Origin of the sequence: Vibrio campbellii CAIM 519 = NBRC 15631 = ATCC 25920 (assembly GCF_002163755.1) — a bacterium.
GTDB lineage: Bacteria > Pseudomonadota > Gammaproteobacteria > Enterobacterales > Vibrionaceae > Vibrio > Vibrio campbellii.
Genome location: NZ_CP015863.1, coordinates 1,095,756 through 1,153,426, shown reverse-complemented (window position 1 = coordinate 1,153,426; position 57,671 = coordinate 1,095,756). Strand labels below are relative to the sequence as shown.

Here is a 57,671-nt window from a genome sequence, read left to right as displayed (position 1 = left end):
TCTCTTTCATATAAGACGAATTAACAGCTCAACGCTTTCAACTTATCGAAGTAATCCGGGAACGTCTTCGACGTACACTTGGGATCGTTAATCGTCACAGGCGTGTCGCTTAGCGCTACCAGCGAGAAACACATCGCCATTCGGTGATCGTCGTAGGTATCAATCGCAGCGTGCGTAAGCTGTGGTACAGGCTTCACAATGATGTAATCTTCGCCCTCTTCCACCTCTGCGCCAACTTTGCGTAGCTCAGTCGCCATAGCGGATAGACGGTCAGTCTCTTTTACACGCCAGTTGTACACGTTGCGAATCGCCGTTGTGCCTTCGGCAAACAGTGCTGTTGTCGCAATGGTCATCGCCGCATCTGGAATATGGTTGTAGTCCATATCGATGCCTTTCAGTTGGCCGACACGAGAGATAACGTAATCATCACCCCATTCGATCTCTGCACCCATTTTTTCAAGCGCATCAGCGAATTGGATATCGCCTTGGATACTGTTTTTACCAATACCAGTGACTTTCACTTCACCACCTTTGATGGCTGCTGCCGCCAAGAAGTAAGAAGCAGATGATGCATCACCTTCAACCAAGAAGTCACCCGGAGCGACATACTGTTGACCCGCAGGAATCACAAATTCTTGGTAATCGTTGTTGATCACATCCACACCAAACTGTTTCATGATGTGCAGCGTGATATCAATGTATGGTTTTGAAACCAGTTCACCTTCGATGTTGATGCGAATGTCACCTTCTGCCAACGGCGCTGACATCAAAAATGCCGTCAGGAATTGGCTAGAAATCGAACCATCAATCGATACAGAGCCCGACTTAAGTCCAGTACCTACGATTTTTAGTGGTGGGTAGTTTTCATTTTGCAGATACGTTACGTCCGCGCCAGCCGCTTTTAGGGCCGTGACTAAGTGACCAATTGGGCGTTCCTTCATTCTAGGTTCGCCAGTCAGAACGTATTCACCTTCGCCTAAGCATAGGGCTGCAGCAAGTGGACGCATTGCTGTACCTGCATTACCCAAAAAGAGCTCTACAGGTTCAGAGACAGAAAATGGGCGACCAAGACCTTCTACGACACATTCCGTTTTGTCCTCAGATAATTGGTACTGAACACCGAGTTTAGTCAGAGCGTTCAACATGTGGCGAATATCATCACTGTCGAGAAGGTTGGTCAAACGAGTCGTACCTTTTGCTAGTGCAGCAAGCAGTAACGCTCGATTGGAAACGCTTTTTGATCCAGGAAGGTTCACTTCCCCTTGAATTTTATTGATAGGTTGTAACGTTAGGCTTTCCATTAAAAGTTGATAATCCTTTGTGCCCTCACTTCAAGGTTTTTGAGAGCTAAACAATTCTTCGTGAAATCAGACTAACGAAAAAACCACCACAAAACCAGAGTAAATCCATGCTAATTTTTGAATAATTAGTCAGCTTAGGTTTTGCAGTGCAAACGTTGGCTTAATAAGCGATATCAACCCTTACACCATCATCAAAATACAGGATGCGCACCTCATCACCTCGATTAAACAACATTCTGTTATCAACATCTTGAATGACGTTGATCAGTTTGTTGCCATCAACCTTGATCAATAGTTCAACGAGTTTGTATTCAACCGTGTATTCATAATTGCTGCGATTTCTCACCACCGCCGCACCAGCTAATGCACCAACAGCCGTCGCCACTTCTTTACCCGTGCCACCACCAAATTGATTGCCGACTAAACCACCGATCGTTGCCCCTAGTAAGGTTTCCCACCCGTTGCTTTGAGATTGCTTCACCTCTTGCTGTGTAATGTATCGCACCGAATCGACTCTGCCATACACCACTTGGTTAACTGGCTTTGCTACATTTCTTTCATAGGCTGCATTGGCGAAAAATGGCAAAAACAGTATGATCCATGCCCATCGTTTTATGTTAAGTGTTACTCCGCTCATAATAAGCTCCTATAGGCTCTGATGTTGGTAAAGTTTTCTTTATGGCTATCTATTTAACTGAACTTGGTGATTCACATTCTTTTCCGTCGCCATACGACGCATTGAATGACCCAAATGGCTTACTGGCTTTTGGCGGCGATCTTAACCCTGATCGCATTCTAAACGGCTATCGTCAGGGCATTTTTCCTTGGTATGGGCCGGGAGAGCCGATTCTTTGGTGGAGCCCATCTCCACGAGCCGTTTTTGACCCTTTGGCATTTAAGCCTTCCAAAAGCTTGAAAAAGTTTCAACGTAAACAACAGTATAAAGTAACGCTAAACAATGCAACCGAACGCGTAATTCAATTATGCTCTTCAACTCGCTCAGCAGAAGAAACTTGGCTCAATGAAGAGATGCAGACATCATACATAGAGCTTGCAAGACGCGGACACTGCCACTCAGTAGAAGTATGGCACGATGAGCAGTTAATTGGCGGCTTGTACGGCATTAACGTCGGCCAACTTTTTTGTGGTGAGTCGATGTTTAGCCTAAAAGACAACGCGTCGAAAATCGCATTGTGGTATCTATGCGAGCACTTGGCGTCAAACCAAGGTCAATTAATTGATTGCCAAGTAATGAATCCGCATCTAGCCTCACTTGGCGCGTTTGAGCTGGAGCGTGACGACTTTGTACAAAAACTACTATCTTTAAGAGATAGGAACATTAATTTGGGTACGTTTGAACCACAGGTTTTGCAAGGCGCAGTATCATGAGCACAGATCTCCAGCACATTCGTATCGGATTAACTAATAACCATCCATGCAGTTACCTACCTGAACGTGAAGAGCGAGTGGCTGTCGCGCTAGACGAAAACTTACATACAGAAGACAACTATCAAGTTTTGATGGCCAACGGTTTTCGACGCAGCGGCGATACTATTTATAAGCCTCATTGCCAGCACTGCAACGCATGTCAACCTATACGGATTGCGGTACCTGACTTCATCCCTTCAAAAAGCCAGAAGCGCTTGCAGAGCAAAGGAAAGGCGTTACATTGGGAGATGAAACCTGAGCTCGATCCAGATTGGTTTGACCTTTACAGCCGCTATATCTGTGAACGACACAAAGACGGCACTATGTTTCCACCAAGAGAGGATGAGTTTGCTCGGTTCGCTCAAACAACTTGGTTGACCACTGGATTTCTCCATATTTATGACGAGAGTGATCGACTTCTCGCGGTCGCCGTTACCGATATAATGGATAAATGTGCAAGTGCGTTTTATACCTTCTTCGATCCGGACTATCCTTTATCTCTCGGGACGTTAGGGGTACTTTTCCAGCTCGAATATTGCCAACGAGAGAATAAACATTGGCTATATTTAGGTTATCAGATCGATGAATGTCCAGCGATGAACTACAAAACTCGTTTTCAACGACACCAAAGGCTAGTAAATCAGCGTTGGCAAGGGTAGAATACGCCCCAAGTTTACATAATTACTGTTTAGCGGCAGAATAAGCGCGCTAATACCGCCTAATTTCTAAAGAGGATTAAATGGCTAAAGAAGACGTAATTGAGATGCAAGGCACTGTGCTTGACACTCTACCAAACACTATGTTCCGCGTTGAACTTGAAAACGGTCACGTTGTGACTGCACACATCTCTGGCAAGATGCGTAAGAACTACATCCGTATCCTTACTGGTGATAAAGTAACTGTAGAGATGACTCCATACGACCTTTCTAAAGGCCGCATCGTCTTCCGTGCTCGTTAATCTCTGATTTTCGAATACAATAAAAAACGGAGCTCAAGGCTCCGTTTTTTATTGTCTGTTTTTGCTCTCAATACTAAGCTTACTTTTGGGAGTTTCAATACACTCCACAGGCTCAGGCTAGCTCCATTCTTGCAGACACAAAAAAGCGCACGCCTAAGCGCACGCTTTTAACATAGATTTCAACAAAGAATTAATGAAGTGCTGCTTCTTTCTCGCTTAGGTATTCAAACTTAAGCTCGTCTTTCACTAGCGTTACCTTCACTGTACCACCGTCAACCAAGGAGCCGAACAGAAGTTCATTCGCCAAAGGTTTCTTAAGCTGCTCTTGGATAACACGTCCCATTGGACGCGCGCCCATCGCTTTGTCATAACCTTTGTGTGCCAACCAATGACGAGCATCCTGCGACACTTCCATTGATACGCCTCGAGCATCCAATTGAACTTGAAGCTCCACGATGAACTTATCAACCACTTGGTGGATCACCACTTCATCTAGGCTATTGAACCAAATGATATTATCTAGACGGTTACGGAATTCTGGTGTGAACACCTTCTTGATTTCCGCCATCGCATCATGACTATTATCTTGTTGGATAAGACCGATAGATTTCTTCTCTGTCTCTGCCACACCCGCGTTGGTTGTCATAACAAGAATGACATTTCGGAAGTCAGCTTTACGACCATTGTTATCTGTTAGCGTACCGTTATCCATCACTTGCAGTAGCAAGTTAAAGATATCTGGGTGTGCTTTCTCGATTTCATCAAGCAGAACCACTGAGTGTGGATGCTTAAGCACAGCGTCAGTCAACAGACCGCCTTGGTCATAGCCCACGTAACCAGGAGGCGCACCGATCAGACGGCTGACTGAATGACGTTCGCCGTACTCAGACATATCGAAGCGCAGAAGTTCGATACCAAGCAACTTAGAAAGCTGAACAGTAACTTCTGTTTTACCAACCCCTGTAGGGCCCGCAAACAAGAATGAACCAACAGGTTTGTTATCCACGCCAAGACCAGCACGAGATAACTTGATGGCTTCAGACAGCGCATCAATCGCCGTATCTTGACCGAATACAAGCATCTTCATCTTGTCATCCAGATTCTTCAGAATGTCTTTGTCTGAAGACGACACTGATTTCTCTGGAATACGAGCCATTTTCGCAACCATCGCTTCGATGTCTGCTACGCCGACCGTTTTCTTGCGACGACTTGCTGGTGCTAGACGGCTGCGTGCACCCGCCTCATCAATCACATCAATAGCTTTGTCTGGTAGATGACGTTCGTTAATGTACTTCGCTGATAGCTCTACAGCAGCACGCAATGCTTTGTTGGTGTAACGCACTTCGTGGTGAGCTTCGTATTTAGGCTTAAGGCCAATCAAAATCTTCGTCGTATCATCCAAAGAAGGCTCAACTACATCGATCTTTTGGAAACGACGAGATAGCGCGCGTTCTTTCTCAAAAATGTTGCTGTACTCTTGGTACGTCGTTGAACCGATACAACGCAACTTACCGCTACTCAGTAGAGGTTTGATCAGGTTAGCTGCGTCAACTTGACCGCCAGAAGCTGCACCTGCACCTATGATGGTATGAATTTCATCAATGAACAGAATCGCATCTTCTTCTTTCTCAAGCTGCTTCAAAACTGACTTAAAGCGTTTCTCAAAATCACCACGGTATTTAGTGCCAGCCAGTAGAGAACCGATATCTAAGGAATAAATCACACTATTTTGAATCACTTCAGGCACTTGGCCTTCTACAATTCTCCACGCAAGACCTTCCGCGATAGCCGTTTTACCTACGCCAGCTTCACCCACAAGTAATGGGTTGTTCTTACGACGACGGCACAGCACTTGAATCGTGCGCTCAAGCTCCTTGTCACGGCCAATCAATGGGTCGATATTACCCGCTTTCGCAACTTGGTTTAGGTTCGTTGCAAAGCTTTCCAGACGCTCTTCTGGGTTGGTTTCTTCAGGTGCTTCTGAACCAAACGAATCAGATGAAGAGGAATCTTCACTTGAACCCGATGCTTTAGTGATGCCGTGAGAAATAAAGTTAACAATGTCCAAACGAGAGATATCGTTCTTTTTAAGTAGGTAAGCAGCGTGAGACTCTTGCTCACTGAAAATAGCAACGAGGACGTTTGCCCCAGTCACTTCACTGCGGCCAGACGACTGAACATGGAAGACGGCGCGTTGAAGTACACGCTGGAAACTCAATGTAGGCTGGGTTTCGCGCGTCTCATCACTTTCTGGGATGAGCGGCGTTGTTTGGTCGATAAAAATATCGAGTTCATTTCGCAAAGCATCAAGGTCCGCTTTGCAGGCTAAAAGGGCTTCCTTAGCTGCATCATTTTCTAATAATGCAAGTAGGAGGTGTTCGACAGTCATGAACTCGTGGCGTTTATCACGTGCACGAGCGAATGCACCGTTAAGGCTTGACTCTAGTTCTTTATTTAGCATAAGTACCTCCCGAAAGAACAACTTGGGTTGCTCGAGCAAGTCTTCTTATTACGCTTGCTCCATAGTACATAGTAGCGGATGCTCATTTTCCCTTGAGTACATCGTCACTTGCGCTACTTTTGTTTCGGCAATTTCTGCACTGTATGTGCCACAAATTGCCTTTCCTTCATAGTGAATCTTGAGCATGATTTGCGTTGCTTTATCAATATCGTGTGAAAAGAATCGCTCAAGTACCTCTATGACGAAATCCATAGGTGTGTAGTCATCATTGTTGAGTACAACGTTATATAGCTTTGGTGGCTGAACTTTTGTACTTTCTCTCTCCAGAAGATCAGAGTCTGGAGTCACCCATTCAAAATTTTTACTCATGGCAATTCAAAGATATCGTATCAAAGGGTTGATGTTTTCGACCTATAAAAACAATCTACCATAAGCATACCATGCGGTGTAGTGAGATATGGCACCTAATTCGAATTTGATAGATAAAATTTACGTCCTCATATAGAGACTAATGCACCTCCGGCAGGCGCGCAAATAAAAGATTTTTATCACTGAGGCGCGATATTTTTGCCGTTAGATTCACAAATATTCTACACACTTCATCTTCTGTAATTACCCTCTCATATTCTGCGAAGATCACAGTTACAGGGAAAAAACACTAAATATCACGAAAACCGTACTTTTTATTCATTCAGTAGAATCTTCTAATGTACTCTTCTCATCTAGTATTCATATTCCTTATATTAAAACCTTACAGAGATTTTCACTAAACATCGGCAAACAACCATAAATTACTTTGCAAAGTTGTTAATCTCAAAAGTGATTTGTTTTCAAATATGTTTCTGATTGTTGTCTTTCACTATTGACTGTCGAGATTCATTGACTACAGTGGAATGTGTTGATGCATAAATCCTCATTCTGGGTTTATTGGTTTTCTAACACCCTGATGAATATGGATATGCTAGCTCGACGTGTGTTAGCAATTACGAACAAAGCAACGGCTAACAATGAGGCCAAGCTAAAGGGATAGCTTGGAGAAGTAACAACATCAGTAAAAAATGCATGAGGGATGTAAAAGCATGGCTACAGGTACAGTAAAGTGGTTTAACAATGCCAAGGGATTTGGGTTTATTTGTTCAGACGAAGAGGAAGGAGACATTTTCGCCCACTACTCAACTATCCAAATGGACGGTTATCGTACACTGAAAGCAGGCCAACAAGTCTCATACGAGATTGAAAAAGGTCCAAAAGGTTCACACGCAAGTAGCGTAGTGCCAATAGAAGGCCAAGCCAAATAAATTGAGCGCTGTCGGAAAGACAAACCATTTGCTCGTGAAAGCACAAATTATCTGTTTTTCATGAAGAGAAAAATAAACCCGCGTAAAGCGGGTTTATTGTTTTTATAAGTCTTAACTACGCGCTACCGAAATAGCGCGTACAAGGTTATTTATTGATGATTGCGTTCAGCGTTGCGCTCGGGCGCATCAATGTAGAAGCTAGCGCATCATCCAGTGAATAGTAACCGCCTAGCTCACCTTTCACACCCTGTGCATTGTTTAGCTCGGAAACAATCGCTTCTTCTTGCTGTGCAAGCGCGGCTGCTACTGGCACAAACTCAGCCGCTAGATCAGCATCTGCCGTTTGCTCAGCGAGTGCTTTCGCCCAGTAAGAAGCGAGGTAGTAATGGCTACCACGGTTATCCAACTCACCAACTTTACGTGATGGTGACTTGTTGTTGTCTAGGAACTCACCCGTTGCTTTATCAAGTGCATCGGCAAGCACCTGTGCTTTTGCATTGCCAGCAACCGTGCTTAGGTGCTCAAGAGATGCCGCAAGTGCAAGGAACTCACCCAAAGAATCCCAACGTAAGTGGTTTTCTTTTTCTACCTGTTGAACGTGTTTAGGAGCTGAACCGCCTGCACCCGTTTCAAATAAACCACCACCATTCATTAGTGGCACAATGGATAGCATCTTCGCAGAAGTACCAAGCTCAAGAATTGGGAACAAATCAGTTAGGTAGTCACGAAGTACATTACCTGTTACCGAAATGGTGTCTAGACCTTCTTTGATACGCTCTAGAGAGAATTTACATGCGTCGATTGGTGCCAGGATCTTGATCTCTAAACCTGAAGTGTCGTGCTCAGGAAGGTACGCATTTACTTTCTTGATAAGTTCTGCATCGTGAGCACGAGCTTCGTCCAGCCAGAATACCGCTGGAGCACCTGAAGCACGAGCACGAGTAACAGCAAGTTTCACCCAGTCTTGAATTGGCGCGTCTTTCACCTGACACATACGGAAGATGTCACCTTCTTCTACCGCTTGTTCAAGAAGAACCGCACCAGAAGCATCTACAACACGCAAACTGCCTGCTGCATCTAAGATGAAGGTCTTGTCGTGAGAACCGTACTCTTCAGCTTTTTGGGCCATTAGACCGACGTTTGGAACGCTGCCCATTGTTGTTGGGTCAAACGCACCATGTTCTTTACAGAAGTCGATCACCGCTTGGTAAATACCTGCGTAGCTACGATCTGGAATCATTGCTTTCGTATCTTTCTGCTTGCCGTCTGGTCCCCACATTTGGCCAGAAGCACGTAGCATTGCAGGCATAGAAGCATCAACAATGATATCGCTTGGTACGTGTAGGTTAGTAATACCGCGATCTGAATCCACCATAGCTAGTGCTGGTTGCGTTTCGTATACCGCAAGAATAGCTGCTTCGATTTCTGCTTTTTGTTCTGCAGGTAGCGCTTCAATCTTCGCATATACGTCACCGATACCGTTGTTTACATCAACACCTAGCTCTTCAAACAGCTTCCCGTATTTTGCAAATACGTCTTTGTAGTAAACCTTAACTGCGTGACCGAAGATAACTGGATCCGATACCTTCATCATGGTTGCTTTCATATGTAGAGAAAGCAGTACATCTTGCTGTTTTGCTTCTGCAATTTCTTTCTCGAAGAACTCAACAAGCGCTTTCTTGTTCATTACTGAACAATCGATCACTTCTTTGTCTTGTAGAGGGAATGCTGATTTAAGTTCTTTTACCGAACCATCAGCAGCAACAAATTCGATTTTAACGTCGGTAGCACCTGAGATAGTCGTCGATTTTTCACTACCGAAGAAATCGTTGTCAGCCATGCTTGAAACGTGAGATTGAGAGTCTGCTGACCACGCGCCCATTGAATGCGGGTTTTTCTTTGCGTAGTTCTTCACTGAAAGTGGTGCACGACGGTCTGAGTTACCTTCACGCAAAACTGGGTTAACCGCACTACCTTTGATTTTGTCGTAAGTCGCTTTGATCGCTTCTTCTTCGTAAGTGCTTGGCTCTTCTGGGTAGTTTGGTAGCTCGTAGCCTTTCGCTTGCAGCTCTTTAATAGCGGCCTTTAGCTGTGGGATTGACGCTGAGATGTTTGGAAGCTTAATAATGTTCGCTTCAGGCGTTTTCGCCAATTCGCCTAATTCTGCTAGCGCGTCACCGATGCGCTGATCTTCTTTCAAATGTTCTGGGAAGTTAGCGATGATGCGACCCGCTAACGAAATATCACGTGTATCTACATTAATGCCAGACGATGCAGTAAACGATTGAATGATTGGTAGTAATGAATAGGTTGCTAACGCCGGGGCTTCATCAGTGATTGTGTAGATAATTGTAGGTTTTTCTGTAGGCATGAAATTTCCCTATTTTTTACTCAACTAAGCTGAACAACTCAGCAACTGAGTTCGTTGAATTTACGCAGTGCTTAACGTTAGTAGTGCATTCCTCCTCACCAACGCGACATGCGGTTTGCACTCTTTCTTATAGTTTGAAGCTCTATGGCTCTCTATCCATGAGTGCACTTTGTGCCAAGTTTGCTTTCATGAAGTTCTTTTGCAAAAACACCTCACTAAAAGCAACTTGGCTATATCATTAAACAAATAACACGAAATAGTCTATTATTCTGTGCGCTTTTGTTAGTTTTAGGCGCGCAAATGATAGCTGATAAGAAAAAAACATAAAACTTTCAAACACAGTTCATTTACATTTTTGCAAGGTAGTTAACATGTCATCTCGCACGGGTCATGAAAAAGGTCGCCGTAGTAACCATACCAAACCGAGCCATTTTAAACGCTCTGGTAAGCCAAATCATTCAAATGGACAGGCTAAAAATCGACCTAGTCGCCCTACCCGTTCTTCAAAAACCGCTAAACCGCGTATTGCACCCGAAGATCGTAAGGTGGTCATTTTCAATAAGCCTTATGACACATTAAGCCAATTTACTGATGACGATGGCCGTAAAACACTAGCTGATTATATTCCTGTAAAAGATGTTTATGCGGCAGGCCGATTAGACAGAGACAGCGAAGGTTTGATGGTGCTCACTAACGACGGCATTCTGCAGGCTAAGTTGACCCAACCTCAATCAAAATCACCAAAGACCTATTGGGTGCAAGTAGACGGTGCTCCGACTGAAGAGGATTTAGAGAAACTACGTAAAGGCGTTGAATTGAAAGATGGCATGACATTGCCAGCAAAAGTAGAAGTGATGCCTGAGCCAGAGATCTGGGAAAGAACTCCACCTGTCCGCTTTCGAGCAAACATTCCGACTACTTGGTTAGCTATCACTATTATAGAAGGGAGAAACCGTCAGGTAAGACGTATGACCGCGCACATTGGCTTCCCAACACTGCGTTTAGTTCGTTACTCGATGGGCGGTATTGCCCTTGACGATTTAAAACCTGGGGAGTGGCGAGAAATAAAGCTCTAGGCTTAAACCTCAAAAAACATAAAAGCAGGCTATCACCTGCTTTTTTAGTTTTTGTCGTTACCAATAACGATTATTGTTGAGCAACCCACTTCATGAATGCTTGACGTTCTTCGTCTGTCATTTCTAGGTAGGCAATCTTCGCTTTTGTTACGGGTGATTTTACTCTTTGCGCGCTTTTGCTAGTTGCTGTTACAGCCGTCGCTGCTTGTAGCTCAGACAATTCGACTCTCTTACCGTTTGCAAAGAAAACGCCATTAGCTTCATTGTACACCGCTAGTTGCTCATCAAGGTTTGAATAAGGGAACGCGCCTTTCTCACCTGGCATTTTATATTGCGAGTAATCAATAGACTTATCGTTGAAACTTACTTTCCAGTCCATTTTATCTTGCTCAAACAGCTTGTCTGCCTGACGTTTTTCTCTAAAAGATGGCGCATCAATATAAAGCTCACCCGCGCCAGAACTAAAACCAAGAATGTATGGTGCAGAGTAAACTTGAGTACGTTTATCGCCACGCCCAATCGCTTTGTTTACTTTTACAACTACTTGGTTAGAGCCATCAACAAGACCAAACGGTTCACTCAAATCATCCGCACTGACGCCGTTTACAAACAGCACTTGAACGCCTTGAGCGGTGGTTAGGGTTGCTGAAGTATCAGCTCTATTTGTTGCGTCTGCGCTCGCTGTTGTACCAAACACTCCAAGTACAAATGCTACAGTCCAAGCTTTTAGTCTCATATCCTAATAACCTTAAAATTCAATTAATTACATCAAAAGAGTTAAATATCGCTTACCATTCATCACAGTTTGAGGAAATCATTGCTTAAAAGCCAACCATTTCTAAATCATTGACTGTAGATAATTGGTAAACGCATTCAAGTCTCATAAATCTTCATGTACTCACTTGGTTCATGCTTTCAGGTGCCTAAGGAGATACAAGCTTTTAATATAAAAAAGGCCGCAATAAATGCGACCTTTACTATATCTACTTAAGTTCTGAATTAGAACGTGTAGTAAACACCAGCGACAATTAGGTCAGCTTCAGTTTTTGTAGAAGCGTCTTTATTGTCGTTTTCGCTTGCAGTGTATTCGATGAACGTTAGAACGTTACCTGTTACAGCGTAGTCAGCGCCAAACGTGTAGTAAGATTGGTCGTGGTCGCCTTCGTACTCAGTGAAACCGAATGAAGTGTAAACGCGAGCTTCGTTCATTTGGTAAGCAGCTACTGCAGACCATGTATCAGCGTCAGCTTTGTTTAGCTCTTCAGCAACGTAGTTAACTGCAGCAGAGAAGTTGTCCATGTTGAAACGAACAGCAGCGCCCATTACTTGGTAGTCATCACCAGCAAGGTTACGGTTTTCTTGATCTTGGTAAGAAGCACCAACAGTGAACATGTCGTTGATTGCGTATTGTGCAGATAGACCGAATGCAGTATCGATTTTCTCGTGTTGATCTAGGTATGCATCAGCGATGACAGTTAGCTTGTCGAAGCTACCTTTAACTGAAACAGCGTGACCAGCACTTTCTTTTGATTTCACGAAATCATCGACATAGCCAAGACCTTCGTTGGTGTTGTCGATAGTGATTGCGTCAAGAGAATCACCGAAATCACCAACTTCACCTAGAGCTACACCCCAGTTGTCACCGAAGTAGGCACCGAAGTATAGGTCATCTGTACGTACACGAGCGTGGTCGCCGTCGATTTCACCAGTAATTTTGTTGTCGTTATCGAAGAATTCACCGTTTTCTAGTTCGAATGAGCCGAATACTTTGATGTCTTCGTTTAGTTTGTGCTCTGCATCGATTTGGATTTTAGCCCATAGGTCAACGTCTACATCACGCTTAGTAGAAGTCTCACCGTTTTCTTTACGTTCGATAGTACTTACGTAAGTGTCGATCTCACCCTTAAGGTTTAGAGAAGTTGTACCGTTGTCGTAGATGTTGCCTGCTGCTAGTGCAGACGTAGAGATGCCTGCTACTGCTAGAGCTACTAGAGTCTTTTTCATAATTAATCCACTGCCTTTTCTTAGATTGGGATATCCTTTCCGATTCCCTTTTTATATTTTTTAGGTCGCTTGTTATCAAATCGCAACAATGCTTTACCTGCAAAATCTGGACACTAGAGTACAAAAGATTATTCTGGCTGTCAAATTTTCTAAATAGAAATATCAAAGAACAAAAATATACTTTAAAAACAAAAACTTAAAAATTTACATTTAAATTATTCGATGAAGTTCTAAACTATAAACTTGATTTTCCTTAATTTAGTGAGTCATAAATAACAAATACAAAACACCTTTAAACTGCAAAATTACACAAGAAAACAGAATATCTAACTACATCAATGGCATTTTTGAAGCTTTATATTTTTCAAATAATGAAATTATTTTCATTTAGTTTGAGTTCAATATTTTTTTGTGAACAAGATCTACATTCCGCACAAAAGCATTCCATTTTGTGAACTACTGTCGAACCAGTGATGTGTGCTACTATGCGCCTCCAACTCACTTGAGGCCCGTATGCTAACCAGTAACATCCAAAAATCGATTCGAACCAGTTATCAGAACTTGCAAGCTCAACTGGATAACTTTGTTCCGAGACGAGCACAAAACTACCTCGTCGCTGAGATCGCAAAAACGCTATGCGGGCAATACCACAAATCAAATCGAATGCTGGTAGCCGAGGCAGGAACCGGTATCGGTAAGTCACTCTCCTATTTAATGGCGGCGATTCCTGTCGCGGTTTACAACAACCGCAAAGTAGTGATTTCAACTGCGACAGTGGCCTTGCAAGAGCAATTGGTGAATAAAGACCTCCCTCTTTTCCGCCGAATTACGGATCGAGAGTTTTCTTTTATTATTGCTAAAGGGCGTCAACGCTATTGCTGCGCAGAAAAGCTTGCTACAGCCAGTGGTGTGGATGGTGGCCAGCTCGCAATGTTTGAGACCAAGCCTAAGAAAAAAGACATCGAACTCCTAGAGACCATGTATCGTTCTCTTGCTCAAGGTAAGTGGGATGGCGACCGTGACTCTTGGCCAAAACCAATAGATGATCGTCTATGGCAGCTTATTGTGAGTGATAAGCACAGTTGCAATAACAGCTTACCAGCCCATCGAAACTGCCCTTTTCAGAAAGCTCGCTCAGAGTTAGACAAGAATGATGTCATCATTGCGAATCACTCATTGGTTATGGCGGATGCCGATTTAGGTGGCGGAGTCATTCTCCCAGAACCTGAAAACACGATTTACGTATTTGATGAAGCTCATCACCTGCCTCATGTTGCGCGAGACCATGCTTCTGCTTCAGCAAGCTTGAAAGGGGCTGCGGCATGGCTAGAAAAGCTCAACCAATCCATCACTAAGTTTTCTTCATTAACCGATGAAAAACGTGTTGGCCGATTCCGTAATGATCTACAAGAGTCGGTACAGGAACTGATCCCTGCGTTAAACCAATTAACCAAGCAGTTTGACCCTGCTCAGTTTGAAGAGAACGTTTATCGTTTTGAACATGGCGAACTGCCAACTTGGTTAGAAAACCAGTCTAAAGATCTAAAACAACTGAGTAAGAAAGCGAATCAAAGTGTAGCTAAGATCGCCGATTTGATTGCTGAACGCGTTAAAGATGGTGAATTATCGTCAAGATTAGCCGAGCCTGCTTTAGCTGAATTAGGCTTTTACATTCAGCGCTTGGAAAACCTAGCGCAAGTATGGAACCTAATGGCAGAGCCTACTCGTGACAAAGGTGCCCCTTTGGCCCGATGGCTAGAAAAACATCCAGACCGAGAAGGAGATTACATTGTTAGTGTTTCTCCACTAGAGATTGGCTGGCAACTCGATCAACAAATCTGGAACCGCTGTATTGGTGCAGTCCTCGTATCTGCGACAATGCGAGCTCTGAACTCGTTCAACTATTTCTGTCACCAAGTTGGTGTTGATGCAAAACCTGAGTCTGGCACTCAGTTCTTAGCGTTGGCTTCTCCGTTCGACTATCAAAACCAAGCCGAGCTTTTGATTCCAGCAATGAGGTACGAGCCTCAAGCGCCGCAATTTACCGAATATCTTATTGAAATTTTGCCTAAGTATTTAGAAGACAACAAAGCAAACTTAGTATTATTCTCCTCTTATTGGCAAATGAACCAAGTGGCGGATGCGTTAAGTTCAGACTTCATAAAACGAGGCTGGGCACTACAAGTTCAAGGCGAAAGTTCACGCGCAGAAACTCTAAAAAAACATAAAAAGCTCGTAGATCAGCAGAAAACTAGCATTCTTTTCGGTACAGGAAGCTTCTCAGAAGGCCTTGATTTACCGGGTGAACTACTAGAAAACCTCATCATCACTAAGATTCCATTTGGAGTCCCTACTTCTCCGGTAGAACAGGCTCACTCGGAATACATAGAGAAGAAAGGAGGAAACCCGTTTATGCAGATCACCGTTCCTGATGCGAGCAAAAAGCTGATTCAAAGTGTCGGTCGTTTACTGCGCAAAGAACGCGATTCTGGTAGAGTGACTATCCTTGATAGACGTTTAGTAACAAAACGCTACGGGCAAGCGTTAATTGACTCGCTTCCGCCGTTTAAACGCAAGATCGAATATTAGAAGAATAATTATTTATGGAAATGATTGAGCCAACCATGCTGTTGGTCTTGGCGCTAGTCGCTTTTGTTGCTGGATTTATTGATGCTGTAGCTGGTGGAGGAGGCATGCTTACTGTCCCCGCTTTGCTGTCGCTAGGACTTCCGCCACATATTGCATTAGGAACCAACAAACTAGCTGCATCTTTTGCTTCTTCCACTGCCGCCTTTACTTATTATAGAAAGCGCTTGTTCAAACCACAGTGCTGGGGAAGAGCGTTTGTATCAACCCTCATTGGCGCGACATTAGGAACGCTGTTTGTTGATGCTATTAGTACAGAATGGTTAGAGAAGGTTTTACCTCTTATTATTCTTGCGGCCGCCATGTACACCGTATTCCACAAAACACCGCAATCAACACATCAGAGCCCAACACCAGAGCCGTGCCCTATGTTAAATAAAAAACAGTATGCACAGGGGTTTACGATTGGCTTTTATGATGGTCTAGCAGGCCCTGGTACCGGTGCTTTTTGGACAGTAAGCTCGATGGCACTTTATCGATTGAACATTTTGCTTGCGTCAGGCCTAGCAAAAGCAATGAACTTCACCAGCAACTTTACTTCTCTCATCACTTTTGCTGTTTTAGGTCATATCAACTGGGTGCTAGGCTTAACCATGGGAGTCTGTTTAATGGCTGGCGCTTTTGTTGGCGCACATTCCGCTATTCGGTTTGGCTCCAAATTCATTCGCCCAGTGTTTGTCACTGTGGTGAGTGTGTTGGCGATAAAACTTGCCTATGACGCGTGGTTTGTGGGATTAACATGAACATTAAACAGCTTTCTGAAAACTTAAATCAGATGTCTAACCAAGCAGCCATGCTTGATCGCCAACGCGGCGAGCATCATGTTCCACTCTTTGATGAGCGCTTGTTTCATTGCCGTTCTCGTTTGCTTACGCCATGTGTTAAAGAGGCAAATGCAACACTGGATGCTATTATCCGCGAGCAAAATGAAGGAAAGCTCACAGCCCTTCGAGCTGAGTACTTAACAGAGCGTCTGGTAGCACAAATCACCGCGATTCAACGTGAGATTTCCACGACTAAGATTCGTAAAGGTGAAATCAAGCACAGCAGCCACTTCCGAAAACCCATCAATGTGATGTATCAAGAATTGGCACAGCATCAAGAGTGGGCTCGCCGTTTACGCGAAATGGTATTAGAGAAGCAAAGAGCGGTCGAAATGGCACCAAGCTTTGCTAGAGCAGAGGCTCAGAAAGTCTTGCTCGCCACCGAACAACGACTAGAACGTTGCGAAGCAGCCCTGCTTAAATTAGAGAACCAAATTACTCATAGGGAAAAGAACCAGTAATGTCAGAACAGCCAAAATCTCCTCTCGACGACGCGCCAGCAGAGATCAAACTCGCGGTTGATTTAATTTACCTGCTCGAAACCAACGAGATAGATCCTGAGACTGCACTCAAAGCGCTAAAGATCGTGCAAAATGATCTGGAAAACAAACTTAAAGCACAGTAGTAACTTGCTATTTGGCCTTGTCTCACTAGTCTCCCTCCCCCCTTGCATGAGAACCATTTGCACCTTCCCGTTGCAATGGTAACATCATACGCAAACACGCCCCTTGAGAAGGATAAAAAATGAAAGTAATTAGCTTTAACATCAATGGACTTCGTGCGCGTCTGCATCAACTCCAAGCGCTTATCGACAAACACCAACCAGACGTGATTGGTCTTCAAGAAATCAAGGTACACGATGAGGCATTCCCTATCGAAGACGTCGAGGCGATGGGCTACAAAGTTTACTTTCACGGTCAAAAAGCCCACTACGGTGTGGCAATGCTATGCAAACAAGAACCGATCAGCGTTCAAAAAGGTTTCCCAACCGACAATGAAGAACATCAGAAACGCATGATCATGGTGACGTTTGAAGATGAGAATGGTGAGAAGGTAACGGTTCTAAATGGTTACTTCCCTCAAGGTGACAATATTGCTCATGAAACCAAATACCCATATAAGCGTCAGTTTTACAAGGACTTGATGACTTACCTGAATGATCACCATACAAACGATGAACAGCTGATCGTCATGGGCGACATTAACATCAGCCCAATTGATTCAGATATCGGCATTGGCGAACCAAACCGTAAGCGTTGGTTGAAGACAGGGAAATGTTCATTCCAACCGGAAGAGCGTGAATGGTTGAAAACCTTATTAGATTGGGGCTTCGAAGATACTTTCCGTAACCTACACCCAGAAGTCAATGACCGTTTCTCATGGTTTGATTATCGCTCTCGCGGTTTCGATGATAATCGAGGCCTGCGTATCGACGTTATTCTGGCGACTCCATCGTTGGCGAAAAAGTGTGTTGAATCAGATATCGATTATGAACTACGTGGTATTGAAAAGCCTTCTGACCACGCCCCGATCTGGTCTACTTTCCAATAGCCAAATCACTTTCCAAAAAACCAAAAGAGCGCCAATCGGCGCTCTTTTTCTTTTCATTCACTATTTTGCTGGTGACGATTTAGCTCAGTGGCCTTAGGTATGCCAAGAAGCGCTTCTCTGCCATTTTAAAACACCACAAAATAATGAAAGTCAATGCCATATAGAACAGCCCCGCTGTTAGGAATGACTCAAATGGTGCGTAGTATCGAGAGTTCACCAAACGAGCAGCCCCTGTCAGATCCATAATGGTAATAATACCCGCGACCGCACTACCATGAAGCATGAAGATAACTTCATTGGAGTAAGCTGGTAATGCACGACGCAAAGCACTTGGCAAAATAATGCGGCGATAAGTCATAAACTTGCTCATACCGTATGCTTTAGCGGCTTCCACTTCACCTTTAGGCAAACCATTAATTGCCCCACGAATAATTTCCGCCGTATAGGCTGATGTATTCAGTACAAAAGCCACCAGCGCACAAAACCACGCGTTTTCCCAAAGTGTATCTTTCACCGGGAAAAACTGGTCCATACCGTAATAGATGAGGTAGAGCTGCACAAGCAATGGAGTCCCACGGAAAAAGTAAATAAATGCCCATGACGGCAAACTTAATGCGTAATTCGTGCTGTTACGCGCGATAGCTAAGGGAATTGATACACATAGACCAATCACCAGCGCTAACGCAACAAGCCATACTGTTGTCCACAGCCCATCAAGGTAGACCGGGAAACTTTCAACGATCAATGAAAAATCCATGGTTTACCTCGCGTGAATACTGAATTTTCGTTCCACCAGCTTAAGCAAACCGGTCGAAACACTGGTAAAGAACAAGAAAATGATCGCAACCGCCATATAAAAAGTGAATGGCATTTTGGTTGTACCCGCCGCCAACGAGCTCATGCGTACCATATCTTCCAAACCAATGATGGATACTAATGCCGTCGTTTTCAGTAGGACCAACCAGTTGTTACCAAAGCCAGGTAAGGCATGTCGAATCATTTGAGGTAATAAGATTCTGCGAAACGACATTACCGGGCTCATGCCATAAGCTTTTGCCGCCTCTAATTCGCCTTTGTCTACGGCCATGATCGCACCACGGAACGTCTCAGCCATGTAAGCACCAAAGATAAATCCAATGGTCAGCACGCCTGCAATAAAAGGGCTGACGTCAATATAATCAGGCAAGTAAGAAGTCCACTCATGGTTAGGGTCACTTGCAGTAAACCACTCGTTGAGTGTCTCATTGATCGAATAAAGACTGTTGTTTAATAGAATTTGACCACCGAAAAAGATCAGCATCATCAAAACAAGGTCTGGAATGCCACGAATAATGGTGGTGTAAAGTGTCGCTATGGCTCTCGCCCACTTGTAAGGCGCCAGTTTTGCTAACGCACCGAGCATACCGAGAACCATGGCTAAAAGAAGTGAAAGTACAGCGACTTCTATGGTTACTAGAGCCCCTTTTAAGATCGAGGCTTCATATCCTTGTAGATCCAGCATAGGTGAGTTCCTAATCCCTAAACTCAAAAGATCGACCGTTAGCTACTTCTAGGAACAAGCCAACGGTCGCTTAGTTACAGCTTACTCGCCGTAAACATCGTAGTTGAAGTATTTACCTGCGATTTCTTGGTAAACACCTTTTTCACGTAGTGACAAGATAGCCGCATCTAGCTTCTTAGTTAGGTCTTTGTCTTGCTTACGAACGGCAATACCAAAGCCGTCACCGAACCATTTAGGATCCGTTAGAGAAGGACCAACAAATTCGTACGCTTCACCACCCGCTTTGTTTAATACACCTTCTTCAAGTGCTGATGCATCACCAAGTACTGCTGCGACACGACCGTTAGCAAGATCAAGGTAGGCTTCATCAAATGAACCGTAACGTACGATTTCAACTTTATCGCCGTAGTTATCTGTTAGGTACTTATCATGAGTGGTTGCACGTTGAACGGCAATTTTTTGACCGTCAAGGTTATCAAAGTCTAGGTTTGCGCCTTTCTTAGCGATGAATTTGTTTGGAATCAGTGCGTATTTCCCTGTGAAGTCAACTTTCTTCTTACGCTCTTCAGTGATCGACATTGCAGCAATAATTGCATCGTATTTACGAGCAAGTAGAGAAGGAATAATACCATCCCAGTCTTGAGCAACGATCTGACACTTCACTTTCATCTCTTCACAAAGTGCGTTCGCCATATCCACGTCGAAGCCTTTTAAAGAGCCATCCGTTTCTGTCCAGCTAAACGGAGGGTAAGCGCCTTCAATACCAAAGCGAACGGTTTTCCATTCTTTCGCTTGGGCGACACCAGACACTGCTGTTGCAGCAAGCGTTGCTGCTAATAACCACTTTTTCATTTCCATACTCCTGTGATTGCTTTTATTTGGTTTTGATTATTGTGCTTAATAGGTGGCAAAAGACTGCCACCCAAGAAATATTAGTAGATAGATGAGATAAATTGCTGTAAACGTTCTGAATCTGGGTTTGTAAATAGCTTAGCTGGATCTCCCTGTTCTTCCACTAAGCCTTGATGTAGAAACATCACATGGTTAGATACGTCACGCGCAAATGCCATTTCATGGGTAACGACCAACATCGTTCGCCCTTCATCTGCCAAATCTCGCATTACTCCTAACACCTCACCAACCAACTCAGGATCGAGTGCAGAGGTTGGCTCATCGAACAGCATCACTTCTGGATCGACAGCAAGAGCACGAGCAATAGCCGCCCGCTGCTGCTGACCACCTGAAAGGTGTCCTGGGTAGTAGTCTTTTCGTTCGTACAGCCCTACTTTTTTCAGAAGCAGCTCTGCATTTTCTATCGCTTGCGCTTTAGGTACGCCAAGTACATGCACCGGCGCTTCAATCACATTTTCTAGAACCGTTAAGTGTGACCAAAGGTTAAAGCCCTGAAACACCATGGCTAAGCGTGAACGAATACGTTGAACTTGTTTCTCATTGGCTGGAACGGACTCTCCTGCTCGGTTATTTTTCATCTGGATAAGCTCACCGTTTACCCAAATCTCACCAGCAGTAGGCGTTTCAAGAAGGTTAATACATCTTAGGAAAGTACTCTTACCGGAACCGGAAGAACCAATGATGGAGATAACATCCCCTTTATGAGCGGCAAGTGAAATGCCTTTAAGGACTTCATTCTGTCCAAATGTTTTGTGCAGGTCTTTTATATCTAGCGCTGGTACATCATTCATTGCGCCTTACTCCCTGTGTTTTAGTCACTGCAATAAGGGACTCCGCCCTCTTTGAATTGGAACAAACTATCACCACCAACTGCAAGTTGCAACAAATTATTAACCTAAATAACTCGAATAGATAGATACAACAATCAAATTAATATGCAATATTTAGCTAAATATTCTTTAAATGTTGAATAACTGACATAAAAAAGCCCCTCAGTAGAGGGGCTAGTTAAGATACAAAAGTGTTAATTAAATCTTGCTTTGCTAATGCTAGTTAAAACGCGTTACAACAAGAGAGTTAGAAGTGCGAAGTGTTACTTCACTTGCCATCCCGTCTTTTTCTGACGTTAAAATGCCATCAAGATCGGCTTCTAATTCAGGTTCGGAAGCTTCACCGTTAGAGAAGAAGCTCATGAACATTTTTGAGTCAATATCACTGTTGTCATCGAGAATGATAGCTGCACGGTTAAAATTATCTGTTTCCGAGACCTTCAAGCCGCTTACCGCTAAAGATGGGAAGTTGTAGTAGTCCAGCTCAGGTACTACCACATAGTCACTATTGCTCTTAGTAAAAATACGATGAGTTACTTTGTAATCTCCTGAAGCAGCAAAATAGGCCGTGCGAACAAAACCTTCTGTAGAGTTAGTAAGCCCCATGTTGATATCAATTACCGACTCTCGTCCGCTCTGAGATACCACACTAGGTTTGGCATTTGACAAGTCTTTGATATTTAGAAACATACTTGGGTCAGCATCAATATCCCAGCTAGAATCAATAGTGCCAGTTAGTAATGAATCCCAACCATTTGTCGCATTCTCAGAAACGGCTAAGTAAACCCACTCTTCTTTGTTGGCTTCACTAGGTCGACGGTATTCGTTTGCAGAATTACCTAATTCCAAAGCATTGTATAAATAATCATTTGCCACAAAGCCAATGTTCAAAGAGTCGTATTTATAGCCAGATGATGAATAAATACTAGAAACAACGTCCGTCGTAACTAGATCAATATCACCGGAGCCCCAAGAGCCAATACCATATTGATATAGCGACTTGTTATCAGAGCCAGACTCATATTGGAATAATGCGGTAGGCTCCCCATTGAAACCTAACAATTCTTCGTCTGAAGTCATATCGCTATTTGGAGATACTAAAACGTCTTTTTGTGATACGAAATGATAATCGCCCCCACCAGATACCGCGTTACGGTATGAAAGGTTTTTGAACGTTTTATCCGATACGTTACCACCCGTAAAGCATGTATTCAGTGACTCTCGGTTCAATGCAAAAGTAGCGCTGCGTAACTCTTTGTCTTCCAAAAACTCACGAGAGAAAGAATTTACACGAACTTCTCTCCCGTTGAATTCAAGAGCTTGAATGGTGATGTAACCACCTTCCGGAATATCTTGCAGAACAAATTTAAAGTTATCACTTGTCGGTTTAATGATTTCTCCAACCATCTTGCCATTAGCATCAGAGTAATAACCAATCACGTTATTCGTTACTTGAGCTTTTGATGCCTGGCTGTAAGTCAAGACGATTGCATCACCATTTGAATCCGTATCTCGGTCATAAACGGTACAGCTTTTTGCTTTAGCGTCGCTTTCAGACATCATTGCCGGAATCGCAAAGTCAAATGTAAAAGTCGTACGAGGGGCTGTGCCACCACCGCCACCACCGCCGCCACCGCAACCGACCATTAATCCCGAAATAATTGCCACTAGCGGCAGTACTTTAAGCTGTTTCATGTCTTCTTCCTAAACTGAGCGGCAATGATTAGCCAAAAAATCGTCTCTGCTCGGTATTAAGCAAGAATGAAGCCAGCTTTTTGTTCCACCTATGAATGGCATCAATACGTTCAATTGAGCATTATTTCTGCAAAACAAAGTCTAATTTTATGCAACTTGTGTAATCTAATTACACACTAAATCACCAGCTTGTTCGCATGCCAGACACTTTCTGTAGTTTTCTTTCACATCTATTCTTAAAGTGATCTAAATCAATCACCCCAAAGGGCTATCTTGTTAGACTCCGCGTCAATGATGAGGAATTTTTTGTGCCTCAACACAACGAGTTATTAGCTATGCTTAGGCACGTAGTATTCGTGTGACAAAATCTAATAATAGCTAGCATAGGAAGTGCCGCAGGAGGCGGAAAACACACAATTTAGAATTCATAACTTTTAAATATATGAGGAATCTATGTCAGACGCAGTGAATAAAGCGCACTCTGATTCGGATATTGAGACTAAAAGCTACCGCGAGCTTCACCGTCCATCATCTGAGTTCGCAAGCCGTTCAGACTACCTAGACCACGAACTACAAATCATGAAGCCACGTCGTTTTGGCTTAAACTTGCCAGGTCGTGACTTCCGCTTTGAGCTTGAAGACCTTATTCCAGCACTTGCTGGTACTATCGGTATTATCGCGATGTACTCTGCGGTAATGATGTCTTGGGCTGAAGGTCTTACTGCAGCATGGGACCACGTAAACTTAGGCAAAGATTTTGCAATCGAAGTTGCACGTGTAGAAATGCTTATCCCTGCACTCCTTTTCTGTGTACTTGCTTCTGGTTTTATTAACCCTAAAGCCAACCTTGCAGGTAACCACGGTCCAATGATCCCTCTTATTGGTACCATCGCTCTTGCTGGTGCTCACCCTCTTGCATTGGCAATTCTAATCGGTGTATTTGGTCTTCTACTTAGTGCCTTGAAAGGCGGCTCCAAGCTAGTAAACCTCACCTCAGAAGGTACAGCCGGCGGCTTGCTTATTTTCCTGGGCTTAACGGGTACCATGAGCCAAATCACTTCGATTCAAGAATGGGCGGTTGGTCTACAATCTTCTAATGTTGAAGCGGGCAGCATGGGTTATGTTGGTCTGATCGTCCTAGCAGTGACTATCGCGCTCTACGCATTCCTTGCAAAAGTAAACAAGCGTTGGCTAGCAATCCCAGTGTGTGCTTTCACTGGCCTTGCAATCGCTTTAGTACTAGGCGCAGGTTTCGACATTAAATTCGTTACTGAAACAGGTCTTCCTAACCTAAATCCAGTTTACTGGTGGGGCAGCACTGAAGAAGGTTGGATGCTAGGTCTTCCTAATATGGAACACTTCATCGCATCACTACCGTTTGCAATCCTTGCTGTAGCGATGTGGTCTCCTGACTTCCTAGGTCACCGTATCTTCCAAGAACTGAACTACCCTAAAAAGACTGAAAAAGTACTGATGGACGTTGATGACACTATGACAATGTGTTCTATCCGCCAAATGGTAGGTACAGCAGTAGGTGGTGGTAACATCACTTCATCTTGGGGTACTTACATGATCCCAGCAGCGATCGCGAAACGCCCTATCCCTGGCGGTGCTATCCTTCTTGGTCTTCTAGTAATGATCATCGCAATCCTTGGTTTCCCAATGGATATCGCGGTATGGCCACCAGTAATGCGTGTTGCTCTTCTTGTAGGTGTATCTCTACCTCTACTTGAAGCAGGTATGCAAATGGTGAAAGACTCAAAAGATTCTCAAGCAGCAGGTATCTGTATCTTTGGTTCAGCAGTTGTTAACCCAGTTCTTGCTTGGGCACTTACGATGCTTCTAGACAACAACGGTCTAATTGGTAATAAAGAGCGTGCAGCCCGCCTGTCATTTGTAGACAAGATTGTGATCCCTGTAGGTGTACTTGTTATCTGTTTGGTCGCTATGCTTGCAGTAGGTATGCTAGAGGGACAATACGGCATTAAAGCTTGGCTATAATGACATTCGTTCAAAAATTGTGTGGGTAGCGCTCGTCGCTACCCAATTTTTATCGAGTTTTTTTAGTATTTATTGATTTAGTTTAAGGTTTACAGAATTTTTTTAGTTTAGCCTTGAATTGTGGTTGGGAAAAAACCACATTGTTAGCAGTGACAAGATTTATAGTTTTATGACTCACATTTTCTTATTTAAGACTATACATATTGTTATTCATTAAGAGTGTACTGTTCTCCATCTAACAGTGGAGATAGCTGGCTCAACGGCGAACCAGTACGTATTTTTTTCTACTACAAAGGTAGGTATGTCATGGCAGAGCAATTTGCTAAAGCTTGGGAAGGTTTTGCTGCAGGCGACTGGCAAAACGAAGTAAACGTTCGTGATTTCATTCAGAAGAACTACACTCCGTACGAAGGCGACGAATCTTTCCTAGTTTCTGAAGGTACTGAAGCGACTAACAAGCTTTGGGCTAAGGTAATGGAAGGTATCAAACAAGAGAACGCGACTCACGCTCCTGTTGATTTCGATACTTCAGTTATCTCTACCATCACTGCTCACGATGCAGGCTACATCGAAAAAGACCTAGAAACTATCGTTGGTCTACAAACTGAAGCTCCTCTTAAGCGTGCAATCATCCCTAACGGTGGTATCCGTATGGTTGAGGGTTCTTGCAAAGCTTACGATCGCGAGCTTGATCCACAAGTTAAGAAAATCTTCACAGAGTACCGCAAAACGCACAACGCTGGCGTATTCGATATCTACACTCCAGATATCCTAGCATGTCGTAAATCAGGCGTTCTAACTGGTCTTCCAGATGCTTACGGCCGTGGTCGTATCATCGGTGACTACCGTCGTGTTGCTCTATACGGTATCGACCGTCTAATGAAAGACAAGCTAGCTCAATTCAAGTCTCTACAAGAGCGTTTTGAGAACGGTGAAGATCTACAAATGACTATGCAGCTTCGCGAAGAGATCGCTGAGCAGCACCGTGCACTTGGCCAAATGAAAGTTATGGCTGAGAAATACGGCTGTGACATCTCTCGTCCAGCTGAAACTGCACAAGAAGCAATCCAATGGACTTACTTCGGTTACCTAGCAGCTGTTAAATCTCAAAACGGCGCAGCTATGTCTCTAGGTCGTACTTCTACTTTCCTAGATATCTACATCGAGCGTGATATCGCTGAAGGTAAGATCACTGAAGTTGACGCACAGGAAATGATCGACCACTTCGTAATGAAACTACGTATGGTTCGTTTCCTACGTACTCCTGAGTACGATGACCTATTCTCTGGCGACCCAATCTGGGCAACAGAGTCTATGGGTGGTATGGGTCTTGACGGTCGTACGCTAGTTACGCGTTCAAACTTCCGTTTCCTAAACTCTCTATACACAATGGGTCCTTCTCCAGAGCCAAACATCACTGTTCTTTGGTCTGAGCAACTACCTGAAGGCTTCAAGAAGTTCTGTGCGAAAGTATCTATCGATACTTCATCAATCCAGTACGAGAACGATGACCTAATGCGTCCAGACTTCGAGTCTGATGACTACGCAATCGCATGTTGTGTATCTCCAATGATCGTTGGTAAACACATGCAGTTTTTCGGCGCTCGCGCTAACCTAGCTAAGACTCTTCTATACGTTATCAACGGCGGTGTGGATGAGAAACTGAAGATCCAAGTTGGTCCTCAAATGCCTAAGATCACTGACGAAGTTCTAGACTTCGACGATGTATGGGGCAAACTAGACCACTTCATGGATTGGCTAGCTAAGCAGTACGTGACTGCACTAAATAGCATCCACTTCATGCACGACAAGTACAGCTACGAAGCTGCACTAATGGCGCTACATGACCGTGACGTTCGTCGTACTATGGCTTGTGGTATCGCTGGTCTATCTGTTGCAGCTGACTCACTATCTGCAATCAAATACGCGCAAGTTAAACCAGTTCGTGACGAAGATGGCGTAGCAATCGACTTCGAAATCGAAGGCGACTACCCTAAATTCGGTAACAACGATGCTCGCGTAGATGACATCGCTTGTGAACTTGTTGAAGTATTCATGAACAAGATTCGTCAGCTTAAGACTTACCGTGACGCAATCCCTACTCAGTCTATCCTAACTATCACTTCAAACGTGGTATACGGTAAGAAGACTGGTAACACGCCTGACGGTCGTCGCGCAGGTGCTCCTTTCGCACCAGGTGCTAACCCAATGCACGGCCGTGACGAAAAAGGTGCTGTAGCGTCTCTAACGTCTGTAGGTAAACTACCGTTTGCTCACGCTAAAGATGGTATCTCTTACACGTTCTCTATCGTACCTAACGCTCTAGGTAAAGATGAAGGTTCACAACGCGCTAACCTAGCTGGTCTAATGGATGGTTACTTCCACCACGAGTCTGGCATTGAAGGCGGTCAACACCTTAACGTGAACGTACTTAACCGCGAAACTCTAGAAGACGCTGTTAAGCACCCAGAGAAATACCCTCAGCTAACAATCCGTGTATCTGGTTACGCTGTACGCTTCAACTCTCTAACTGCAGAGCAACAAGCTGACGTAATCGCACGTACATTCACCGAGTCTCTATAAGATCAGCTGAATTAACACCCTGATTGATAGAATAAAGGCCGATGCTGTAAAGCATCGGCCTTTTTTTGTTTCTTGAACTAAAGTTGTGACATTACGAAAGATTTTGTCTGTGATCTTCCGTATGATGCGCAAAAAGCTTGCAAACATAATATATGAAACTTAGTAAATTAATCGTCCTTGCTCTGCTGTCTCCAGCAGCTATTGCATCCACCAAGTCCACAGTCTCTTTCACTTTAGATAACGATGGTATCTTCGGCGTCGACCAAGATTACACCAACGGTATTTTCCTTTCTTACGCGACAGAAAAACTGCGTGAAGACGCAGAGTGGAATTGGTTCACACTTAATGACAACAGCCAAAGTAACGTAGACAAGATTGAAATCGTACTTGGTCACAAGATGTACACACCAAGTGACATTGAAGCCGACTACCCGCTTGTTAACGATCGCCCTTACGCAGGCTACCTTCATACCGAAATCAACTATATCTCACTGACTGCAGATAAAGCCGTTCGCTATAACTTCACTATCGGTGCAACAGGTGAAAGCTCGTTGTCAGAGAAAGCACAGGAAATCGTGCACGGTATTACTGGCTCAACCGACCCGCAAGGTTGGGAATACCAGATTGATGATGAAATCGCATTCAGCGTAGGTTACCGCGCATTCAATAAGTTGATGCGCAGCGAAGGTGAAAGCACACAGTGGGAAATCACCAATGTAAACGACATTAATGCGGGTAACTTCCGTAGTGATTTTTCACAAGGTGTGATGTTCCGTTGGGGTACAAACCTAGCAAACAGCATCGGTGCGGCAAACATCAGTGTTGAAAGCCCATTCCACGCAAGTATGCTGGCTAAAAGCACCTCTAGTTGGTTCTTGTTTACCGGATTCGAAGGTCGTTACCGCTTTAATGACATCACCATCGAAGGCGATCGCTCTGGTATTCCTGAGCCATCAGATCAATACGATGTTACGCTACAAAACTGGCAAGCGAGTGCCGTCGCAGGTGCCACTTGGTACAACCAAAACTACGGCGCGAGTTTAACCTTTACCGTCAAAACACCAGACTATAAAGAAGCTCAAACCGAAGTTTACGGTACTGGTTCCCTCTCTTTATTCGCATTCTTCTAAAGAAAAACCTTTATACGGCGTGTGAGTTTTCATTCGCCGTTTTCTTTGCTCATTATCTCGCCAACGAAAGTCCTGTTAGACTGTTTTAACCCTACAATTTGTAATAAAATAACAGTCAGAATTTATTAAAAATGAGAGCAAAAGATGTCAACAACTGGTCGTATTCACTCGTTTGAGTCATGTGGTACCGTAGACGGACCTGGTATTCGTTTTATCGTCTTCTTGCAAGGTTGCTTAATGCGCTGTAAGTATTGCCATAACCGCGATACATGGGACACGCATGATGGCAAAGAAGTGACGGTTGAAGAGATTATTGCAGAAGCAAAAACCTACCGTCACTTCATGAATGCATCAGGTGGTGGCATTACGTGTTCTGGTGGCGAAGCAATGCTTCAGCCGGAATTTGTACGTGACTTCTTCCGCGCTGCTCAAGCTGAAGGCATTCATACCTGCCTAGATACTAACGGTTACATCCGTAAACACACTGATGTCATCGACGAAGTATTGGATGCGACAGACCTTGTTATGCTTGACCTTAAACACATGAAAGACGAGATCCACCAAGAGTTCATCGGTGTCTCTAACCGTCGTGTTTTAGACTTTGCTCGTTACCTACATAAGATTGGTCAAAAGACTTGGATTCGTTATGTTGTAGTCCCTGGCTACACTGACGAGCCAGAAGCAGCGCACATGCTGGGTGAGTTCATCAAAGATATGGACAACATCGAAAAGGTAGAGCTTCTGCCATACCACAAACTTGGTGCGCACAAATGGGAAGCGCTTGGTGTTGAATATCCGCTTGATGGCGTCAACCCACCATCAAAAGAAACAATGGATGAAATCCAGTCAATTCTTTCCCAATACAACTCAAATGTGAAATACTAAGCGAATTAGGTTATTGAATAGATTAAAAATACCAGCAGCTTGCTGGTATTTTTTTACCTATACGTTGGTGTATGTGTTGTACAAACTAGTCGTACAAACTGATCGGCCTTGTGCCCTATCCAACTCATACTAGACGTATTAGGAATACTAAGTAGTAAGTAAAGCTTACAGGAATAGCGTTGGGATAACACATGGATTGGTTTAATTTCGTTTCGGTCATCATTGTTTGCTGGGTCGCGGTCGTTTATTGCCTTCCCGATTGGAGAAAAGTGGTTTGGCCTAAAATGGAGCAAGAAAAGCCATTCCAACATTTGGTCTTCGCAACACTCTTCTTACTAAGCATTCTGTGGTCTGCCCAGGCCGGTGTGAAAGAAGGGTTACAAATTCACTTTCTTGCGTTGACTACACTAACCATGATGTACGGTTGGCGAATGGCATTTCTTCTCTGTATCCCTGCCATGCTCGTCAATCACTTGATTCACGGCGTACCACTGTTAATGTTACCAAGCGCATTGGTGCTTTCTGCTCTGATTCCAATTCTGATCAGCTATCTGATTTTTTTGCTAAGTTATCAGTATCTGCCGCGCAATATCTTCGTTTTCATTTTTGTAGCGGGATTCTTCAATGGTGCGCTCACTGGTAGCCTCCATTTACTCGTTAACTCTTTTTACCACCTCTCTATCGGTCATTACGACTGGCAAACCATCCAACACAACTACTTTGTTTTTGTTCCATTGCTTGCCTTCCCTGAAGGGCTCCTAAACGGAATGTCACTGGCTGTGTTGACGGTTTTCAAACCAGAATGGCTACGAGTCTTCTCAGACCGAGATTATATATACAACCATTACCATAAATAAGCTGTCATCGCCCGTTAACACAGCGTTTTTAAACTGGCTAAATTCAATAATTCTTGCCATTTTTCATATTAAATATGTGTTGAGATCATGTTTCACCTTCGTCCGAAACGTTAACCTAAGCACATTAAAAATGTATTAGATTATTTAGTGAGGTCATCATGGAAATGTCAAACGCTCAACGTTTGATCCTATCAAACCAGTACAACCTAATGTCTCAACTTGACCCTAGCAATGCGGCAAAATACAAGCGTCTACAAACCATTGTAGAACGTGGTTACGAGCTGCAAATGCGCGAGTTGAACAAAGATTTTGGCTGCATCACTGAAACTGAATGTCGTGAAATCATCGACATTATGGAGATGTACCATGCAATGCAAGAATCAAACAAAATGCTGGATGATGAAGAGCGCGGCAAAGTGGACCAACGTCGTCTGCAGTTCCTTGGCTTTGATATCGCAACGGAAGCACAGCAAGTGCATTACGTACGCTTCCTAGTGGATTCGGAAGGTCTTTACCCTCAATTCGATAAAGCGGACCATCACTTCAATAGCCAAATGCCAATGCTAGACAAATACCGTCGCATGCTAAAAACTTGGCGCAACTGCCCTCGTCAATACCACTTGTGTGCGAACGAACTGGCACAAATCTTTAGTGCATAATCCAACAAGTATCTGAAAAGGAGAGCAAAGGCTCTCCTTTTTCTTTTCCCCTGTCACAATTCAACCTCATTCGTAAAGCACGCTTAAGTCTTTCATTCTCTGTAACTTGCACACAAATCACTAATCTCAGTGATTCAAAGCCACATATCTAATTTCTATCGCTCCTATTCACAGCTCAAATTGTTAATTCTCTAAACAGTGATTCAAATGTCACTTTTACAATAAATTCATAATTGTTAAGCAAAATTGGAAATCCCCGACTAGGCTTAAATTGAGAAAGGGAGTGATTGAAAGGAACTTATCCATCGTTCTTCGTTGCAGTGAAAAAGTGTCCACAAAGCAAAGTCTTTGGTCTTGTCTAGCTTGCCTTCAGTACAAACCAAACGTGATAACAGGACGTATAACTTCATACAACGAAGGGCATTTCAAGGTTGGGTAAGCCTGCGTCAACGTTCGTCGGTAGACTGACTAGTTAAAGGGGAAAGCGACATGAGTATTTTCGACCACTATCAATCAAGATATGAAGCTGCAAAAGATGAAGAGATGTCGTTACAGGATTTCTTAGCCCTGTGTAAAGACGACAAAAGCGCCTACGCTAACGCTGCAGAACGCCTACTTATGGCTATCGGAGAGCCAGAAGTCATTGATACTGCTCAAGATCCAAGACTGAGCCGTATATTCTCAAACCGTGTCATTTCGCGTTACGAAACCTTCAAAGATTTCTATGGCATGGAAGACGCAATCGAGCAGATTGTTTCTTACCTCAAGCATGCCGCACAAGGTTTGGAAGAACGCAAACAAATCCTATACCTACTCGGCCCTGTTGGTGGTGGTAAGTCATCACTTGCCGAAAAGCTAAAAGCCCTAATGGAAAAAATGCCCGTTTATGTGCTTAGCGCAAACGGCGAACGAAGCCCAGTTAACGATCACCCATTCTGTTTGTTCAATCCAACAGAAGATGGTGAGATTCTCAAGAAAGAGTATGGCATCGAGCATCGTTACCTACGTTCTATCATGTCACCATGGGCGGCAAAACGCCTTCATGAATTTGGCGGTGACATCACCAAATTTAAAGTACTGAAAGTTCGCCCTTCTATCCTTGACCAAGTGGCTATTGCGAAAACCGAACCAGGTGATGAAAACAACCAAGACATTTCGTCCCTAGTTGGTAAGGTCGATATTCGTCAGTTAGAGCATTACTCACAAGATGACCCAGATGCCTACAGCTACTCTGGCGCGCTATGTAAAGCGAACCAAGGCTTAATGGAATTCGTTGAGATGTTCAAAGCGCCAATCAAGGTGCTACACCCACTCTTGACTGCAACTCAGGAAGGCAACTTCAACGGGACAGAGGGTCTATCAGCGATTCCATTCGACGGTATGATTCTGGCGCACTCAAATGAATCTGAGTGGCAAACCTTCCGTAATAACAAGAACAACGAGGCGTTCTTGGACCGTGTATACATCGTGAAAGTACCTTACTGTCTACGAGTGTCGGAAGAAGTGAAGATCTACCAGAAACTGCTTGAAAACAGTGAGCTATCTAAAGCACCTTGCTCACCAAGCACACTCGAAACGCTGGCTCAATTCAGTATTCTTTCGCGACTTAAAGAGCCTGAAAACTCGTCCATTTTCTCGAAGATGCGCGTGTATGACGGTGAAACACTGAAAGACACCGATCCTAAAGCGAAGAGCTACCAAGAGTACCGAGATTACGCTGGCGTTGATGAAGGCATGAATGGCCTATCAACCCGTTTCGCATTCAAGATCTTGTCTCGCGTATTCAACTTCGACCAAACAGAAGTGGCTGCAAACCCAGTGCACTTGTTCTACGTGATTGAACAGCAAGTAGAACGCGAACAGTTTCCTTCCGAGATGGCAGAGAAGTATCTTGAATTCTTGAAAGGCTATCTAGTGCCTCGTTATGTCGAGTTCATTGGTAAAGAAGTTCAAACTGCGTACCTAGAGTCTTACTCTGAGTACGGCCAGAATATCTTCGACCGTTATGTCACCTATGCAGACTTCTGGATCCAAGACCAAGAATATCGCGATCCAGAAACAGGTCAACTGTTCGACCGTGCTTCTCTAAATGCTGAACTAGAGAAAATCGAGAAAACAGCGGGCATCTCTAACCCGAAAGATTTCCGAAACGAAATCGTCAACTTTGTGCTTCGTGCGAAAGCCAATAACAATGGTCAAAACCCAGTTTGGACCAGCTACGAAAAACTGCGCACGGTAATCGAGAAGAAAATGTTCTCCAATACCGAAGAACTGCTTCCGGTTATCTCTTTCAATGCGAAAACCTCTTCTGAAGATCAGAAGAAACACGACGACTTTGTCGCTCGCATGATGGAAAAAGGCTATACCGAGAAACAGGTTCGCCTACTTTCTGAGTGGTACCTACGAGTACGTAAGTCATCCTAACCAGTTTGAGTTAGGTCGCTTGTGAAACATGAAGAGGGCTATTTCATGGCGCAATTTATAGACCGAAGGCTCAATGGCAAGAACAAGAGCGCTGTTAATCGACAGCGCTTCTTGAAGCGCCATAAAGAGCAGATTAAAGAGTCGGTAGCTGACGCAGTGAATCGACGCTCGATCACGAACACGGAAACGGGCGAAGACGTCGCAATACCGCACAAAGATATTAACGAACCTATGTTTCATCAGGGTAAAGGGGGCGTGCGAGACCGCGTGCATCCTGGTAACGACCAATTTATCACTGGTGACAAAATCGAACGCCCGAAAGGTGGTGGCCAAGGCGGCGGTGCTGGTGAAGGCAATGCCAGCCCTGACGGTGAAGGCCAAGACGAGTTCGTTTTCCAAATTTCAAAAGACGAGTACCTCGATATCTTGTTTGAAGATTTAGAGTTACCAAATCTTGAGAAAAACCAAATTGCCAAAATCACAGAGTGGAAAACCCACCGCGCGGGTTATCAAACTGCGGGTATTCCATCCAACATTGCCGTTGTTCGCTCGCTACAACAATCTCTAGCGCGACGCACGGCAATGACGGCGGGTAAGAAGCGTCTTCTTAATGAACTGGAAGATGAGCTTACTCGCATCAAAAACATCGAGCCCGCTCAGCAGCTTGAAGAAAATCGTCTGAAGAAGGAAATTAAGGATCTGCGCAAGAAAATCGAAAGCGTACCCTTTATCGATACCTTCGACTTACGTTTCAAGAACTATGAGAAGCGCCCAGTGCCATCGAGCCAAGCGGTCATGTTCTGTCTAATGGATGTGTCTGGTTCTATGGACCAAGCAACCAAAGACATTGCAAAACGCTTCTATGTACTGCTTTATCTGTTCTTGACGCGTACCTACGAAAACGTTGAAGTGGTCTTCATTCGTCACCATACACAAGCGAAAGAAGTCGATGAGCACGAGTTCTTCTATTCGCAAGAAACGGGTGGCACGATTGTTTCGAGCGCACTCAAACTGATGAATGAGATCGTTCAAGACCGCTACCCTGTTGGCCAGTGGAACATCTACGCGGCTCAAGCATCCGATGGTGATAACTGGGCAGACGATTCACCTCGCTGTCGTGACCTACTCGTCAATAAGTTACTGCCAAATTGTCAGTACTATTCATACATCGAGATCACTAGACGTTCCCATCAAACGCTGTGGCATGAGTATGAAAAGCTTTCCGAAGCCTTTCCAAACTTCGCCATGAAAAACATCCGCTCTGTGGAGGATATCTTCCCAGTCTTCCGTGAACTATTCCAAAAAGAAAATGCGTAAGGAGGCTAGCGATGAATACCGCAACGACAAACCTTTCGGGGGAAGCCTCGAAGAAACGCAGAGAAAAGATGCTGCCAGATGGTCCAGATTGGACGTTTGAACTGCTGGAGCGTTACCACAAAGAAATCAAGCGTGTGGCGGAGCATTATCGTCTCGACACCTATCCTAACCAAATCGAGGTCATCACATCAGAGCAAATGATGGACGCGTACTCAAGCATCGGTATGCCCATCAACTACAACCACTGGTCATTTGGTAAAAAGTTCATCCAAACGGAGCAGAACTATAAGCACGGCCAAATGGGGTTGGCTTACGAAATCGTGATCAACTCTAACCCATGTATCGCTTACCTGATGGAAGAGAACACCATCACCATGCAAGCTCTGGTTATTGCTCACGCGTGTTATGGGCACAATTCGTTCTTCAAAGGTAACTATCTGTTCCAAACTTGGACTGATGCCAGCTCGATCATTGATTATCTTCTGTTCGCGAAGAACTACATTGCAGAATGTGAGGAGCGCTACGGTGTGCACGAAGTCGAACAACTACTCGACTCTTGCCATGCCCTAATGAACTTCGGTGTAGACCGTTACAAGCGCCCTGAGAAGATTTCCATCAATGAAGAGAAAGCTCGTCAGGAAGAGCGTGAAGCTTATCTGCAATCGCAAGTGAACGAACTATGGCGAACCGTCCCACAATCGAAAACCAAAGAAGAAGACATCAAAGTTCGCTTCCCGAGCGAGCCACAGGAGAACCTGCTCTACTTCTTTGAAAAACACGCACCACTACTTGAGCCATGGCAGCGCGAGATTGTACGTATCGTGCGCAAGGTGAGCCAATACTTCTATCCTCAAAAACAAACTCAGGTCATGAATGAAGGCTGGGCAACCTTCTGGCACTACACAATCCTTAATCACCTTTACGATGAAGGTTTAGTGTCTGAGAAATTCATTCTCGAGTTTCTACACAGTCACACTAGTGTGGTTGCACAGCCACCGTATAACAGTCCTTACTTTAGTGGTATCAACCCTTATGCGCTTGGATTCGCGATGTTCCGTGATATCAAACGTATCTGTGAAGAACCAACAGACGAGGATAAAGAGTGGTTCCCTGAGCTGGCAGGCACCGACTGGCTAGACGCGGTTCACTTTGCCATGCATAACTTCAAAGACGAGAGCTTTATCAGCCAATACTTGTCACCGAAACTCATGCGTGATTTCAAATTGTTTGCCATCAATGACGATGATCGCAAAAACTTCATCGAAGTTGCCGCCATTCATGATGAGATGGGGTACCGACGCATTCGCGAAACGCTGGCTGCGCAATATAACTTGGCGAACTTAGAGCCAAATATTCAGGTGTTTAACGTGGATGTCCGCGGTGACCGCTCGTTAACACTTCAATACGTCCCTCATAACCGCATTCCTTTGGATAACAGTTATGAAGAGGTACTTAAGCATGTGTATCGCTTGTGGGGCTTCGATGTGATTTTAGAAGAAGTGAAAGACACCGGGCACAGAGAGATCCTCTCAACCTGTCCGAAACGTAATCAGTACGACACCAATATCTAACTGATACAGTTTCTAATCTATTCTAGATACAAAAAGGCTCCTCAGTGAGGAGCCTTTCTAATTTGGAAATCAATACCAAGCTTATTGTGCTTGCTTAGCGACAATGGCTCGTACTGCTTCTAAATCTTCTGGTGTATCCACACCTGCTGCTGGCGCTTCTTTTGCCACTTCCACATGAATCTTTTCACCGTACCAAAGTACTCGAAGTTGCTCTAGACACTCGATTTGCTCAAGTGCGCTTGGCTGCCAATTCACATAAGTATTGATGAAGCCAGCACGGTAAGCGTAGATGCCGATGTGACGCATCAATGGATTCGCGATGGTTTTGTCTTGCTTGGCAAAGTTATCACGATCCCAAGGAATCGTTGCACGACTAAAGTACATGGCATAACCACGCTCGTCCGCAACCACCTTCACCGCATTCGGGTTGAAGACTTCCTCTTCCGATTCAATCTCAACCGCAAGCGTTGCTATTGGTGCATCGCAGCCTGCTAGGTTGTCAGCCACTTGGCGAATAATCGATGGCGGAATCAATGGTTCATCACCCTGAACGTTAACCACAATGTGGTCTACAGGGATAGCCATTTTTTCTACCACTTCCGCTAGTCGCTCAGTGCCAGATTCGTGGTTTGGCGAGGTCATACAAACCTTGCCACCAAACTGTTCTGCCGCCGCCGATACGCGCTCATCGTCAGTTGCGATAATCACGTCTTCTGCGCCCGCTTGTAAGGCTTGTTCATATACCCATTGGATCATTGGTTTACCACCAATGTCTGCCAACGGCTTGCCTGGTAAGCGGCTTGACGCGTAACGTGCAGGAATGACAACCGTAAAAGACATTAGCGTCCCTCGTCCATGCTCATGGTTCGTGCTTCTGGCTCAAGCAGAACAGGAATACCCTCTTTGATTGGGTAAGCAAGGCGATCCAGTTTGCAGATCAACTCTTGATTATCTTTATCGTACGTCAGCTTACCTTTGCACACAGGGCAAGCTACAATCTCAAGCAGACGGTGATCCATAAGTCGCTTTAACCTCTTTTATTCGATTTAAAATTCGCTCTGCGTCGTTTGATTCAAACTGAGCAGAAACTGGTAGATACCACCAATTGTCTTGCGCATAACTGTCGCATTTGACGGCATCCTTTTCTGTCATAATCACATTCGCTCCTTGTTGAGCCAATGCTTGTAATTCTTGCTGATCAAAGTCTTGATGATCGGCAAAGCCTTTCGTCACTTTGATATCCGCATTCATTGCGTTAAGTGTATTAAAAAATCGTGGTGGATGCCCAATCCCGGCAAACGCAACGAGATCTCGTAATTCACTGACCTCGACCTGTTGCTTGGTCTTCAGGTTGATCGCCTTTGATGGCGTTAAAGACATTGGCATTTCGCCATACTGAGCTTGACCACCATTAGTGATGATAAAATCGACTTCAGAAAGACGCTCTACCCCTTCACGAAGAGGACCAAGTGGAATAAGGCTTTCATTGCCAAAGCGGCGATTACCATCAACGATAACGAACTCGATATCTCGCTCTAGAGCGTAATGCTGGAGGCCATCGTCAGTAATAATGATATCAACGCCAGTTGCAAGCAATGCTTTCACCGCATTGGCTCGAACCGGGTCTACAGCGACAAGCGCACCAGTACGACGATAAATCAGCTTCGGCTCGTCACCACAGTGTTTCGCTAGTGTATTGTCATCCAAAACAAGCGGATACTGCGGCGCTTTCGCCCCATAGCCACGAGACACAACGCCTGGTTTGTAACCAAGCTGCTGTAATTGCTCCACCAGCCAAACAACAACTGGTGTTTTACCATTGCCTCCAGCCGTAATGTTACCCACCACAACTACAGGCACTGGCGCTTTGTAAGCTTGTTTTTTACCTGATTGATATTGTTGACGCTTAGATTTACTGATCGCACCAAACAACAAACTCAGTGGCCACAAAAGCGGCCACAGCAGATATTTGAGAGGATGGTTTTCGAACCAGATTTTTTCAACCACAGTTCTTAGGCACCAAACTGGATTCGATGAAGTTGAGCGTATGCGCCATCTTTCTTGGCAATCAGCTCAGCGTGGTTACCACGTTCAACGATAGAGCCTTCATCTACCACTAGAATTTCATCTGCATTCTCGATAGTCGACAGTCGGTGTGCAATCACCAATACCGTCTTGTCTTTTTGCAGTTCATCCAGCGCCGATTGAATAGCACGTTCAGATTCCGTATCCAGAGCTGATGTCGCTTCATCAAGAACCAAAACAGGGGCATCACGAAGAAGTGCACGAGCAATAGCGACACGTTGACGTTGACCGCCAGATAGACTCGCACCATTCTCACCAATCATCGTATCAAGGCCGTCTTCCATCTTGCTGACGAACTCAGTGACGTGAGCAAGTTTAGCGGCACGTTCGATGTCTTCACGTGTGTATTGATCTTCTGTCGCGTAAGCAATGTTGTTTGCAATCGTGTCATTAAACAAATGTACGTTTTGCGATACCAATGCAAACTGCTCGCGCAGGTTCTTAAGCTCGTAGTCACGAATATCATGGCCATCAAGTGTAATTGAACCACCGCTGACGTCGTAAAAACGGTTGAATAAGTTCGCGATGGTACTCTTACCCGAACCTGAACGACCAACAAGAGCAACCGTCTTGCCTTTTGGAATATCAAAGCTCACGTTCTCAAGTGCCGGTTTCTCTGCACCTTCGTAGGTAAAGCTGACTTCTTTTACTGCAACGTCGCCATTTGCGCGATCTACAGTGAACTTACCTTCGTTCTTCTCTGGCTCTAGGTCTACCAGGGCAAACAAGGTTTGGCTCGCTGCCATACCACGTTGGAACTGAGAGGTTACGTTTGTCAGCGCTTTAAGCGGACGCATCAAACCAAACATTGCTGAGAACACAACGGTAAATGTACCCGGCGTTAACTGTTCTTTGATTGAGTCGATACTTGCTAGGTACAGAACTACAACAATCGCAATAGACGCGATCATTTGAATGATTGGGTTTGCTGCAGCTTGAGCTGTCACCAACTTCATGCTTTGTTGACGCATTTGGTTGCTGACTTTTTCGAAGCGCTTGCCTTCGATATCTTGACCACCGTAGCTTAGTACGACTTTGTGACCTTTTAACATTTGCTCAGCAGACGCCGTCACATGGCCCATCATGGTTTGCATGTTCTTAGAAATCTTACGGAATCGCTTAGAAACGATACCAATGCCCCAAGCCACAACTGGTGCAACAGCAAATAGTACTAGAGAAAGCTGCCAGCTGTTGTAGAACATCAGCACAAGAAGACCGATGATGCTCGCACCTTCACGCACAATGCTCACTAGCGCAGAACTAGTAGCCGCTGAAACTTGTTCAGAGTCATAAGTAATTCGAGAGAGTAGATTGCCTGTTTTTTCTTTGTCAAAGTAAGACACAGGCATGTGCATAAAGTGATTAAACACCATGCGACGAATTTGCATCACCACGTTGCCGGATACCCAGCTCAAGCAATAAGTGGAGACAAATCCGCTCACACCACGAATGAACATCATGGCGAAAACAATCAATGGAAGCGTGCGTAGAAAATCCGATTCCGCATTACCAAAACCTTCATCAAGAAGTGGTTTTAGCAAAGAAATCATATAGGTATCTGAAAGTGCATTAATCACTAATGCAATGACGGCAACGATAATGCCTGACTTATAAAGGCGAATAAATTGCCATAGACGCTTAAACGTCTGCCAGGTCGTTTCATCAGTATTTATCGACATAGAAGTGCTTTATTTTCTTACATTAAGACTCTTATTCTACTCCCTTACGCAGCATCTGCCTATACCAAGGCTCAAATGTCTCACTACGTTTAGCTTCAAAGTACCAATTGTCTCGCTTAATAAACACCGATACCTGCCCATGATTTCCCGTATCCAGCCAGTGGGCACTTGCTGCCTGATAAGCCGATAAAACATTTTCAGCAGGCATGCCCCATTGATTACTTTTTGCTAACGAGGCTATCGCCAAGGTTGGAGAGACAGTTTGAACAAATTTTGGATTCGAAGAGCTCTTGCTACCATGATGAGGAACAAGCATAACATCACTCTCTAGCTTGTTGGGTTCACGCATAAGTATCCACTCACTGACGGCTTCAATATCGCCAGTCAAAAGCAATTTAAAACCCGATTCCTTATCCACAACTCGAACAACACACGAATGAGGATTATAAGCACGGTTTACCTGCTTAGGTGGCCATAAGACTTCAAAATAAAGCGCCTGCCAATACCAGCGTTCACCCGCAATACAAGATTGGTAGTTAGCGTAGTTTTGACTGCTGAATTTCTGCGCTGGCGAAAAGTGCTGCTCTATATACTGCCTACCTCCTGCATGATCCGAATCAGCATGACTGATAATGAACATATCAATGGTGCCAAAACCTCTGCGATGTAATACAGGAGAGAGAACTTGTTGCGCTATGCTCCCTGAGTTCCAAGCTTTGCCTGTGTCGTAAAGCGTCACCTTTCCATGCTTCTCAATTAATACCGCAAGGCCGTGTCCTACATCTAACACGTCCACTCTCCAAGAACTCGTTGTACGCTCATAAAATAGGGCGACACCCTTTACTAGAATTACTAACGTAACGAACGAGCCCCGATTCAAAAAACGTCTCAATAATCCACAGGTGGCAACTGCGAGTATCGTTAAGGTCAAAGGCAAACTTACAAAATGCCAACTCCCGACCGCAAACTGTAATGACCATGTCAGTGGCAACAACACCCAATCCACCAGTTGCCAAAGCATACCAGCCAACTGAAAAGAAATTGGGGTTACAATCAGCGCTAGGAACATCAAAGGGACGACCAAAAAACCAAACCAAGGAATGAAAACTAGGTTATAAGCGATGGATACCAAACTTGTTCCAGAGAAAAACGCACCGCTGATTGGCACGATAAGCAAAGTAAGTACTAACTGTATTTTTAGTAGTGAACTCAGCTTCGTTTGCCAATTGCCGCGTCGCCGTTGAACCACATTCACGGCTAAAAGCACGGCAACCACGGACAGATAAGACAACCAGAAACTCATCGTGAATGAAGCAAAAGGCTCGATGAAAAGCTGTATCGAGACAGCGAGCAGTAACACTCGCCAAGGGCTCCAATGAACCAAAGCCGCTTTAAGTACGAGATAAATGACACAAACCGAAAAAGCACGGGTTGTAGGTAAAGAAAAATCGGCCAACCACGCATAAACGAGCGCTGCCAATAAACCGACAACGGAAGGAAAGTGAACGAATTTTGGGATTATAAGCCGTATGACAAATCCCAAACTCATGCCAAAAGCAAACGCCATTCCAATATGCAAACCAGAGATCGAGACCAAATGCAGCAGCCCGCTATCTCGCAGAGACTGCCAATCCTGTTTAGCAAGCAGGGAGCGGTCGCTAAACGCTAATGCACTGATTAAAGGGAAATGGTTAAGTTCAGCAATATGAGTATCAACGGCCGTAATGATTTGCTGTCGAAATGAAGAGTGTGTACGAATCAACCATTTCGCGTCATCAGGTGTGACAGCTCTAGCGACAATACCCTTACCTATCGCTTGCTTTTCCGCATCAAACCCCGCCTCATTCTTCAAACCCAGAATCGGTTTGATCGTCACCTGAGTAGTGAACTCAGTGTTAACGGGCAGTGGGAAAGCGGTTATCAATCGGATTTTCGGTTTAAGAAAAGGTAACAGGTTTTGAGAATTCACCTGATTGATCTGCGCAATTCCTTCATATCCGTGACTTATTTGCGTAAAAGGGCTGTCAACTTTGCCATTTATGGTAATATTCACCCCTGCTCGAAACAGGGCTTGTCTTTGATGCTCCATAACATTGCCGTGGATAATGACAACCATAAAGCCCCAAATTACGCCTATGCTCAATAAGCCACGACGTAATTTGATAATCGAGCCAGTGGCAATTATTCCCAGCAGCAACCATCGCCAATCAGGCATCGCCGGCCACCACGCAGACGATATAACGCTCGCTACAAATAACGCCAAGGTCAAACTTTTTTCTAAGAGAGTCATGTCGTCCTATGCCTAGAAAGCTGATAAAACGCTTCATGCCAGATCATGAAATGATCAAACGCCAAAAAGCACTGAAGGTCTTCGGCAACGTTTTATACAACCCAAACTTGTGGTGTTTAAATCGTCGCTCTGCATCAGGTGCTTTTGCTGTTGGTTTGTTTATGGCGTTTGTTCCGCTTCCGAGCCAGATGATCATGGCGGCAGGTCTCGCCATCATGCTCGGTGTTAACTTGCCTCTATCTGTTGCCCTTGTCTGGATCAGTAACCCAATCACCATGCCAGTGCTGTTCTACTTCGCATACAAACTTGGCGCATTGGTCATGCATGTACCACCACAACCGTTCCACTTTGAGTTGTCGTGGGATTTCATCATGCAGCAAATGAACACCATTGGGCCTCCGTTCCTACTAGGCTGCGCAATCTGTGGCGTGGTATCAGCCATCATCGGCTATTTTGGTATACGTGGATTATGGCGTTACTCAGTGGTCAGAAGCTGGCAAAAACGTAAGATAAGATAAGTACTTATCTTTCAGTTGGCATGTCGCAGAACATCGAATGGAGAACAGTTAACGTTCGAAATGAAAGGCGATGTAACTCAAGTATGAAAGCTACCGAGCCACTGCAAAGATAGTTAGATTGCAGATAAAAGAAAGGACCGAGATTCGGTCCTTTTTTGTGTCAGTGAGTGACCAGCGCTTCGCTAAGTTCAGTTCTATCCACTACTTTGAACTCAATACCGCAGCTGGGTTAAGTTTCGCTGCACGAGATGCGGGATACCAAGTTGCTAGCAAGCTCAGAACAATCGCTGTAATGGAAACTAAAGCGACATCAGGCCAGTGTAACTGCGATGGCAAGAAGTCGACAAAATAGATATCCCCCGAAAGGAATTGGTGACCAATTAAGGCTTCCAGCCCCTTAATAATCGGTGTGAGGTTAAGAGCGACAAGAACGCCAACGACACTGCCAGCAAGGCTGCCGAATACGCCAGAGAAGACGCCTTGCCACACAAAGATACGTTTAATCAAACCATCCTTTGCACCCATAGTACGAAGAATCGCAATCTCGGCAGCACGATCTTTCACCGCCATCATCAGTGTCGACACAATGTTGAAACACGCGACACCGATAACCAAGACCATCACCAAGTACATAATGGTACGAACGAGCTGAATATCACGATACAAGAAGCCGAACTGTTGTTGCCAGCTTTTCAGGTAAACATACACATCAATCAGATTGCCCACTTCACGCACAATGGAAGGTGCGTTTAACACATCATCGGTCTTGAGCGAAATACCTGTTACGCCATCACCTAAGCGCGCATAAGCCTGAGCGTCTTTCAGCGGCACCAAAGCCAATGAGTGATCGATTTGACCATTGAGTGTTAGGAATCCAGCCACCTTCACGCGAACTCGTTTCGGCGCTTGAACCTTATTGGTACTTCCGGTTTGCGGAATCATCAATGTAATGTAGTCACCCACATCGACGTTAAGTTCATTCGCTACACCACGCCCCAAAATGACTTGCTGTTGGCCCGCATAGAAGTTCTGCCATGCTTTTGGATCAATGAATTCCGACATGCTCGACACCGCTTGTTCAAAAGCAGGATCCACACCACGTACTTCAATCGCCTTAAGCTTGCTGCCCTTTTCTGCCAATCCCGTAAATCGGACATAAGGCGCCGCTGCGACGACGTGTTCATGACTCAAGGCTTGGTTCATGGTTTTGGTGAAGTTATGCAGCGGTCCATTCACCCCTTCTAACTCACCATGCGGTATCACAGAAAGTACGCGCGATTGCAGCTCACGCTCAAAGCCGTTCATAGCGGATAGACCTATAATGATCACCGCAACACCAACCGCAATACCAATAGTGGAAGAGAGAGAAATGAACGACACCATCTTGTTACGCTTTTTCGCGCGACTAAAACGGCCACCGATCATCAATGCTAAAGATGAAAACAAAATTAGCCCTCCGCTGCCGCTGTTTGAGTCGTAAAGCGATCCACCAGCAAACCATCTTGCATGTGCATTTGACGATCCATTTTTGCAGCTAACTCGTTATCGTGGGTCACCACCAAGAAAGCGATGTTTGACTCCTGGTTTAGCTCTCGCATTAAGTCGTAAATCGCCAATGCCGTGTTGTGGTCTAGGTTACCTGTAGGCTCATCAGCCAAAACCAAGTCAGGCTTGTTGACCAAAGCACGCGCAATCGCAACACGTTGGCGCTCACCACCTGATAGCTCCGAAGGACGGTGGTCCATGCGGTGTCCTAGGCCAACTTTATCAAGTAGAGCTTTTGCTTCCGCTTTCGCATCCGCTACTTTTGTGCCACCAATCAACAATGGCATCGCAACGTTTTCTACTGCGGTAAAGTCAGCCAATAGGTGATGGAACTGATAGACAAAACCAAGGTGTTTGTTTCGTAGTGCCGCTTGTTTATTTGAACTTAGCGCAGACAAGTTCTGCCCTAGAAACTCCACTTCACCTTGAGATGCATCATCTAAAGCGCCAAGGATGTGAAGCAGCGTACTCTTACCTGAGCCAGATGAGCCAACAATAGAGACCAATTCCCCTTTGTCGATATCAAAACTCACGCCTTTCAACACTTCCGTATCTAACGAGCCTTCTCGGTAGACTTTACGAATATCACGACATTCTAATAGCTTATTCATAGCGAAGTGCCTCAGCAGGTTTAACAGAAGATGCTCGGTAAGACGGGTAAACAGTTGCAGCTAGACTCAGAGCAATCGCCAGCACTACCACTAATAAAATTTGGAATGAATCAATCACGATTGGCAAGTGACCACCAAAGCTAAACAAGGCAACGCCTGCCGCTTCCAGAATAGCATTGAGATTGAGCGATAGAGCAACGCCGACCGCGCCACCAACAATCGCACCAATCACACCACTACTCGCGCCCTGCACCATGAAAATCGCCATCACTTGAGATTGCTTCATGCCTTGAGTTTTGAGAATCGCGACTTCCGATTGCTTCTCCATCACCACCATGATCAACGCAGAAATAATATTAAATGCTGCTAAGCCAACAATCAGACCCAGCATCAAGCCCATCATGTTCTTTTCCATTTTTACAGCTTGGAAAAGCTCACCACGCTGCTCACGCCAGTCACTCCATTGCCAACCTTCCGGCATTGGCTTATCTGCAAATTCCGTCACCATGAACGGGTCAGAGAAGAACACACGCCAACCGGATACCGTATCTTTCGGTAAACGCATCAATTTAGAAGCGTCAGTCATGTTGACGATCATAAGCTGACCATCCACATCTGAGCCGGTATTAAAGATACCCGCCACAGTGAAGTTACGTTGACTTGGGATTCGACCTAATGGGGTAAATTGCGTCGCATTGGTCACCATTAAGCGGACTTTGTCACCCATCGACACTTTAAGAGAGCGCGCCAAGCTGTGACCAAGGAAAACCTTATATTCACCCGCTTGTAGCGAAGATAAGCGACCTGCGATCAAGTGATTAGAAATAGGATCGCCAAGTTTAGGCTCGATACCAATCAAGTAACCAGCGGTTAGCTGCGCGGAACTTTGGATCACCGCTTCACCACGCACAATCGGCTCTGGCTTAGCGATGGTCGACATGTTTTGAATGAATTGGGGCGCCGTCTCGCTCATTGGCGTTTTGCCATCATGCTGAGAAACGACAGCATGAGGAAGCACACCTAAAATGCGCTCTTTAAGCTGAGCTTCAAAGCCATTCATCACAGACAGTACTGTCACCAACGCCATCACACCAATCGTGATACCTGCGGTCGACATGTAAGAAACGAATCGACTGAATCTATCCCCGGAGCGTCCCCGAAGATACCTCAAGCCAATAAACAAAGAGATAAGATGATACATATAGGACAAACCAACTGGTTTTCTAATAATGGAGCCAATACTTAGCTAATTAATAGCGGTTATCTTACCTTACTCTTACTATGAAGAAGACAAGATAATCGCTAAATTTGTCAACGACATGCAATAAGTCCCCATTTACTGCAAAAAGTTCAGCCATAAAAACAGGTAAACTTGATAACTTACCCTGATTAGCGATAATCACTCCCTTATCCTACTCATTCTTCAATGAAATGAGAGCGCTCGATGGCAGAAAAGGACCAAATTATGACAGAGCAAGAATACTTCACCGTGCACCACAATCTGACGATTAACGTCGAAACGTTAGGGACGGACTTTGCTCTACCAGATGAGGCCACTTTTGTATCTGAAATTCCAGCACCGTTCATCGTCGCAAGTGAGTTCAGTCACTTAGATATGTTAGCGGATAACGCGAGACTGGAACTGCAAAATAAAGAGTTGAAACACGTCATCAGCTTGCTGGATACCCAAAACTCAAAACTCAACTTACTGCTGAGTTTTATGCTCTCTCAACAAGATGATATTGCACTGCGCTTTCAAACCACGCAATTCGGTGCAAGCCAACTGAGCTATCGTAGCGCTTCTGCCGTAGAAAAAGACCAACTGGTTCGAGTGAAACTCTTCTTAGATAATCCTGCCGCAGCAATTTACTGCTACGCTCAGGCAGTAGAGTGCGAACAATCAGAGCAAGGTTATGTGGTTACACTCAAGTACAAACTGCTTCGAGAAGCTGACCAAGATTTATTAATCAAAGCCGCGCTATACCAACAGCAAAAATTACTCCGTCAGCGCTCACTAGAGCGAGAAAACAAATAACCCTCATGCTCCTAAAATAACTATCATGACAAAAGCAACAATTCTTTCCGTCACGAATCCATCTGAGCGTGGCGACAAAAAACAACTTGGCAACCTACCTGGTGCAGCATTGGCAATGGCAATCGCTGAGCTAGCCAAACAGCATTCAAGTCACTCTTTGCTTGTAGTGCCAGATCCACAAATCGCACTCAAGCTGCAAGCGGAAATTGAACAGTTTACCGATCAGCCAGTCAGCCTATTTCCAGATTGGGAAACACTGCCTTACGACAACTTTTCTCCGCACCAAGAGATCATCTCAGACCGTATTGCACGCTTATACCAATTGCCGACTCAAAGTAACGGCGTAACGATTGTGCCAGTAAGTACAGTATTGCAGCGCCAGTCTCCGCGTGATTTCTTATTGCAACACACTTTGATGGTGAAGACGGGCGACCAATTCTCACTAGATAAGCTTCGTGTGCAGCTAGAGAACTCAGGCTACCGTCACGTTGATCAAGTGTTTGGTCCGGGTGAATACGCGAGCCGAGGGTCGATCCTTGACCTGTTCCCAATGGGCAGCTCAGATCCATACCGCATTGATTTCTTCGATGACGAGATCGACACCATCCGTACCTTCGACCCAGAAAATCAACGTTCGATCGAAGACATTCAGCAAATCCAATTGCTACCAGCGCATGAGTTCCCGACAACCAAAGCGGCAATTGAAGATTTCCGTACTCGCTGGCGTTCTCAGTTTGAAGCTCGCCGCGAGCCCGAGTCGATTTACATGCAAGTCACCAAAGGTACTTGGCCGGCAGGTATCGAGTACTGGCAACCACTGTTCTTCGACCATACCGAAACACTGTTTGACTACCTGCCAGAAGACTCTCAACTGATCACATACGGTGATATTGAAGCCGCAGTGGATACGTTCTTGAATGACGTAGATTACCGCTACGATCAAAAGAAAATCGATCCGATGCGTCCGTTGTTAGCACCACATGAATTGTGGTTGAAAAAAGACGAACTATTTACTCACTTCAAACAACTGCCACAGGCGCAGTTGAACTTAGAGAAAATCGTTAAGCGTGCTGGTCGCCAGAATCTCGCAGTTCAATCTCTAGCCGAGCTTGGTGTTCAACAGCAGAACAAAGAGCCGTTAGCGCGTTTACGTCAATTCAGTGAACAATTCACGGGTAAAATCATTTTCTCTGTGGAATCGGAAGGCCGCCGCGAAGCGCTAACAGAGCTGCTGCAAGGCATTAAAGTGCGTCCTGTCGTGCATGGTTCACTCTACCAAGCACTGGATTCTAGCGATCGTTTCAGTTTGATCTTAGGTGCAGCAGAACATGGCTTTATTCACGATGACCTGAACTTCGCCCTGATCTGTGAAAGCGATCTGCTGGGCGATCGTGTGATTCAACGTCGCCGCAAAGACAAGAAAGCGGTAAACAGTGACACCGTTATTCGTCACCTAGCTGAACTTAAGCCAGGTCAGCCCGTTGTGCACATCGATCACGGTATCGGTCGCTATATTGGCTTACAGACTCTTGAGGCTGGCGGCATGAAAACGGAATACGTAACCCTTGAGTATCAAAATGATGCCAAACTTTACGTTCCCGTCTCTTCATTAAACCTAATCAGCCGCTACTCTGGTGGTGCCGAAGAGAGCGCGCCGCTGCATAAACTGGGTGGTGAAGCATGGGCGAAGGCTCGTCGTAAAGCCGCTGAGAAAGTACGCGACGTCGCGGCAGAGCTACTTGATGTTTACGCTAAGCGTGAATTGAAACCGGGCTACAAGTTTGAGCTGGACCGTGGTCAATACGCCACATTTAAAGCCACCTTCCCGTTTGAAGAAACCGATGATCAGTCGACTGCTATTAATGCGGTTCTATCCGATATGTGCCAAGCAAAAGCCATGGACCGTCTCGTATGTGGTGATGTGGGCTTTGGTAAAACAGAAGTGGCGATGCGCGCTGCGTTTGTTGCTACAGACAACAGTAAGCAGGTCGCGGTATTGGTGCCAACCACTCTACTTGCTCAGCAGCACTTTGAAAACTTCCGTGATCGCTTTGCCAACTTACCAATTCGCGTTGAAGTACTTTCACGTTTTAAATCGGCAAAAGAGCAAAAAGTCATTCTTCAAGACGTCGCCGATGGCAAAGTGGATATTGTCGTAGGTACTCACAAGCTACTTTCAAGCGACATAAAATTCAAAGATCTTGGCTTGTTGATTGTCGATGAAGAACACCGCTTCGGTGTACGCCAAAAAGAAAAAGTGAAAGCGATGCGTGCTGATGTCGACATCCTAACGCTGACAGCAACCCCTATTCCTCGTACATTGAATATGGCAATGAGTGGCATGCGCGACTTGTCGATCATCGCAACACCGCCTGCGCGTCGCCTAGCTATCAAGACCTTTGTGCGTCAACGTGAAGACTCTGTGGTACGCGAAGCCGTACTGCGTGAAATCATGCGTGGTGGTCAGGTTTATTTCCTACACAACCAAGTAGAAACCATTGAAAAAACCGCTGAAGACCTACAAAAGCTGATTCCTGAAGCGCGCGTGACCGTTGCTCATGGTCAAATGCGTGAACGCGAACTAGAGCGCATCATGAACGATTTCTACCACCAGCGTTTCAATCTGCTGGTGTGTACCACCATCATCGAGACAGGTATCGACGTTCCGACGGCCAACACCATCATTATGGATCGTGCCGATAACCTCGGTTTAGCGCAGTTGCACCAGCTTCGTGGCCGCGTTGGTCGTTCACACCACCAAGCTTACGCTTACTTACTGACGCCACATCCAAAAGCCATCACCAAAGATGCGATTAAGCGTCTTGATGCGATCGCTTCGCTGGAAGATCTCGGTGCAGGCTTCACACTGGCCACGCACGATCTTGAGATTCGTGGTGCGGGTGAGCTATTAGGTGACGAACAAAGTGGTCAAATTCAATCTGTTGGCTTTACACTATATATGGAGATGCTTGAACAAGCGGTCGAAGCATTGAAAGAAGGTAAAGAGCCATCATTGGATGATCTGCTTCGCGAACAAACTGAAATTGAGATGCGTATCCCAGCGCTATTGCCGGATGACTACATTCCAGATGTGAACACGCGTCTATCGATGTACAAACGCATTGCAAGCGTGACAGATAACGAAGGTTTGTCTGAACTGAAAGTGGAACTGATTGACCGATTTGGTGTTTTACCAGATGCAACCAAGAACCTCCTATCTGTCTCAGAATTGAAAATTGGGGCAGGAAGTATCAAAGCGAAGAAAATTGAGGCGCATGATAAGGGCGGATTCATCGAGTTTTACCCTGATGCTGACATTAATCCAGCGTATTTGGTTAAACTCCTGCAATCACAGCCGCAAAAATTTGCAATGGAAGGTCCAACTAAGTTCAAGTTTAGCGTACCATTGACGGACCGACGTAAACGCATCCAGTTTGTTCAAGACTTACTGAATGATTTTAAACAGAATTTATTACCAACGAGCTAATAGTCGAATGAGAATACTGATCCCATTATTGCTTCTTTGTGTCTCAATGCCATCTTGGGCTGCGCGTCAATTTGATATTGAAGTAATTATTTTCAAGCGAGCAGTCAACGCTGAAAATACCAGTGAATCATGGCCAAATGAACTGCCAACTATTGAAATGAGTAACGTCGGCAGCTTACAAAGCGATTCTTACCGCCAGTCAAAAGGCGTTACGCTTCTACCACGTTCTTCTTACCGATTGAACGCGCAAGAAGCTGCGCTGAACAACCACGCAGGCTTTAAAGTGCTAAAACACGTGGCATGGCGTCAAGGTGACCGTGGTAAAGCCAGTGCACCAATCTTCCGTATGGATGGTGGCAGAGACTTCTCTGGCTCTTACAATGCAGATGGCAGCCCTGTCGGCAGCAGCACATCACTATCAACCGATGGCTACAGTGAAGAGAGCGTGAATGGCCCACTGTACGAACTAGACGGTAAGTTACAAATCTATGTTCAGCACTACTTGTTTGCTGAAACAACCATCGATATTCGTGAACCAAGCGTGCGTGAAGTCCACCTAGCGTCACAGCCTTCTGAACAGCTATCTGATGAATTTGGCGAAGTCGATGGCAACGTACAAGTTGGCAACTTAGCGGAAGTCACCCCAACCGTGACCGAAGAGAAGTTTTTGAAGAGCTTCCGAATGGATCAAAAGCGTCGTATGCGCAGTGGCGAAACCCACTACCTAGACAACCCATTGATGGGTATGATCATTCAAGTTCGTCGAGTTCGATAAGAGCCACCTCAACATAAAAGCGCAGCACTGGCTGCGCTTTGTTTTATCTAGAGTCTCACATGGAAGTTGTATCAATTCATGAGTCCAGATTTTGAAATCATCACCCCTCGTTTAGCGCTGCGACTGATTCCTTCAGAACACGCTCACACCTTGCAGCGACTCCTAGTCGAGTCCCCTTCTCTGCATCAATGGCTAGATTGGTGCGATGAAGACGTTACGTTAAAAGACGCTCAAGATTTCTTGTTAGCAACTCGCTTAAATTGGGTCAAAACCGAGGCGTTTGGTTTTGGCGTTTACGAGCGTGAGAGCAACAGTCTCGTAGGCATGGCGGCGGTTAATGAGCTTTACCATACCTTCAATATGGCAAGCATTGGTTATTGGGTTGCCGATCGCTATCAGCGCAAAGGTTATGCACAAGAATCGATTCGCTCACTGGCAGAGTTCTGCTTTGCCAAACTCAATTTAACTCGCGTGGAAATTGTCTGCGATCCAGATAACACCACCAGTCAGGCATTAATTGAATCCGTTGGCGCACAAAAAGAAGCCATTGCCAGAAACCGTTTTATCTTCCATGGCAAGCCAAAGGATGGCGTAGTGTATTCACTGCTTCCTAGTGACTTAGAATGAAAAAAGCCACCGACATGCGGTGGCTTCTGTTTTGACCTTTGTTTCGCTCTCAACCAAATCAGCTTAAAGAGCCAAATCATCAAATATTAGTGCAGCTTCAAGTTCGGACGCAGTACGCGGTTGATACGGCCAACCAGCATCATCAGGCCTGTCTTAATCACGCCATGCAGCGCCATTTGGTGCATGCGGTATAGCGAAATGTAAACCACACGAGCGATACGACCTTCAACCATCATCGAACCTTTGGTTAGGTTACCCATCAAGCTACCAACCGTAGAGAAGCGGCTTAGAGAAACCAGAGAACCGTGGTCTTTGTAGTCGTAAGCTTTCAGTTCACGACCATTTAGCTTAGCAACGATGTTAGTAAATGCTTGGCTAGCCATTTGGTGCGCAGCTTGAGCTCGTGGCGGAACAAAAGAGCCATCAGGCTGAGTACATTGTGCTAGATCACCAATAACGAAGATGTCGTCATCACGTGTGGTTTGTAGCGTGTTTTTCACTACAAGCTGGTTAATACGATTCGTCTCTAGACCTGCGATGTCTTTAATGAAGTCAGGCGCTTTGATACCCGCTGCCCATACCATGATTTGCGCAGGGATCTTCTCACCGTCTTTCGTCGTCAGACCGTCTTTATCCGCCTGCGTTACCATGGTCGCTGTGCGTACGTTGACACCCAACTTAACCAGCTCTTGGTGTGCAGCAGAAGAAATACGTGGAGGAAGCGCAGGAAGAATACGTTCGCCCGCTTCAACTAGGTTTACGTTTAGCTTGCTAGAATCTAGGTCGCCAAAGCCGTAAGTATGCAGCTCTTTCACCGCGTTGTGAAGCTCAGCAGAGAGCTCAACACCAGTCGCACCCGCACCAACAATCGCGATATCTACCGTGCCATTACCGTTTTTCGCGTGCAGTTTTAGGAACTCGTTGTTCATTTCACTACGGAAACGGTGTGCCTGTTCTGGGCTATCTAGGAAGATACAGTTGTCACGAACACCAGGAGTGTTGAAATCGTTAGATGTAGAACCAATTGCCATCACAAGAATATCGTATTCTAGTTCACGGCTTGGCATAAGAAGTTCGCCGTGCTCGTCTTTAAGCTCACTTAGAATGATCACTTTACGTTCACGATCGATGTCTTGAAGGCTGCCCATTTGGAAGTCAAAGCTGTGGTTTTTTGCGTGAGCACGGTAGCTCAGTGCATCCACACCTTCGTCCAAAGAACCTGTTGCTACTTCGTGCAACAATGGTTTCCACAAGTGGCTCGCTTTACGGTCTACCAGTGTAATTTGCGCACGGTTCTTACGACCCAGAGTGCGGCCCAGTTTGGTTGCCAACTCAAGGCCACCAGCACCGCCGCCTACAACGATAATGCGTGTCACAATGTTATCCTCTACAAAAATGAATATATGGGTTCAGCTCGATGCTGACTCACAGTGCTCTGCGGTCATACATCCAACCGATGAATTCTTTGACCTCTAGAGGTGAGCTCACTTTTGGATAAACGCCGATACCATCTTGTTTTTGCTTCTTATTTCATTTTCTTGTTGATGTGCATCGGTTTCTTGGTCTGAAACACGCGATCTCAGACAAAAAATGGGCAAGTTTCTTACTCGCTCTCAATTTTTTTTGATATTTATCAAATTATTTTTACGAAGATCATTATATAGGGCTATCTTTTGATGGCAACAAAAATCCTTACTCTAGATACGGATTGGCTAATTTTCATCTGCTTAACGGTATCGTTTTCGTGCCACAAAAGGTTAAAACAATAAATCAAGATAATAAATAGCTACAAAATGTAAATTTCTACAGAATTATTATTATCAAGTTGGGCAAAGCCAGAAACAAAAACGGCACTTCGAAAAGTGCCGTTTAAAGATAGTTAAATCATTTGCTCTGGGGCAAATTAAGCGTTTTTGAATGCCTTCATCGCTTGCAAGTGGTGAGAGATTTTCTTGAATTTATGCGTTTGAGTTTCATCCCAAATGATTTGGTAGTGTTTATCCAATTCTGCTGCAGTTTTTGAGTTGTCGTGAATTTCATCTGCTTTCGACAAAACAACCAAACAGCGATCTTGGTTTTTCGTACGGAACTGCTCAACACATTTGGTGGCAATATCTTCGTACTCTTCTGGACGATCAATACGCCCTGCCATCGTCTTCTCTGGATGCAAATTCGGGTTGAACATCACTTGTTTGATGCCGCAAAGAAAACCGATTCGCTCTGACCAGTATGCCCCAAGACCCACACCACAAATCAGTGGATTTGGATCGTTCGCTTGGTCGATGACCTTAGACACTTCTTTCAATAAGTGCTGCATGTCATGCTTAGGATGAAGTGTGCTGTAGTTGATGAAACGAACGTCATCATCGATGAACTGCAATTGAAGAACTTTTTCGTGGTTACCTGGGCTTGTACTATCAAAGCCGTGCAAGTAAATAATCATGTGTACCTCTCCCTGTGACTTGCTGGTACTTCACTTTAAACTACCACTATTTCCTTATGGTTAAAGAGGAAAAAGTCATGAGTTATCAAAACAGTGATCTTCCATACATAATAAGTCTTTAAACTCGCGAGCACTGTCTAAGTATTGTTCATCATCCCACAATTTGTAGGCGACTAAATACCATAGCATTGCCATCATTCGAGTTCTTGGCATCCAAGCTTGAACGCCTTCTAGCCACAAATCCACGTCTTCAATTTGACGAACTTGGCAATACCTGACGACGCCATCTTCAATTGGTACGTCAGCCAGTTGCAAAATAAGGGTGAGATCAAGTCTTGGGTCCGCTAAGCCTGCGTATTCCCAATCAATGACTTTCACACCGTCTTGGCCGCGCACTAAGTTGTAACAACCAAGGTCAAAATGACACAGTGCTGCTGGGATTTGGTCTACGCTTGGTTCAGAACGCCACTTGCGATACAACATCTCAAACTCAGTGCCTACGTACTTGCCCCCCAGCTCTAACCAATAATGATCGATACGTGAGAGATAAGAGAATGGCACTAATGGAATCGACGTTGCTGAATACTCGTGGATCGTAGCCGCTATTGGCAGTAACTCTTCAATATCAATTCCCGATTTGGTGAGAGTTTCACCCAGCACCCACTCCACCAATAAACCTTGCTCGTGAACAAACACGGGCTTCGGGCCTAAATTGAGCGAAGCAATCGCGTTGAGAACTTGATATTCATTGTGGCGAGATATAGCAAAGGCATTGCATACATTACTGGTCGGTCGCCAGACGTAAGCAAGGCCCTCAGATGATTCCAACCGCCAACAGCGATTGGTCAATCCACCAGTGACGGTTTGAACCTTCACTGGTGGCGAAGTAAAGAAGCCATCAAGAGTATTTAAACTCGGGTCTAATTGTTTCGCTTGTTGCCAAGAAAACCACGCCATGAATGACTTCTCCACTCAAGGTCATATGACCAAAAAGAATCAATTAAAGACCAAATAGGCTCTTAGATTGCTCTTTGCGGATTTCTGTTTCATCCGCCCATTCAATCAGACCTGTTTCTAGATCCATTAGACGCATCGTCATTTTGTAGTAAACGTCTTTGTCACTACCTGCATTTTTCACGATGCTAGAAAGGTTTCCGTAAAGCATGTATTGCGCACCGACCATTTTACCGAATTGGATTGCCGTGCTTTGGTTCACTAGCTCGTCAGTGTTTTGGAAGTTAAGTTGCTCACGAACAGACTCAACACGGTCCATATCTACGAAACGGAACTTGCCAGAGTTCAGCATCTTAGTAGAGATAGTGTCTGTGATTGATTCCGTATCAATATGTTCGCTTGTCTTGTTCTTGATACGCTCAACAAACACGATAGGACGTTGGTCACGAGTAATTGCTGCCACTGAACCTGACATCATCATGCTGTCGACCATTTCGCCAGCAATTTTTTGTAGATCCGTCGAACCGAAATCGATCGTTGTGGTTTCAGTCGCTTGCGCATCACCGTAAGAGACTTTGTTTGAACAACCACCCAGAATGACGGCAAGACCTAAAAGAGCAATAATACTTTTTTTCATGAGAGTTCCTTAGTTTGTGTTTCGTCCCGAGATGTCTCCATCTTGGGAAAGCAGCATAGCTACCTAAAAAATATGTATCCCAAAGCTTGGGTTAGTTATCTTGTGCTTCGCGAATTTGTACACGGAATTGAGTCCCATTCGGGCTCACTGTCACTTCAGACAAAGTCACTTGTTCAAATCCACGCACAATCATTTTGCGCCATGGACCTGGTTTGGTATTCACTTCTAATCCAGTATTGTCATACCAGTAAAAACGATAAAGAATCTCTTGATCGCCTTTGTAATTACTGCTCAGTTGAACAACACCGCGTGGACGGTCATCCACATAAGTCGTGGTAATGTTGTCTACCAACAGGCGACTACCCATGACGTTATCGTGGAAGAAAACCTTTTGCGTTTGGCCATCGATTCGGATTCCCGCAGTGTTATCTGCACAACCTGCTAAACCTACTATCACTGCCAAACCTATAAGCCATGCTCTCATTACAACCTCCCTAGCTGTTTATGCCACACCGTAGAATGTGTTCCCTGACGAGAAACCCAAACCAACGTTGTTTGCTGTGCTGGCACTTCGAATTGATACACCTGATCACCAACGTTCAGACTCTGCTGACCCGGCTTGACGACTTTCGATGCCGTTTTCACCGTGCCCGGAAGTGTCTGCCAACTTCTGGTATCAGGTTGTTCAGTTAGTGTATTCCACACGTTGAAAAGAATGTTGCCGACATCATCACCCTTCGCCGCTTCTTTTCGAATTCTGTCTTTAGCCCAAACACGAATTGCCTGACGAATCACAATCGTAGTTAAACGCTCGTGCAAATCGTTTTGCGCCATGGCATTCACATCGGCCAATGTGCTCGAAGGTAGCTTTTTACCATTCAACGCAACATCACCAAAACGTTGTGTTCCGCGCTTCGGATAATAAGGCAGAGCGAGCGAGTAGATCGCGCCATCACCTCGGCTGTCATAGATTGGCAAATCAATACGCCAATCTTGTAGCGCTTCCACCACGCCTTGCTCATCAATCACAATCACGCGACCTTGCGACTTACTCAGCCCTGATGGTGCTTTGCCGTAGCGCTTCTCTAGCATCCTAAGATCTTGACGCATTCCGAGCTTTTTCGCGGCATACATGGTGCTTTCAATCACTTGCTTGTTATCTGGCATCACTGCAAGTGCACGACGATAGTCTACATACGCACTGTTCAAATCTCGTGACGCTTCATACAGCAACCCAGAAAGGTAGAATAAGTAACTATTTTGTACAGAGCTCAGCTTTTTGCCTGCGTCTGGGTAGTTGGCTAACACGCTACCTAAGTTCGCTGACATACCTTGCTTCTTAAGATCCTTCTCTGCTTGGTTTAGTTCCTTTTCACGTGCTTTCTTTGCCGCTTCTTGAACTTGGTTTGCACGGCGCATTTCAACCAGCGCCCCCTCAAGGTCATTTTTTTGTAGGTAGTTCAGACCAAGGTACAAATGCAAAAAGCCGAGTTCATAGTCGGCAGGTTGGTATTCATTTAAATTGTCGTTAACGGCAAGAGAACCTACACTGGTCGCCGTTTCCGTAACAGAAATGGTAGCGCGATCTTGTTGTTTGCGTACTGCACGATCGCTGTCTTCAAGTGAACTCAGGCTGGTTGGGTAGTCTTGCGCTAGAAACGAGATTCGGCCTTGTTCAAAGTTGCCAAGTATTTCGCCACCG

50 protein-coding genes (1 of these 50 only partly in view) are annotated in these 57,671 nt (G+C 44.9%); 24 read left to right on the top strand and 26 right to left on the bottom strand.

Annotated elements, in window-relative coordinates:
- Nucleotides 1–20 precede the first annotated feature (20 nt).
- Nucleotides 21–1,301 (bottom strand): 3-phosphoshikimate 1-carboxyvinyltransferase, encoded by a 1,281-nt coding sequence (gene aroA / locus A8140_RS05530; protein WP_005532826.1) that lies wholly within the window; start codon nt 1,299–1,301, stop codon nt 21–23.
- Nucleotides 1,302–1,461: 160 nt separating this feature from the next.
- Nucleotides 1,462–1,938 (bottom strand): outer membrane lipoprotein, encoded by a 477-nt coding sequence (locus A8140_RS05525; RefSeq protein ID WP_005532828.1) that lies wholly within the window; start codon nt 1,936–1,938, stop codon nt 1,462–1,464.
- A gap of 41 nt (nt 1,939–1,979) precedes the next feature.
- On the opposite strand from A8140_RS05525, the gene aat reads away from it, so the two are divergent.
- The 3 genes from aat to infA all read left to right on the top strand — a co-directional run bounded on the left by aat (nt 1,980) and on the right by infA (nt 3,687).
- Nucleotides 1,980–2,690, top strand: a complete 711-nt coding sequence (gene aat / locus A8140_RS05520) for a leucyl/phenylalanyl-tRNA--protein transferase (protein ID WP_005532830.1) — start codon at nt 1,980–1,982, stop codon at nt 2,688–2,690.
- Nucleotides 2,687–3,388: an arginyltransferase gene (locus A8140_RS05515; RefSeq protein ID WP_005532832.1), complete on the top strand. Its 702-nt coding sequence runs from the start codon at nt 2,687–2,689 to the stop codon at nt 3,386–3,388. The genes aat and A8140_RS05515 overlap by 4 nt, the downstream gene beginning before the upstream one ends.
- Before the next feature lie 80 nt (nt 3,389–3,468).
- Nucleotides 3,469–3,687, top strand: a complete 219-nt coding sequence (infA, locus tag A8140_RS05510) for a translation initiation factor IF-1 (protein ID WP_001040192.1) — start codon at nt 3,469–3,471, stop codon at nt 3,685–3,687.
- Nucleotides 3,688–3,877: 190 nt separating this feature from the next.
- Here infA and clpA read toward each other — a convergent pair whose 3' ends face one another.
- Together clpA and clpS are read right to left on the bottom strand one after the other, a co-directional pair.
- Complete coding sequence (gene clpA / locus A8140_RS05505; RefSeq protein ID WP_005534033.1) at nt 3,878–6,148, bottom strand: ATP-dependent Clp protease ATP-binding subunit ClpA; 2,271 nt, start codon at nt 6,146–6,148, stop codon at nt 3,878–3,880.
- Between the two features lie 48 nt (nt 6,149–6,196).
- Nucleotides 6,197–6,517: an ATP-dependent Clp protease adapter ClpS gene (gene clpS, locus A8140_RS05500; RefSeq protein WP_005427554.1), complete on the bottom strand. Its 321-nt coding sequence runs from the start codon at nt 6,515–6,517 to the stop codon at nt 6,197–6,199.
- Between the two features lie 710 nt (nt 6,518–7,227).
- On the opposite strand from clpS, the gene cspD reads away from it, so the two are divergent.
- Nucleotides 7,228–7,446 carry a cold shock domain-containing protein CspD gene (gene cspD / locus A8140_RS05495; RefSeq protein ID WP_005427548.1) on the top strand — a complete coding sequence of 73 codons (219 nt, stop codon included), beginning with the start codon at nt 7,228–7,230 and terminating at the stop codon, nt 7,444–7,446.
- Nucleotides 7,447–7,591: 145 nt separating this feature from the next.
- Here the strand turns inward: cspD and A8140_RS05490 are convergent, their stop codons facing one another.
- Nucleotides 7,592–9,817, bottom strand: coding sequence for an NADP-dependent isocitrate dehydrogenase (locus tag A8140_RS05490; RefSeq protein ID WP_005534031.1), 2,226 nt, complete (start codon nt 9,815–9,817; stop codon nt 7,592–7,594).
- 371 nt (nt 9,818–10,188) lie between these two features.
- On the opposite strand from A8140_RS05490, the gene A8140_RS05485 reads away from it, so the two are divergent.
- Entirely contained in the window at nt 10,189–10,893 is a 705-nt protein-coding gene (locus tag A8140_RS05485) for a pseudouridine synthase (protein ID WP_005534030.1), read from the top strand.
- 70 nt (nt 10,894–10,963) lie between these two features.
- On the opposite strand, the gene A8140_RS05480 is transcribed toward A8140_RS05485, so the two are convergent.
- Nucleotides 10,964–11,629, bottom strand: a complete 666-nt coding sequence (locus A8140_RS05480) for a DUF2057 domain-containing protein (RefSeq protein ID WP_005534029.1) — start codon at nt 11,627–11,629, stop codon at nt 10,964–10,966.
- A 263-nt stretch (nt 11,630–11,892) separates the two neighbouring features.
- Entirely contained in the window at nt 11,893–12,897 is a 1,005-nt protein-coding gene (locus tag A8140_RS05475) for a porin (protein WP_005534028.1), read from the bottom strand.
- 513 nt (nt 12,898–13,410) lie between these two features.
- Here A8140_RS05475 and dinG point away from each other — a divergent pair.
- The 5 genes from dinG (at nt 13,411) to xthA (ending at nt 17,918) form a co-directional block, all read left to right on the top strand.
- Nucleotides 13,411–15,486: an ATP-dependent DNA helicase DinG gene (gene dinG, locus A8140_RS05470; protein WP_005534027.1), complete on the top strand. Its 2,076-nt coding sequence runs from the start codon at nt 13,411–13,413 to the stop codon at nt 15,484–15,486.
- A 14-nt stretch (nt 15,487–15,500) separates the two neighbouring features.
- A complete protein-coding gene (locus tag A8140_RS05465) occupies nt 15,501–16,286 on the top strand; it encodes a sulfite exporter TauE/SafE family protein (RefSeq protein ID WP_005534026.1) in 786 nt (261 codons plus the stop codon).
- Nucleotides 16,283–16,828, top strand: coding sequence for a primosomal replication protein (locus tag A8140_RS05460; RefSeq protein WP_005534025.1), 546 nt, complete (start codon nt 16,283–16,285; stop codon nt 16,826–16,828). The genes A8140_RS05465 and A8140_RS05460 overlap by 4 nt, the downstream gene beginning before the upstream one ends.
- Nucleotides 16,828–16,992 (top strand): pleiotropic regulatory protein RsmS, encoded by a 165-nt coding sequence (gene rsmS, locus A8140_RS05455; protein ID WP_005431885.1) that lies wholly within the window; start codon nt 16,828–16,830, stop codon nt 16,990–16,992. Before A8140_RS05460 ends, rsmS begins: the two co-directional genes overlap by 1 nt.
- 119 nt (nt 16,993–17,111) lie before the next feature.
- Complete coding sequence (gene xthA / locus A8140_RS05450; RefSeq protein WP_005534024.1) at nt 17,112–17,918, top strand: exodeoxyribonuclease III; 807 nt, start codon at nt 17,112–17,114, stop codon at nt 17,916–17,918.
- A gap of 79 nt (nt 17,919–17,997) precedes the next feature.
- On the opposite strand, the gene A8140_RS05445 is transcribed toward xthA, so the two are convergent.
- The 5 genes from A8140_RS05445 to A8140_RS05420 all read right to left on the bottom strand — a co-directional run bounded on the left by A8140_RS05445 (nt 17,998) and on the right by A8140_RS05420 (nt 22,856).
- On the bottom strand, nt 17,998–18,675 hold the full coding sequence (locus tag A8140_RS05445; RefSeq protein ID WP_005534023.1) for an ABC transporter permease: 678 nt from the start codon (nt 18,673–18,675) through the stop codon (nt 17,998–18,000).
- A gap of 3 nt (nt 18,676–18,678) precedes the next feature.
- Nucleotides 18,679–19,419, bottom strand: coding sequence for an ABC transporter permease (locus A8140_RS05440; protein ID WP_005534021.1), 741 nt, complete (start codon nt 19,417–19,419; stop codon nt 18,679–18,681).
- An 81-nt stretch (nt 19,420–19,500) separates the two neighbouring features.
- Nucleotides 19,501–20,271 (bottom strand): ABC transporter substrate-binding protein, encoded by a 771-nt coding sequence (locus A8140_RS05435; RefSeq protein WP_005430696.1) that lies wholly within the window; start codon nt 20,269–20,271, stop codon nt 19,501–19,503.
- Nucleotides 20,272–20,351: 80 nt separating this feature from the next.
- The gene (locus A8140_RS05430; RefSeq protein WP_005446708.1) at nt 20,352–21,122 is read right to left on the bottom strand and encodes an ABC transporter ATP-binding protein; all 771 of its coding nucleotides are present in this window, start codon (nt 21,120–21,122) and stop codon (nt 20,352–20,354) included.
- A 258-nt stretch (nt 21,123–21,380) separates the two neighbouring features.
- The gene (locus A8140_RS05420; protein ID WP_005534018.1) at nt 21,381–22,856 is read right to left on the bottom strand and encodes a hypothetical protein; all 1,476 of its coding nucleotides are present in this window, start codon (nt 22,854–22,856) and stop codon (nt 21,381–21,383) included.
- A gap of 453 nt (nt 22,857–23,309) precedes the next feature.
- On the opposite strand from A8140_RS05420, the gene A8140_RS05415 reads away from it, so the two are divergent.
- The 9 genes from A8140_RS05415 (at nt 23,310) to A8140_RS05375 (ending at nt 36,283) form a co-directional block, all read left to right on the top strand.
- Complete coding sequence (locus tag A8140_RS05415; protein WP_005534017.1) at nt 23,310–24,857, top strand: DUF3360 family protein; 1,548 nt, start codon at nt 23,310–23,312, stop codon at nt 24,855–24,857.
- A 306-nt stretch (nt 24,858–25,163) separates the two neighbouring features.
- The gene (pflB, locus tag A8140_RS05410; RefSeq protein WP_005534015.1) at nt 25,164–27,440 is read left to right on the top strand and encodes a formate C-acetyltransferase; all 2,277 of its coding nucleotides are present in this window, start codon (nt 25,164–25,166) and stop codon (nt 27,438–27,440) included.
- Nucleotides 27,441–27,592: 152 nt separating this feature from the next.
- Nucleotides 27,593–28,570 (top strand): lipid A deacylase LpxR family protein, encoded by a 978-nt coding sequence (locus A8140_RS05405; RefSeq protein ID WP_005534014.1) that lies wholly within the window; start codon nt 27,593–27,595, stop codon nt 28,568–28,570.
- Nucleotides 28,571–28,714: 144 nt separating this feature from the next.
- Entirely contained in the window at nt 28,715–29,455 is a 741-nt protein-coding gene (gene pflA / locus A8140_RS05400; protein ID WP_005534013.1) for a pyruvate formate lyase 1-activating protein, read from the top strand.
- Between the two features lie 191 nt (nt 29,456–29,646).
- Nucleotides 29,647–30,312 (top strand): energy-coupling factor ABC transporter permease, encoded by a 666-nt coding sequence (locus A8140_RS05395; RefSeq protein ID WP_005534012.1) that lies wholly within the window; start codon nt 29,647–29,649, stop codon nt 30,310–30,312.
- Nucleotides 30,313–30,470: 158 nt separating this feature from the next.
- A complete protein-coding gene (locus A8140_RS05390) occupies nt 30,471–30,971 on the top strand; it encodes a YfbU family protein (protein ID WP_005534010.1) in 501 nt (166 codons plus the stop codon).
- 489 nt (nt 30,972–31,460) lie between these two features.
- The gene (locus A8140_RS05385) at nt 31,461–33,395 is read left to right on the top strand and encodes a PrkA family serine protein kinase (protein ID WP_005431706.1); all 1,935 of its coding nucleotides are present in this window, start codon (nt 31,461–31,463) and stop codon (nt 33,393–33,395) included.
- 45 nt (nt 33,396–33,440) lie between these two features.
- The gene (locus A8140_RS05380; protein WP_005531977.1) at nt 33,441–34,712 is read left to right on the top strand and encodes a YeaH/YhbH family protein; all 1,272 of its coding nucleotides are present in this window, start codon (nt 33,441–33,443) and stop codon (nt 34,710–34,712) included.
- 11 nt (nt 34,713–34,723) lie between these two features.
- Nucleotides 34,724–36,283 carry a SpoVR family protein gene (locus A8140_RS05375; protein ID WP_005531980.1) on the top strand — a complete coding sequence of 520 codons (1,560 nt, stop codon included), beginning with the start codon at nt 34,724–34,726 and terminating at the stop codon, nt 36,281–36,283.
- Between the two features lie 81 nt (nt 36,284–36,364).
- Here the strand turns inward: A8140_RS05375 and kdsB are convergent, their stop codons facing one another.
- From kdsB to A8140_RS05350, 5 genes are read right to left on the bottom strand one after another with little or no spacing between them, the layout of a single operon-like run.
- Nucleotides 36,365–37,123 (bottom strand): 3-deoxy-manno-octulosonate cytidylyltransferase, encoded by a 759-nt coding sequence (gene kdsB / locus A8140_RS05370; RefSeq protein ID WP_005531982.1) that lies wholly within the window; start codon nt 37,121–37,123, stop codon nt 36,365–36,367.
- The gene (locus A8140_RS05365; RefSeq protein WP_005378451.1) at nt 37,123–37,302 is read right to left on the bottom strand and encodes a Trm112 family protein; all 180 of its coding nucleotides are present in this window, start codon (nt 37,300–37,302) and stop codon (nt 37,123–37,125) included. Before A8140_RS05365 ends, kdsB begins: the two co-directional genes overlap by 1 nt.
- Complete coding sequence (lpxK, locus tag A8140_RS05360; protein WP_005531984.1) at nt 37,283–38,290, bottom strand: tetraacyldisaccharide 4'-kinase; 1,008 nt, start codon at nt 38,288–38,290, stop codon at nt 37,283–37,285. The genes A8140_RS05365 and lpxK overlap by 20 nt, the downstream gene beginning before the upstream one ends.
- 5 nt (nt 38,291–38,295) lie before the next feature.
- The gene (gene msbA, locus A8140_RS05355; protein ID WP_005531986.1) at nt 38,296–40,047 is read right to left on the bottom strand and encodes a lipid A ABC transporter ATP-binding protein/permease MsbA; all 1,752 of its coding nucleotides are present in this window, start codon (nt 40,045–40,047) and stop codon (nt 38,296–38,298) included.
- Between the two features lie 31 nt (nt 40,048–40,078).
- Nucleotides 40,079–42,337: a DNA internalization-related competence protein ComEC/Rec2 gene (locus tag A8140_RS05350; RefSeq protein ID WP_005531988.1), complete on the bottom strand. Its 2,259-nt coding sequence runs from the start codon at nt 42,335–42,337 to the stop codon at nt 40,079–40,081.
- 8 nt (nt 42,338–42,345) lie between these two features.
- Between A8140_RS05350 and A8140_RS05345 the strand changes: the two genes are divergently transcribed.
- Nucleotides 42,346–42,855 (top strand): DUF2062 domain-containing protein, encoded by a 510-nt coding sequence (locus A8140_RS05345; RefSeq protein WP_005531989.1) that lies wholly within the window; start codon nt 42,346–42,348, stop codon nt 42,853–42,855.
- A 201-nt stretch (nt 42,856–43,056) separates the two neighbouring features.
- Here the strand turns inward: A8140_RS05345 and lolE are convergent, their stop codons facing one another.
- From lolE to lolC, 3 genes are read right to left on the bottom strand one after another with little or no spacing between them, the layout of a single operon-like run.
- Nucleotides 43,057–44,301, bottom strand: coding sequence for a lipoprotein-releasing ABC transporter permease subunit LolE (gene lolE / locus A8140_RS05340; protein ID WP_005531990.1), 1,245 nt, complete (start codon nt 44,299–44,301; stop codon nt 43,057–43,059).
- Nucleotides 44,302–44,303: 2 nt separating this feature from the next.
- Nucleotides 44,304–45,011: a lipoprotein-releasing ABC transporter ATP-binding protein LolD gene (lolD, locus tag A8140_RS05335; protein ID WP_005531994.1), complete on the bottom strand. Its 708-nt coding sequence runs from the start codon at nt 45,009–45,011 to the stop codon at nt 44,304–44,306.
- Nucleotides 45,004–46,212, bottom strand: coding sequence for a lipoprotein-releasing ABC transporter permease subunit LolC (gene lolC / locus A8140_RS05330; RefSeq protein WP_005531996.1), 1,209 nt, complete (start codon nt 46,210–46,212; stop codon nt 45,004–45,006). Before lolC ends, lolD begins: the two co-directional genes overlap by 8 nt.
- A 264-nt stretch (nt 46,213–46,476) precedes the next feature.
- Here lolC and A8140_RS05325 point away from each other — a divergent pair, with 264 nt between their 5' ends.
- From A8140_RS05325 to A8140_RS05310, 4 genes are all read left to right on the top strand, one after another.
- Nucleotides 46,477–47,046, top strand: coding sequence for a hypothetical protein (locus tag A8140_RS05325; protein ID WP_038863259.1), 570 nt, complete (start codon nt 46,477–46,479; stop codon nt 47,044–47,046).
- Nucleotides 47,047–47,071: 25 nt separating this feature from the next.
- Nucleotides 47,072–50,533, top strand: a complete 3,462-nt coding sequence (gene mfd, locus A8140_RS05320; protein ID WP_005532000.1) for a transcription-repair coupling factor — start codon at nt 47,072–47,074, stop codon at nt 50,531–50,533.
- 7 nt (nt 50,534–50,540) lie between these two features.
- Nucleotides 50,541–51,308 (top strand): peptidoglycan binding protein CsiV, encoded by a 768-nt coding sequence (locus A8140_RS05315; protein ID WP_005532003.1) that lies wholly within the window; start codon nt 50,541–50,543, stop codon nt 51,306–51,308.
- Between the two features lie 78 nt (nt 51,309–51,386).
- The gene (locus A8140_RS05310) at nt 51,387–51,935 is read left to right on the top strand and encodes a GNAT family N-acetyltransferase (protein WP_005532005.1); all 549 of its coding nucleotides are present in this window, start codon (nt 51,387–51,389) and stop codon (nt 51,933–51,935) included.
- Between the two features lie 86 nt (nt 51,936–52,021).
- Here the strand turns inward: A8140_RS05310 and A8140_RS05305 are convergent, their stop codons facing one another.
- The 6 genes from A8140_RS05305 to A8140_RS05280 form a co-directional block, all read right to left on the bottom strand.
- Entirely contained in the window at nt 52,022–53,311 is a 1,290-nt protein-coding gene (locus A8140_RS05305) for an NAD(P)/FAD-dependent oxidoreductase (RefSeq protein WP_005532007.1), read from the bottom strand.
- A 527-nt stretch (nt 53,312–53,838) separates the two neighbouring features.
- Complete coding sequence (ycfP, locus tag A8140_RS05300) at nt 53,839–54,378, bottom strand: alpha/beta hydrolase YcfP (protein ID WP_005532009.1); 540 nt, start codon at nt 54,376–54,378, stop codon at nt 53,839–53,841.
- A 75-nt stretch (nt 54,379–54,453) separates the two neighbouring features.
- Nucleotides 54,454–55,335 carry a thiamine kinase gene (thiK, locus tag A8140_RS05295; RefSeq protein WP_005532010.1) on the bottom strand — a complete coding sequence of 294 codons (882 nt, stop codon included), beginning with the start codon at nt 55,333–55,335 and terminating at the stop codon, nt 54,454–54,456.
- Between the two features lie 43 nt (nt 55,336–55,378).
- Entirely contained in the window at nt 55,379–55,969 is a 591-nt protein-coding gene (gene lpoB, locus A8140_RS05290; RefSeq protein ID WP_005431666.1) for a penicillin-binding protein activator LpoB, read from the bottom strand.
- A gap of 91 nt (nt 55,970–56,060) precedes the next feature.
- The gene (locus A8140_RS05285) at nt 56,061–56,453 is read right to left on the bottom strand and encodes a YcfL family putative periplasmic lipoprotein (RefSeq protein WP_005532013.1); all 393 of its coding nucleotides are present in this window, start codon (nt 56,451–56,453) and stop codon (nt 56,061–56,063) included.
- Nucleotides 56,453–57,671: the 3' portion of a COG3014 family protein gene (locus A8140_RS05280; RefSeq protein ID WP_005532014.1), read on the bottom strand. The gene runs 176 nt beyond the window's last position; 1,219 of the gene's 1,395 nt are visible here — the last part of the coding sequence; its start codon lies beyond the right edge, outside the window; the stop codon is at nt 56,453–56,455. The genes A8140_RS05285 and A8140_RS05280 overlap by 1 nt, the downstream gene beginning before the upstream one ends.

Excerpts from the sequence above, each read along its gene's own strand:
- aroA (WP_005532826.1), bottom strand. The coding sequence starts at position 1,301 with ATGGAAAGCCTAACGTTACAACCTATCAATAAAATTCAAGGGGAAGTG.
- A8140_RS05525 (WP_005532828.1), bottom strand. The coding sequence starts at position 1,938 with ATGAGCGGAGTAACACTTAACATAAAACGATGGGCATGGATCATACTG.
- aat (WP_005532830.1), top strand. The coding sequence starts at position 1,980 with ATGGCTATCTATTTAACTGAACTTGGTGATTCACATTCTTTTCCGTCG.
- A8140_RS05515 (WP_005532832.1), top strand. The coding sequence starts at position 2,687 with ATGAGCACAGATCTCCAGCACATTCGTATCGGATTAACTAATAACCAT.
- infA (WP_001040192.1), top strand. The coding sequence starts at position 3,469 with ATGGCTAAAGAAGACGTAATTGAGATGCAAGGCACTGTGCTTGACACT.
- clpA (WP_005534033.1), bottom strand. The coding sequence starts at position 6,148 with ATGCTAAATAAAGAACTAGAGTCAAGCCTTAACGGTGCATTCGCTCGT.
- clpS (WP_005427554.1), bottom strand. The coding sequence starts at position 6,517 with ATGAGTAAAAATTTTGAATGGGTGACTCCAGACTCTGATCTTCTGGAG.
- cspD (WP_005427548.1), top strand. The coding sequence starts at position 7,228 with ATGGCTACAGGTACAGTAAAGTGGTTTAACAATGCCAAGGGATTTGGG.
- A8140_RS05490 (WP_005534031.1), bottom strand. The coding sequence starts at position 9,817 with ATGCCTACAGAAAAACCTACAATTATCTACACAATCACTGATGAAGCC.
- A8140_RS05485 (WP_005534030.1), top strand. The coding sequence starts at position 10,189 with ATGTCATCTCGCACGGGTCATGAAAAAGGTCGCCGTAGTAACCATACC.
- A8140_RS05480 (WP_005534029.1), bottom strand. The coding sequence starts at position 11,629 with ATGAGACTAAAAGCTTGGACTGTAGCATTTGTACTTGGAGTGTTTGGT.
- A8140_RS05475 (WP_005534028.1), bottom strand. The coding sequence starts at position 12,897 with ATGAAAAAGACTCTAGTAGCTCTAGCAGTAGCAGGCATCTCTACGTCT.
- dinG (WP_005534027.1), top strand. The coding sequence starts at position 13,411 with ATGCTAACCAGTAACATCCAAAAATCGATTCGAACCAGTTATCAGAAC.
- A8140_RS05465 (WP_005534026.1), top strand. The coding sequence starts at position 15,501 with ATGGAAATGATTGAGCCAACCATGCTGTTGGTCTTGGCGCTAGTCGCT.
- A8140_RS05460 (WP_005534025.1), top strand. The coding sequence starts at position 16,283 with ATGAACATTAAACAGCTTTCTGAAAACTTAAATCAGATGTCTAACCAA.
- rsmS (WP_005431885.1), top strand. The coding sequence starts at position 16,828 with ATGTCAGAACAGCCAAAATCTCCTCTCGACGACGCGCCAGCAGAGATC.
- xthA (WP_005534024.1), top strand. The coding sequence starts at position 17,112 with ATGAAAGTAATTAGCTTTAACATCAATGGACTTCGTGCGCGTCTGCAT.
- A8140_RS05445 (WP_005534023.1), bottom strand. The coding sequence starts at position 18,675 with ATGGATTTTTCATTGATCGTTGAAAGTTTCCCGGTCTACCTTGATGGG.
- A8140_RS05440 (WP_005534021.1), bottom strand. The coding sequence starts at position 19,419 with ATGCTGGATCTACAAGGATATGAAGCCTCGATCTTAAAAGGGGCTCTA.
- A8140_RS05435 (WP_005430696.1), bottom strand. The coding sequence starts at position 20,271 with ATGAAAAAGTGGTTATTAGCAGCAACGCTTGCTGCAACAGCAGTGTCT.
- A8140_RS05430 (WP_005446708.1), bottom strand. The coding sequence starts at position 21,122 with ATGAATGATGTACCAGCGCTAGATATAAAAGACCTGCACAAAACATTT.
- A8140_RS05420 (WP_005534018.1), bottom strand. The coding sequence starts at position 22,856 with ATGAAACAGCTTAAAGTACTGCCGCTAGTGGCAATTATTTCGGGATTA.
- A8140_RS05415 (WP_005534017.1), top strand. The coding sequence starts at position 23,310 with ATGTCAGACGCAGTGAATAAAGCGCACTCTGATTCGGATATTGAGACT.
- pflB (WP_005534015.1), top strand. The coding sequence starts at position 25,164 with ATGGCAGAGCAATTTGCTAAAGCTTGGGAAGGTTTTGCTGCAGGCGAC.
- A8140_RS05405 (WP_005534014.1), top strand. The coding sequence starts at position 27,593 with ATGAAACTTAGTAAATTAATCGTCCTTGCTCTGCTGTCTCCAGCAGCT.
- pflA (WP_005534013.1), top strand. The coding sequence starts at position 28,715 with ATGTCAACAACTGGTCGTATTCACTCGTTTGAGTCATGTGGTACCGTA.
- A8140_RS05395 (WP_005534012.1), top strand. The coding sequence starts at position 29,647 with ATGGATTGGTTTAATTTCGTTTCGGTCATCATTGTTTGCTGGGTCGCG.
- A8140_RS05390 (WP_005534010.1), top strand. The coding sequence starts at position 30,471 with ATGGAAATGTCAAACGCTCAACGTTTGATCCTATCAAACCAGTACAAC.
- A8140_RS05385 (WP_005431706.1), top strand. The coding sequence starts at position 31,461 with ATGAGTATTTTCGACCACTATCAATCAAGATATGAAGCTGCAAAAGAT.
- A8140_RS05380 (WP_005531977.1), top strand. The coding sequence starts at position 33,441 with ATGGCGCAATTTATAGACCGAAGGCTCAATGGCAAGAACAAGAGCGCT.
- A8140_RS05375 (WP_005531980.1), top strand. The coding sequence starts at position 34,724 with ATGAATACCGCAACGACAAACCTTTCGGGGGAAGCCTCGAAGAAACGC.
- kdsB (WP_005531982.1), bottom strand. The coding sequence starts at position 37,123 with ATGTCTTTTACGGTTGTCATTCCTGCACGTTACGCGTCAAGCCGCTTA.
- A8140_RS05365 (WP_005378451.1), bottom strand. The coding sequence starts at position 37,302 with ATGGATCACCGTCTGCTTGAGATTGTAGCTTGCCCTGTGTGCAAAGGT.
- msbA (WP_005531986.1), bottom strand. The coding sequence starts at position 40,047 with ATGTCGATAAATACTGATGAAACGACCTGGCAGACGTTTAAGCGTCTA.
- A8140_RS05350 (WP_005531988.1), bottom strand. The coding sequence starts at position 42,337 with ATGACTCTCTTAGAAAAAAGTTTGACCTTGGCGTTATTTGTAGCGAGC.
- A8140_RS05345 (WP_005531989.1), top strand. The coding sequence starts at position 42,346 with ATGCCTAGAAAGCTGATAAAACGCTTCATGCCAGATCATGAAATGATC.
- lolD (WP_005531994.1), bottom strand. The coding sequence starts at position 45,011 with ATGAATAAGCTATTAGAATGTCGTGATATTCGTAAAGTCTACCGAGAA.
- lolC (WP_005531996.1), bottom strand. The coding sequence starts at position 46,212 with ATGTATCATCTTATCTCTTTGTTTATTGGCTTGAGGTATCTTCGGGGA.
- A8140_RS05325 (WP_038863259.1), top strand. The coding sequence starts at position 46,477 with ATGACAGAGCAAGAATACTTCACCGTGCACCACAATCTGACGATTAAC.
- mfd (WP_005532000.1), top strand. The coding sequence starts at position 47,072 with ATGACAAAAGCAACAATTCTTTCCGTCACGAATCCATCTGAGCGTGGC.
- A8140_RS05315 (WP_005532003.1), top strand. The coding sequence starts at position 50,541 with ATGAGAATACTGATCCCATTATTGCTTCTTTGTGTCTCAATGCCATCT.
- A8140_RS05310 (WP_005532005.1), top strand. The coding sequence starts at position 51,387 with ATGAGTCCAGATTTTGAAATCATCACCCCTCGTTTAGCGCTGCGACTG.
- ycfP (WP_005532009.1), bottom strand. The coding sequence starts at position 54,378 with ATGATTATTTACTTGCACGGCTTTGATAGTACAAGCCCAGGTAACCAC.
- thiK (WP_005532010.1), bottom strand. The coding sequence starts at position 55,335 with ATGGCGTGGTTTTCTTGGCAACAAGCGAAACAATTAGACCCGAGTTTA.
- lpoB (WP_005431666.1), bottom strand. The coding sequence starts at position 55,969 with ATGAAAAAAAGTATTATTGCTCTTTTAGGTCTTGCCGTCATTCTGGGT.
- A8140_RS05285 (WP_005532013.1), bottom strand. The coding sequence starts at position 56,453 with ATGAGAGCATGGCTTATAGGTTTGGCAGTGATAGTAGGTTTAGCAGGT.